Annotated in this window: 58 protein-coding genes and 1 pseudogene (1 of these 59 running past the window's edge); 11 read left to right on the top strand and 48 right to left on the bottom strand. The window is 40.6% G+C overall.

The window, feature by feature from the left end; genetic code table 11:
• Positions 1–329: the 5' portion of a VOC family protein gene (locus QZ995_RS17030; RefSeq protein WP_301809089.1), read on the bottom strand. The gene continues 55 nt to the left of window position 1, outside the view; only the first 329 of its 384 coding nucleotides appear in the window; it begins with the start codon at positions 327–329; its stop codon lies off the left edge, out of view.
• A gap of 328 nt (positions 330–657) precedes the next feature.
• On the opposite strand from QZ995_RS17030, the gene QZ995_RS17025 reads away from it, so the two are divergent.
• The 5 genes and pseudogenes from QZ995_RS17025 to nadE all read left to right on the top strand — a co-directional run bounded on the left by QZ995_RS17025 (position 658) and on the right by nadE (position 5,227).
• Entirely contained in the window at positions 658–1,434 is a 777-nt protein-coding gene (locus tag QZ995_RS17025; protein WP_301809088.1) for an NUDIX hydrolase, read from the top strand.
• Positions 1,435–1,509: 75 nt separating this feature from the next.
• A pseudogene (locus tag QZ995_RS17020) lies at positions 1,510–2,063 on the top strand (cysteine hydrolase family protein).
• Positions 2,064–2,116: 53 nt separating this feature from the next.
• Positions 2,117–3,751, top strand: a complete 1,635-nt coding sequence (locus QZ995_RS17015; protein WP_301809086.1) for a nicotinate phosphoribosyltransferase — start codon at positions 2,117–2,119, stop codon at positions 3,749–3,751.
• A gap of 14 nt (positions 3,752–3,765) precedes the next feature.
• Positions 3,766–4,404, top strand: coding sequence for a nicotinate (nicotinamide) nucleotide adenylyltransferase (gene nadD, locus QZ995_RS17010; protein WP_301809085.1), 639 nt, complete (start codon positions 3,766–3,768; stop codon positions 4,402–4,404).
• Between the two features lies 1 nt (position 4,405).
• The gene (gene nadE, locus QZ995_RS17005; protein WP_301809083.1) at positions 4,406–5,227 is read left to right on the top strand and encodes an ammonia-dependent NAD(+) synthetase; all 822 of its coding nucleotides are present in this window, start codon (positions 4,406–4,408) and stop codon (positions 5,225–5,227) included.
• Positions 5,228–5,319: 92 nt separating this feature from the next.
• Here nadE and QZ995_RS17000 read toward each other — a convergent pair whose 3' ends face one another.
• The 23 genes from QZ995_RS17000 to QZ995_RS16895 form a co-directional block, all read right to left on the bottom strand.
• Positions 5,320–6,216, bottom strand: coding sequence for a macrolide 2'-phosphotransferase (locus tag QZ995_RS17000; RefSeq protein WP_301809213.1), 897 nt, complete (start codon positions 6,214–6,216; stop codon positions 5,320–5,322).
• A gap of 679 nt (positions 6,217–6,895) precedes the next feature.
• Complete coding sequence (locus QZ995_RS16995) at positions 6,896–7,675, bottom strand: TrmB family transcriptional regulator (RefSeq protein ID WP_301809081.1); 780 nt, start codon at positions 7,673–7,675, stop codon at positions 6,896–6,898.
• A gap of 202 nt (positions 7,676–7,877) precedes the next feature.
• Positions 7,878–8,267 carry a DUF6941 family protein gene (locus tag QZ995_RS16990; protein WP_301809079.1) on the bottom strand — a complete coding sequence of 130 codons (390 nt, stop codon included), beginning with the start codon at positions 8,265–8,267 and terminating at the stop codon, positions 7,878–7,880.
• 26 nt (positions 8,268–8,293) lie between these two features.
• A complete protein-coding gene (locus QZ995_RS16985; protein ID WP_301809077.1) occupies positions 8,294–8,710 on the bottom strand; it encodes a hypothetical protein in 417 nt (138 codons plus the stop codon).
• Positions 8,707–9,237 (bottom strand): MauE/DoxX family redox-associated membrane protein, encoded by a 531-nt coding sequence (locus QZ995_RS16980; protein WP_366919709.1) that lies wholly within the window; start codon positions 9,235–9,237, stop codon positions 8,707–8,709. The genes QZ995_RS16985 and QZ995_RS16980 overlap by 4 nt, the downstream gene beginning before the upstream one ends.
• The gene (locus tag QZ995_RS16975; protein ID WP_301809074.1) at positions 9,237–9,671 is read right to left on the bottom strand and encodes a redoxin domain-containing protein; all 435 of its coding nucleotides are present in this window, start codon (positions 9,669–9,671) and stop codon (positions 9,237–9,239) included. The genes QZ995_RS16980 and QZ995_RS16975 overlap by 1 nt, the downstream gene beginning before the upstream one ends.
• A 4-nt stretch (positions 9,672–9,675) precedes the next feature.
• Entirely contained in the window at positions 9,676–11,526 is a 1,851-nt protein-coding gene (locus tag QZ995_RS16970; RefSeq protein WP_301809070.1) for an ABC transporter ATP-binding protein, read from the bottom strand.
• Entirely contained in the window at positions 11,523–12,014 is a 492-nt protein-coding gene (locus QZ995_RS16965) for a hypothetical protein (RefSeq protein ID WP_301809068.1), read from the bottom strand. The genes QZ995_RS16970 and QZ995_RS16965 overlap by 4 nt, the downstream gene beginning before the upstream one ends.
• Before the next feature lie 89 nt (positions 12,015–12,103).
• A complete protein-coding gene (locus tag QZ995_RS23870) occupies positions 12,104–12,256 on the bottom strand; it encodes a laterosporulin family class IId bacteriocin (protein ID WP_366919708.1) in 153 nt (50 codons plus the stop codon).
• 253 nt (positions 12,257–12,509) lie between these two features.
• Positions 12,510–13,187 carry a helix-turn-helix transcriptional regulator gene (locus tag QZ995_RS16960; protein ID WP_301809067.1) on the bottom strand — a complete coding sequence of 226 codons (678 nt, stop codon included), beginning with the start codon at positions 13,185–13,187 and terminating at the stop codon, positions 12,510–12,512.
• 382 nt (positions 13,188–13,569) lie between these two features.
• Positions 13,570–14,502 carry a hypothetical protein gene (locus QZ995_RS16955; protein ID WP_301809066.1) on the bottom strand — a complete coding sequence of 311 codons (933 nt, stop codon included), beginning with the start codon at positions 14,500–14,502 and terminating at the stop codon, positions 13,570–13,572.
• A gap of 144 nt (positions 14,503–14,646) precedes the next feature.
• A complete protein-coding gene (locus QZ995_RS16950) occupies positions 14,647–15,183 on the bottom strand; it encodes a DUF4241 domain-containing protein (protein ID WP_301809065.1) in 537 nt (178 codons plus the stop codon).
• A gap of 171 nt (positions 15,184–15,354) precedes the next feature.
• Positions 15,355–15,648, bottom strand: a complete 294-nt coding sequence (locus QZ995_RS16945; RefSeq protein ID WP_301809063.1) for a hypothetical protein — start codon at positions 15,646–15,648, stop codon at positions 15,355–15,357.
• A 236-nt stretch (positions 15,649–15,884) separates the two neighbouring features.
• Complete coding sequence (locus tag QZ995_RS16940) at positions 15,885–16,304, bottom strand: MarR family winged helix-turn-helix transcriptional regulator (RefSeq protein ID WP_301809062.1); 420 nt, start codon at positions 16,302–16,304, stop codon at positions 15,885–15,887.
• A 207-nt stretch (positions 16,305–16,511) separates the two neighbouring features.
• Positions 16,512–16,997, bottom strand: a complete 486-nt coding sequence (locus QZ995_RS16935) for a GAF domain-containing protein (protein ID WP_301809061.1) — start codon at positions 16,995–16,997, stop codon at positions 16,512–16,514.
• A gap of 357 nt (positions 16,998–17,354) precedes the next feature.
• On the bottom strand, positions 17,355–18,224 hold the full coding sequence (locus QZ995_RS16930) for a GNAT family N-acetyltransferase (RefSeq protein WP_301809060.1): 870 nt from the start codon (positions 18,222–18,224) through the stop codon (positions 17,355–17,357).
• A gap of 12 nt (positions 18,225–18,236) precedes the next feature.
• Positions 18,237–18,662, bottom strand: a complete 426-nt coding sequence (locus QZ995_RS16925; RefSeq protein ID WP_301809059.1) for a MarR family winged helix-turn-helix transcriptional regulator — start codon at positions 18,660–18,662, stop codon at positions 18,237–18,239.
• A gap of 22 nt (positions 18,663–18,684) precedes the next feature.
• Positions 18,685–21,171: an excinuclease ABC subunit UvrA gene (locus QZ995_RS16920; RefSeq protein WP_301809057.1), complete on the bottom strand. Its 2,487-nt coding sequence runs from the start codon at positions 21,169–21,171 to the stop codon at positions 18,685–18,687.
• 200 nt (positions 21,172–21,371) lie between these two features.
• Complete coding sequence (locus tag QZ995_RS16915; protein ID WP_301809056.1) at positions 21,372–24,656, bottom strand: collagenase; 3,285 nt, start codon at positions 24,654–24,656, stop codon at positions 21,372–21,374.
• A gap of 441 nt (positions 24,657–25,097) precedes the next feature.
• The gene (locus QZ995_RS16910) at positions 25,098–25,919 is read right to left on the bottom strand and encodes an SPL family radical SAM protein (protein ID WP_301809054.1); all 822 of its coding nucleotides are present in this window, start codon (positions 25,917–25,919) and stop codon (positions 25,098–25,100) included.
• A 56-nt stretch (positions 25,920–25,975) separates the two neighbouring features.
• Entirely contained in the window at positions 25,976–26,689 is a 714-nt protein-coding gene (locus QZ995_RS16905; RefSeq protein WP_301809052.1) for a 2OG-Fe(II) oxygenase, read from the bottom strand.
• Entirely contained in the window at positions 26,682–27,230 is a 549-nt protein-coding gene (locus QZ995_RS16900) for a methylated-DNA--[protein]-cysteine S-methyltransferase (protein ID WP_301809051.1), read from the bottom strand. The genes QZ995_RS16905 and QZ995_RS16900 overlap by 8 nt, the downstream gene beginning before the upstream one ends.
• Entirely contained in the window at positions 27,214–27,834 is a 621-nt protein-coding gene (locus QZ995_RS16895; protein WP_301809050.1) for a bifunctional transcriptional activator/DNA repair enzyme AdaA, read from the bottom strand. Before QZ995_RS16895 ends, QZ995_RS16900 begins: the two co-directional genes overlap by 17 nt.
• A 155-nt stretch (positions 27,835–27,989) precedes the next feature.
• Here QZ995_RS16895 and QZ995_RS16890 point away from each other — a divergent pair, with 155 nt between their 5' ends.
• The gene (locus tag QZ995_RS16890) at positions 27,990–29,096 is read left to right on the top strand and encodes an Ada metal-binding domain-containing protein (RefSeq protein WP_301809048.1); all 1,107 of its coding nucleotides are present in this window, start codon (positions 27,990–27,992) and stop codon (positions 29,094–29,096) included.
• A gap of 207 nt (positions 29,097–29,303) precedes the next feature.
• Here the strand turns inward: QZ995_RS16890 and QZ995_RS16885 are convergent, their stop codons facing one another.
• The 8 genes from QZ995_RS16885 to QZ995_RS16850 form a co-directional block, all read right to left on the bottom strand.
• Positions 29,304–30,230: a DMT family transporter gene (locus tag QZ995_RS16885; RefSeq protein ID WP_301809046.1), complete on the bottom strand. Its 927-nt coding sequence runs from the start codon at positions 30,228–30,230 to the stop codon at positions 29,304–29,306.
• A gap of 45 nt (positions 30,231–30,275) precedes the next feature.
• Positions 30,276–30,941 (bottom strand): GntR family transcriptional regulator, encoded by a 666-nt coding sequence (locus QZ995_RS16880; protein WP_301809044.1) that lies wholly within the window; start codon positions 30,939–30,941, stop codon positions 30,276–30,278.
• Between the two features lie 258 nt (positions 30,942–31,199).
• The gene (gene namA / locus QZ995_RS16875; protein ID WP_301809043.1) at positions 31,200–32,216 is read right to left on the bottom strand and encodes an NADPH dehydrogenase NamA; all 1,017 of its coding nucleotides are present in this window, start codon (positions 32,214–32,216) and stop codon (positions 31,200–31,202) included.
• Positions 32,217–32,264: 48 nt separating this feature from the next.
• The gene (locus QZ995_RS16870; protein ID WP_301809042.1) at positions 32,265–33,290 is read right to left on the bottom strand and encodes an LLM class flavin-dependent oxidoreductase; all 1,026 of its coding nucleotides are present in this window, start codon (positions 33,288–33,290) and stop codon (positions 32,265–32,267) included.
• A 117-nt stretch (positions 33,291–33,407) separates the two neighbouring features.
• On the bottom strand, positions 33,408–33,713 hold the full coding sequence (locus tag QZ995_RS16865) for an ArsR/SmtB family transcription factor (RefSeq protein WP_301809207.1): 306 nt from the start codon (positions 33,711–33,713) through the stop codon (positions 33,408–33,410).
• A gap of 55 nt (positions 33,714–33,768) precedes the next feature.
• A complete protein-coding gene (yfcE, locus tag QZ995_RS16860; protein WP_301809040.1) occupies positions 33,769–34,320 on the bottom strand; it encodes a phosphodiesterase in 552 nt (183 codons plus the stop codon).
• 51 nt (positions 34,321–34,371) lie between these two features.
• A complete protein-coding gene (locus QZ995_RS16855; protein ID WP_301809039.1) occupies positions 34,372–35,208 on the bottom strand; it encodes a protein phosphatase 2C domain-containing protein in 837 nt (278 codons plus the stop codon).
• Positions 35,209–35,356: 148 nt separating this feature from the next.
• Positions 35,357–36,586: a D-alanyl-D-alanine carboxypeptidase family protein gene (locus QZ995_RS16850; RefSeq protein ID WP_301809037.1), complete on the bottom strand. Its 1,230-nt coding sequence runs from the start codon at positions 36,584–36,586 to the stop codon at positions 35,357–35,359.
• A 184-nt stretch (positions 36,587–36,770) separates the two neighbouring features.
• Here QZ995_RS16850 and QZ995_RS16845 point away from each other — a divergent pair, with 184 nt between their 5' ends.
• On the top strand, positions 36,771–38,150 hold the full coding sequence (locus tag QZ995_RS16845; protein ID WP_301809035.1) for a class II fumarate hydratase: 1,380 nt from the start codon (positions 36,771–36,773) through the stop codon (positions 38,148–38,150).
• A gap of 108 nt (positions 38,151–38,258) precedes the next feature.
• On the opposite strand, the gene QZ995_RS16840 is transcribed toward QZ995_RS16845, so the two are convergent.
• The 9 genes from QZ995_RS16840 to QZ995_RS16800 all read right to left on the bottom strand — a co-directional run bounded on the left by QZ995_RS16840 (position 38,259) and on the right by QZ995_RS16800 (position 45,558).
• Positions 38,259–39,092 (bottom strand): GTP pyrophosphokinase, encoded by an 834-nt coding sequence (locus tag QZ995_RS16840; protein WP_031414840.1) that lies wholly within the window; start codon positions 39,090–39,092, stop codon positions 38,259–38,261.
• Positions 39,093–39,233: 141 nt separating this feature from the next.
• On the bottom strand, positions 39,234–40,220 hold the full coding sequence (gene cbiB, locus QZ995_RS16835) for an adenosylcobinamide-phosphate synthase CbiB (RefSeq protein ID WP_301809032.1): 987 nt from the start codon (positions 40,218–40,220) through the stop codon (positions 39,234–39,236).
• Entirely contained in the window at positions 40,211–40,918 is a 708-nt protein-coding gene (locus QZ995_RS16830) for an adenosylcobinamide amidohydrolase (protein ID WP_301809031.1), read from the bottom strand. The genes cbiB and QZ995_RS16830 overlap by 10 nt, the downstream gene beginning before the upstream one ends.
• Positions 40,906–41,544 (bottom strand): histidine phosphatase family protein, encoded by a 639-nt coding sequence (locus tag QZ995_RS16825; RefSeq protein WP_301809030.1) that lies wholly within the window; start codon positions 41,542–41,544, stop codon positions 40,906–40,908. The genes QZ995_RS16830 and QZ995_RS16825 overlap by 13 nt, the downstream gene beginning before the upstream one ends.
• Positions 41,538–42,308 (bottom strand): adenosylcobinamide-GDP ribazoletransferase, encoded by a 771-nt coding sequence (gene cobS, locus QZ995_RS16820; RefSeq protein WP_301809028.1) that lies wholly within the window; start codon positions 42,306–42,308, stop codon positions 41,538–41,540. Before cobS ends, QZ995_RS16825 begins: the two co-directional genes overlap by 7 nt.
• Positions 42,305–42,901, bottom strand: coding sequence for a bifunctional adenosylcobinamide kinase/adenosylcobinamide-phosphate guanylyltransferase (gene cobU / locus QZ995_RS16815; protein WP_301809026.1), 597 nt, complete (start codon positions 42,899–42,901; stop codon positions 42,305–42,307). Before cobU ends, cobS begins: the two co-directional genes overlap by 4 nt.
• 16 nt (positions 42,902–42,917) lie before the next feature.
• A complete protein-coding gene (gene cobD / locus QZ995_RS16810) occupies positions 42,918–44,021 on the bottom strand; it encodes a threonine-phosphate decarboxylase CobD (protein WP_301809024.1) in 1,104 nt (367 codons plus the stop codon).
• Between the two features lie 60 nt (positions 44,022–44,081).
• Entirely contained in the window at positions 44,082–45,146 is a 1,065-nt protein-coding gene (gene cobT / locus QZ995_RS16805; RefSeq protein WP_301809021.1) for a nicotinate-nucleotide--dimethylbenzimidazole phosphoribosyltransferase, read from the bottom strand.
• Positions 45,147–45,279: 133 nt separating this feature from the next.
• Positions 45,280–45,558 (bottom strand): hypothetical protein, encoded by a 279-nt coding sequence (locus QZ995_RS16800; protein ID WP_031414830.1) that lies wholly within the window; start codon positions 45,556–45,558, stop codon positions 45,280–45,282.
• A gap of 237 nt (positions 45,559–45,795) precedes the next feature.
• Here QZ995_RS16800 and QZ995_RS16795 point away from each other — a divergent pair, with 237 nt between their 5' ends.
• A complete protein-coding gene (locus tag QZ995_RS16795) occupies positions 45,796–46,737 on the top strand; it encodes a hypothetical protein (RefSeq protein WP_301809019.1) in 942 nt (313 codons plus the stop codon).
• A 41-nt stretch (positions 46,738–46,778) separates the two neighbouring features.
• A complete protein-coding gene (locus tag QZ995_RS16790; RefSeq protein WP_301809017.1) occupies positions 46,779–47,450 on the top strand; it encodes a DUF2642 domain-containing protein in 672 nt (223 codons plus the stop codon).
• Between the two features lie 101 nt (positions 47,451–47,551).
• On the opposite strand, the gene QZ995_RS16785 is transcribed toward QZ995_RS16790, so the two are convergent.
• Complete coding sequence (locus QZ995_RS16785) at positions 47,552–47,749, bottom strand: alpha/beta-type small acid-soluble spore protein (RefSeq protein ID WP_003337354.1); 198 nt, start codon at positions 47,747–47,749, stop codon at positions 47,552–47,554.
• A gap of 266 nt (positions 47,750–48,015) precedes the next feature.
• Between QZ995_RS16785 and QZ995_RS16780 the strand changes: the two genes are divergently transcribed.
• Positions 48,016–48,888 carry a 5'-3' exonuclease gene (locus tag QZ995_RS16780; protein WP_301809012.1) on the top strand — a complete coding sequence of 291 codons (873 nt, stop codon included), beginning with the start codon at positions 48,016–48,018 and terminating at the stop codon, positions 48,886–48,888.
• A gap of 99 nt (positions 48,889–48,987) precedes the next feature.
• Here QZ995_RS16780 and QZ995_RS16775 read toward each other — a convergent pair whose 3' ends face one another.
• Together QZ995_RS16775 and QZ995_RS16770 are read right to left on the bottom strand one after the other, a co-directional pair.
• Entirely contained in the window at positions 48,988–50,715 is a 1,728-nt protein-coding gene (locus QZ995_RS16775; protein WP_301809010.1) for a VWA domain-containing protein, read from the bottom strand.
• Positions 50,716–50,730: 15 nt separating this feature from the next.
• The gene (locus QZ995_RS16770; RefSeq protein ID WP_301809009.1) at positions 50,731–52,035 is read right to left on the bottom strand and encodes an AAA family ATPase; all 1,305 of its coding nucleotides are present in this window, start codon (positions 52,033–52,035) and stop codon (positions 50,731–50,733) included.
• 141 nt (positions 52,036–52,176) lie between these two features.
• Here QZ995_RS16770 and QZ995_RS16765 point away from each other — a divergent pair, with 141 nt between their 5' ends.
• The gene (locus QZ995_RS16765) at positions 52,177–52,380 is read left to right on the top strand and encodes a hypothetical protein (protein ID WP_301809007.1); all 204 of its coding nucleotides are present in this window, start codon (positions 52,177–52,179) and stop codon (positions 52,378–52,380) included.
• Between the two features lie 181 nt (positions 52,381–52,561).
• On the opposite strand, the gene QZ995_RS16760 is transcribed toward QZ995_RS16765, so the two are convergent.
• The 4 genes from QZ995_RS16760 to QZ995_RS16745 all read right to left on the bottom strand — a co-directional run bounded on the left by QZ995_RS16760 (position 52,562) and on the right by QZ995_RS16745 (position 56,851).
• Positions 52,562–54,037: a protein adenylyltransferase SelO gene (locus QZ995_RS16760; RefSeq protein ID WP_301809006.1), complete on the bottom strand. Its 1,476-nt coding sequence runs from the start codon at positions 54,035–54,037 to the stop codon at positions 52,562–52,564.
• Between the two features lie 345 nt (positions 54,038–54,382).
• Positions 54,383–55,789 (bottom strand): thioether cross-link-forming SCIFF peptide maturase, encoded by a 1,407-nt coding sequence (gene scfB, locus QZ995_RS16755; RefSeq protein ID WP_301809004.1) that lies wholly within the window; start codon positions 55,787–55,789, stop codon positions 54,383–54,385.
• Between the two features lie 78 nt (positions 55,790–55,867).
• Positions 55,868–56,017 (bottom strand): six-cysteine ranthipeptide SCIFF, encoded by a 150-nt coding sequence (gene scfA / locus QZ995_RS16750; protein ID WP_003346275.1) that lies wholly within the window; start codon positions 56,015–56,017, stop codon positions 55,868–55,870.
• A 219-nt stretch (positions 56,018–56,236) separates the two neighbouring features.
• Positions 56,237–56,851 (bottom strand): hypothetical protein, encoded by a 615-nt coding sequence (locus QZ995_RS16745; RefSeq protein ID WP_301808999.1) that lies wholly within the window; start codon positions 56,849–56,851, stop codon positions 56,237–56,239.
• Positions 56,852–57,671: the final 820 nt, after the last annotated feature.

Below are 57,671 nucleotides of genomic sequence, written 5' to 3'. Positions count from 1 at the left end.
GAGGTTTCTTCTAAATCTACAGGCTTCATCTTAAACACTACACCCAGCCTTAGCAGTCTTTCATACTCTTTGTGAATATCGTCAACAGCAAACGTCATTAGAGGAATTCCTGCCTTAAACATCTCCTTTTGGAATGTTTCGGCGGCAGGATGCCCAAGTGGTTCCAAAAGCAATTCAATATCTTCCGGTCCTTCTGGCGAAACAACCGTTATCCATTTATAATCTCCTGCTGGCAAGTCTCTTTTTTTCACAAAGCCTAAAACTTCTGTATAAAATGAAAGAGCCCTTTCCTGGTCATTGACAAATATACTCGTTAGTTTAATTTTCATTGAAATTCCCTTTCCTGTAAGATAAATTCAAGCTGAACACGAAGTATATACCAAAATGGAACGAATTTGTGCCTTCATTCATTTCTATTATTGATCAAACTGTCTCTTCTATTCCAACTCCTTAAAACGACCGATCGGCCTTTCCCCTTCCCTAATTTTTTCAAAAGTATTGAGATATATCCTTAGCCACATACAAGATTAAATCCAGCTCCTTTCTCATAAGCAAAGAATGTATGTAAAAAATCCCGTTTTTTACACAGTCGTATTGACAATATGAAAATAACCATATAAAATATCCTCAAGAACACGTAGAAAGGAGCTTCTTACTTTGCAAATTCCTCCAAAGGAAACGCCAGTCTATCGATCACCTGATGGCTTACCTACCGACATTTGTATATTAACGATTACATCGGAGCCCAGAAAAGATACCAAGCACAAATCACTTCCCGATCGTAAGTTAAAAATATTGCTGATTCAGCGTGATCCACAAAGTGATCGCTTTCCAGGGTATTGGGCTTTTCCAGGTGGTTTTCTCAATGAACACGAAACGCTTGATCAATGTGCTGAACGTGAGCTGCGTGAGGAAACGCATATCTTAAATGAGAAGGTACATATTAAACAGCTAAAAGCCTACTATACTCCAGGCCGTGATCCTGGTGGATGGATTCCAACCGTTGCCTATTATGCCCTTGTTAATGAGCAGGCATTGACTGGATTTAAGGCTGATGACGATGCTGTAGATGCGCGTTTATTCACGGTTGAGGAAGCAATGTCCATGAAATTGGCGTTTGACCACAGCGAAATCTTGAAGGATGCTTTGCAAAAAATCCAAGAGATTATGGTTCAGACTAATATTGCGAAAGAATTTCTACCCGAAGAGTTTACCTTATCTGAACTGCTTCAGGTCATAGAAACGGTCGTACCTGATTTTAAAGTAGATCGCTCTAACTTTAGCAGGCGCTTGGTGTCTACTATAAATCGAAAAGGAATTATTGAAGAAGTCAGAGATGCTGAGGGTTCCGCTAAATACTCGAATAAATACTCACAAAACCCAGCCAAACTATATAAATTTACTGATTATGTGCCATTTGTGAGCATCTATTAATCCTTCTTTTTTTAATCTTTTATATAGTCATATTAACCATGTTAAATCAATCACTTAAAATGGAGGTATTTATTTATGAGTCAAAAAGCTATCCTGATCATCGATTACACAAATGATTTCGTTGCAACCAATGGTGCTTTGACATGCGGAGAACCTGCCCAAAAAATTGAAAAGCGTATTGTTCAACTTACCAATCACTTTCTACAGAACGGTGAATTTGTGGTAATGGCTGTGGATGCACACAAGGAAATTGATCCATTTCATCCTGAATCGACGCTCTATCCCCCCACAATATAATCGGGAGTAAGGGACGCGAATTATATGGCGAGCTACACAGCCTCTATAAACAAAAGGAAGCGTTCATTTATTGGATGGATAAAACAAGATACAGTGCATTTGAAGGAACTGACTTATCACTACAATTGCATACGCGCGGCATTCGCCAAATTCATCTTGTCGGAACATGCACTGATATATGTATTCTCCATACAGCCGTATCTGCTTGGTATCTTGGCTTCAAGGTGATTATTCATGAGGATGCGGTTGCAAGCTTCAACCCTGTAGGACACGATTGGGCATTACAGCACTTTAAAAACCAAATGGGAATTCAGGTCGCAAATAATTATTGACCATTAATGTATGCTTTTTTCTCAAACAGCCAAAATGAGGGGACTGGCCGAAAATGACAAAAACAATCTTTGATATTGTTGATCCAAAAAAATATCGCTATATCCATATGTGCCGCTTCTGTAAGCAGCCTGCTTTTAGAATGACAATTGAAGAAACTCCCTGCCCTATTTGCGGAAAACAAGAATTTGAAATCCTTCCCTTTTATGATCCCTCCAGAGACTACGGTCTTGATGTAGATGAATATGCAATTACCATGATGTATGCTTTATACAAAAAAAATCTACACCGCACGATAGTTGTATTTGATGATTTTTATCGTAAAGCTCCTTTTGTTAAGCCAAGCAGTGATTTTACTGGAGAGTTAGGGGGATACGTTGCTTTTGGAGGACTAGAACAGTTAATTGATATTGTAGAGAATCTATACTTTAATGAAAATGACATTGAATATCTGCGTTCCAAGGGCTTGTATGAGGAAGCCTTCCTGTCAGAACTTCGCTCACTACGTTTTACAGGGAGCTTGCATGCAATGAAAGAAGGACAAATTGTCTTTCCAAACACTCCTTACATACGAATGATTGCCCCTATCATGGAGTGTATTTGGATCGAAGCTCAATTGCTTAATACAGTCAACAGTGAATCCCTGCTCATGACAAAAGCGTCTCGAATTGTGACAGCAACAGATGGGCAAAGTGTTATTGAAATGGGAAAAAGACGTGCTCAGGGACGCGATGCATCCGTACAAGGAGCTAGATCAGCTTATATCGCTGGATTTGACTACACCTCGAATATGAAAGCTGGGAAAAAATATGGTGTTCCTACTGCAGGTACACATGCTCATTTATTTGTTCAATTTTTCCCAAATGAACTAGATGCCTTTCTCGCCTTTGCTGAGGTTTTCCCCGCTAAGAGTATCCTTCTAGTCGATACTTTTGATGTTTTAGGTTCAGGTATCCCAAATGCGATTAAAGTGGCTAAACGGATGGAGGAACATGGACAGAAGCTTACCGGCATTCGTTTAGATAGCGGCGATTTAGCCTTCTTGTCCAAGAGAGCGCGAAAAATGCTGGATAATGCGGGTTTTCCCTATGTAAAAATTGCTGCCTCCAGTGACCTCGATGAGCATACGATTACCTCTCTTAAGCATCAAGGAGCTAAAATTGATATTTGGGGCATTGGAACCAAATTTATCACTGCCTATGATACTCCTGCCCTAGGTGGGGTACACAAAATTGTTGCAAGAAGAACCGAAAAGGACTGGGTGGCTCTCATTAAAGTCTCTGAAAATATAGACAAGATTATTAATCCTGGTTGCAAAAAAACCTATCGGATATACGATCAGGATGGTATGGCAAAAGGTGATTATATTTGCCTCGAGCATGAGAATATTCAAGGCCTCGAGGAGATTCAACTAAAGCATCCAGTGAATCCGTTAAAAATGAAGCGCGTACGTCATTTTACAGCAGTCGAGCTATTAGTTCCTATTTTTGAAGGAGGAAAGCTGGTTTATGATAATCCATCTCTGGAAGAAATCAAGAAGTTCCATCAAGCCCAAAAGAATACATTCTGGGAGGAATATCTTCGCTTAGACAATCCAGAGGTATATCCCGTTACTTTATCTGATGAATTACGGGAGCTGAAAAAGAAGATGATTAACGAAATACGCGAGCTTGCTCTCATAGAATCTTAAAGGAGGAAACGTTCATGCGATATGGCATTTACGGAAGTAGCTTTGATCCTATTACCTATTCACATCTTTTTACAGCTGCTGCTGTGGCAAAACGTAAACGTCTGGACAAAGTGTTTTTTATTCCCTGCTCTTCCCTGCGTAGAGATAAGGTACTCCAAACGGAAGATCGCCACCGATTAAACATGCTTCAGCTTGCCTTGGAAACGTGCAAAAACAAGAAAAATCGTTTTGGGGAACCTTTATTTGAAATCTCTACCGTTGAAATGAACGCGTTACCTGGCGAAACATATACCTATGACACAATGAATCATTTCAAAAATCTGTATCCGCAAGATGAAATCTTTTTTATCATGGGAGCAGATCTGCTAGAAGGTATATCCTCCTGGGGGAATGCTGAAAAATTGGTGAAAAACAACAAGTTTATTGTCATGGCAAGAGAAGGCTATCACTCTGATGATTTAATTGCTAAGGATCCCTTGTTACGCAATAATGATGAAAATTTCCTGACAATGTCAAAAGGAATCAGTATGGGTATTAGCTCCAGCTACATTCGCGGTGAGCTTCGCAATGATGGTGAAGCTAGTTTTCTCCTGCCTGAGGAGGTTTTAGATTACATCAAGGAACATCAATTATATGTGAGCGAGGTACGTTGAGATGACGAAACAAACAGAAATGATCAAAAAGCTGCATGTTCATGTAGATGCACAGCCCGAACGTGAATTTCGTGACAGGGTAGATTTTTTAAAGCAGTACCTTCTTACATCTGGAGCTAATGGATACATTGCGGGAGTAAGCGGCGGAATTGATTCTACCTTGACGGGTATCATGGCCCGGGTTGCTTGCGATGAGCTTACTCATGCGACGGATAAACGATATCATTTCGTGGCTGTTCGTCTTCCCTACGGAACTCAAATAGATGAAGCTGACGCCCAAAAAGCACTTCAATTCATCAAGCCACATCAGAATATGATGGTTAATATCAAGCCGGCCGTTGATACTTCTCTTGAACAGCTTAAACAATCAACGGGAATTGATCTGTCAGATTTTCACAAGGGTAATGCGAAGGCAAGAGAACGCATGAAGGTTCAATATGACATAGCCGGCCACTTAGGACTATTAGTTCTTGGGACTGATCAGGCTGTCGAAGCAACTACCGGATTTTTCACTAAATATGGAGACGGAGGCGCTGACGTAGTCCCCCTTTCCGGTCTGACCAAGGGGCAAGTAAGACAAATCCTGCAAGATCTTGGAGCGCCTGATATTTTATATTTAAAAATTCCTACAGCCGATCTTGAAGATGACCGTCCTCAATTACCTGATGAAACCGCCCTTGGTTTTTCTTACGATGATTTAGACAACTATTTAACCCTGAAGCCTGTATCTGCTGAAATCGCGGAAAAAATCGAAGAAAAGTATGATAAAACCGAGCACAAGCGCCGCTTACCTGTAACTCCATTCGATGTCTGGTGGAGGTAAAAAAGCCCCCTCCGAAAAAGCATGCTTTTTCGGAGGGGCACCTTTTGCAATCAACAAATTCTCATTCTGAGCCTGCTGTCTTTATTAAGAAATTATCCGCCCAGAACTTGTCTGGCCATCTCCTTGTACTCTTCTAGCCCCGATTTTTCGGCAAATTCAGCAAGGGCAACAGGATAACTAGCAGCTAATTCAATGACATGATCAGCCATATTCGGCCAAACGTCTCCACCTGCCTGCTCGTAGTAATAAATTAATCTTTGCAGTGCTTCTTCCCCAAAAGTCCGGTAATGAGCCGCAAAATCATGGGCGGGATCTGTTACCCTTGCCTCCGTCCAATCAATCAAGCCTGTTACTCGTGATGCTTCATCAACTAGGATATGTCCCGCGTGCAGGTCCCCGTGAATAAGCACCGTTTTCGGGGGCCAAAGCGTATCATTTGCAAGCCAATCTTGCCAGCGATTCCAGAGATCATCACTTACCCCAAATGTCATTTTGACTTTATCCATCCTCGCTTTCATCAAGGACCTTGCTTCTTCAGCAGTCTCCAGTTCTATCCCCGCCTCTCTGCAAGCGTTCGGATTAATCCGATGCAGGGAGGCGATTGCAAAGGCGAGCGTTTCATGAAATGCATCTGGTACATTTTTTTCGTCAATTTCCCAAATATATACCTTTGCTTCTGGAACAATCGTTCCTGCTGGTACACCTTTTAACAACGGGTATGCAATCAGCTCTTCTGAGTAAATTCTCCAATTCGGAACTTCTACTGACACTCTCGATTTTATCAGGTTTAGAATCTGCCTCTCTTTTTTTGCCGAGGGTAGCACATCTATTCGTCTTGGATACCGTAACGCCCATTGTACCCCATTCAGATCGTGCGCCATAACAACCTGAAAATCTAAACCAGAATCATTTCTCTGTAACGAATCCTCTTTTAGCAGCAGTCCATGCTTCTTCGCATCTGCCAGGATTTGCTCGTCTGTTTTTATCATCATATGCTTCACGTCCTTTATTTTGGTATTTTTACACCCGAAACCAAATCATAACTATCAAAACAAAATACACAGGCATTGCTGCCTGTGCTGGAGTAACGGGAAAAGAACACCAAAAATAAGTCGGGGGCCATTTACCTTGTTCATGTGAGACGTTGCGATACAAGGTAACGTGTAAATACTAGGTGCAAAGCCTACTCTTTACTAGCTATCTGACAGTAAACAGCGCGCTTTTATCCCAAAATGATGATTTTGTGATTAAACGTGTCTCTTGGCTTACATAAACTTACAATACAAAAAAAAACAGACACCGAATGTCCATCCTTTTTTCATATCGTTCTCATAGAGTTTTCCTATAAAAAGGCAGACTAATCCCGATTACTCTACACACAGGCAGAGCCTTTGATCACTATTAAATTAGTGGGCCAAAGTAGTAAATCGGAATCTTATGTATGCCATGAGAAAACCCTCCGTTCAATAAATTTGTTTCAGAATACCATAAGTCTTAAAAAAATACAATCTTCTCTTGCTTAAATCGCTGCGTCAGCGCCTTTCAAAATTTTGTTCCCTTTTTACAATTCCCAAAAACCCTAATGAATTACGAAGCTCATTAGCAGCCACTAACAGCTATATGTAAACAGGAGCAACAATTAGTTGTTATCAGGAAGTAAGGGACACATTATATTTTATCCCTGTAAGGTTCAATAATCATATTGTAGTCCTTACCGTATTTATTATGAAATTGCTCTTTAAAATCGCGTTCCACCCGTTCCATGATGACATCATGATAAAAGGCGTTTTGCAAAAGCTCAATCACAGATGGATGATCCGTTTCTAAAGCTGACAATTTCGTATCTGTAGTAAAGCTACCAATTAGACTGAAACTGCTGTCACATAGGATAGTGAATCTTCTAGCTTGCATATTCTGCCATTCATCGCTACGTCTGTGAACATGTACATGCCTTAGTGGACTATGACTCTCCCCAATAGTAATTAAGGTCACAAAGACACCGCGTTGTTCTGCATCAAGCAAATATTCCTCTACCCACTGAACATCCTCCGACCATATATCCACTACTATACTGTTCTGGGCATGCAAAATTAATCGTTTAATAGCTTTTTTTACTGCTTCCTTTCCCTGCCACGAATAAAAAGAGGAAGCCGGTCGAGGTGGTGTTTTTAATTCTTGCGATAATTTCGTTGTTGTTTTTTCAAAATCGTATTGTAAAACCTTAATTAGTTGCTCGATAGGAACTGCGTCATAGAGAACAGGATCACCTTCAATGGCTCTGCATATGCCACGCTCTGTTAGAGAGCGTAAAGCTGCATAGACATTCGTTCGCGATACGGATACTCTTTTCGCAACCTCATACCCGGATATCTTTGGTTCCTCATGTAGAGCTAAAAAGCACCTTGCCTCCAAGTCCGATAGTCCAATTTTGCGTAATTCGTCAACCAAAAGACGAGCCCTCCCTTAACGTTTTTAGTAGTATGTAAAAACACTACTTCTTTATGTACACGAAGTCAAGATGTAATTCAATTTATCTTATATAAAGTAGACGATGTTATTCACTCAAAAATAAAAAGCTACCATATGAGTTAGGTAGCTTCATAAAATGATCATTCACTATCTATTGCAATAAAAAGCAGGCTTCCTATTCCTATGACGCTTGCTCCAGCCGTACATGAACTGGATGAGTTGTAATCACTTCTCCATCATAATATAGCTCTGCTGTATATGTTCCTTCCAAGCTAAGTACCATAGACATTTTTAACGATGTTTCCATTTCAGAGGATTGCTCATTCTGGCGTTCATGATACATTGTGATGGGACTCGAAATCCCAACATCTTTTCCATTCCGGTCTTTGATTTTCAATTGAAGTTCAAAGGTTGCCTGATCAGGTAATTCTTTTAGCGCGATAAACATCTGAAAAGCATACACGTAGGGTAATGCTGGAATCGTGATGTCATGAAGGATATGCCCTATGTCATGTTTTTTAAGTTCCTTGTTAAAATTGATGTGATCTACTACTACCAATTGACTATGCATGTATGACAAACACCTCGCTTGTAATCTTAATACGTATGAAAGCGTACGATCGATATTTTCTTGAAAATCTCTTGGTAAGTAAGAAAAGCAGGAAAAGCTGTAATCCCTAAATCATCAGACATGATACCCTGTTCATCAACTCGTAGCTTCGCATGCTCATTGATTTGACGTGAAAAGACCCTTGCCTTCCATTCAGGCGCCTTATAGATGATATAGATCTGATATTCAGGGAAGCGACGGCTGATTTCCGCAAGATATTCAGCATTGCTAGGATCAGTATAAGCTAGAAAGAGAAAAATACTTTTGTCATGCAATTCCGTAATCTCGTCACTGCCAGAAACATAGATTTGAAGATACCTTTTATAATAGAAGGCTTTTGTTAACTTCATCCCGATGATCAAAACAAGTATGATGCCCCAAATACTTAGCAAGAAACTCATCATAGCACTATCATCCTTATTTTCTTTCTCAGTTTAGATAAAATGTGCAATTCCTTGTAAATAGGTATGAAAAACGCTGCTACAATAAGATACGGCATGATCTGCTCAGGGGTATTTGGTATCCCCTCTAGCTGATTAGCTATCCAAAAACCTCCGATGGCTCCAAGCAATAACAAGCAATTCCGCAGGATGGCAAGTTTTATGTTTGTCTTTTTGGCACTACCCCCAAAGCAGCTACAGGCAAAGCTTTTTTTCTGCTTACTAGCTCGTATGAAAAGTCCAATAAAAAAAATCATCAGCAAGCCAGTCAGGATAAAAGCTGCATGTAAAAAAACAAGCTGAGCAAAACAAATCGCTAAAGCAAATTCCATAAGAATAACCAAAAAAGAGCTGATCATCACATATTTTCTCGATATAACATCAAAGTGTACAATCGATTGTCTGAATTCAAACAATGAAAAGCACTTTGTAACAGCGGAAACAAAGAACATGAACGCAAAACCATATGGAAGTAAGAGCAGATATGACATCATAGGAGTCTTACACTTTCTAGAATTTTATGAAAATCTTCTGCCCTGTAGATATCTCCTTTACTAATAATCACACCCTTTGAATCAGCAAGAAGAAGGAACGGGTGATAGCTAACCTTAAAGATTTTGTTCATTTCCTGATGTTTCAATTGAATCACAGGGAAATCCCATTCAAAATAATCTACCATCTCAGCGTGATCCTCGATTTCTCCATCCGAAAAGAGATAAAGCTGCATATTCTGATTCTGACTTATCGATCGAAGGTGGGGTAATAAATCGATACAATATGAACAAAAGACGGAGACGAAAACTAAAGCCGCCCCCTTAGGGGAAAAGTTCAGCTCTAGTTGTGATGAATCCCAATTTGTGAAGTGAACGTGTGGAATCGTTGTGCCTATTTCTAAACCGGTATCACGAACTAGTTTTTTTGACATCGTATTATGGCCCCCTATTTTCGTAGACTAATTCTGAATTATACCACTCGCTTTGGCGTTCCCAGGTTCGATAGTATTCACCCTTTGCATCCATTAATTGCTGGTGAGTTCCTTGCTCAATAATACTTCCTTCCCTCATGTAATAGATGCGATCTACCTTTTTCCCGATTCCAATTCGATGAGAAATGATGAAGAGTGTCTTATCCTTCGCTAGCTCCAGGATATCGTCAAATACCTTCACTTCACTGTTTGGATCTAATGCCGAAGTGGGTTCATCTAAAACCATCAGATCCAGATTGCGATATAATAGTCTGGCCAGTGCAATTCTTTGCCATTGACCACCGGATAAGTCTACCGAATCCTCATGGATGTCTCCAAGCTTGGTAGACAAACCGTTTTTTAACCGATAAAAATCTTGTATATTCAGATGCTCAAGCAAATGATACAGCTCCTGATCATCTCTCCTTTCTACTCCCAAGCAAATATTATCCTGAATAGATACCTTGTATTTCATAAAATCCTGAAAGATTGCTCCGCAGCTTTTCCATAAACCTGCAACATCTAGTTGCTTTTGCTCCACACCATCATAAAAAATCGTGTTATCCGGCGCCTGATATAAGCCGAGCAATAGCTTGATCAGCGTAGATTTTCCAGCTGCATTGTCCCCAATAATCGCAATCTTTTCGCCTTTTTTTACCGATAGATTAATATTATGAAGTGCGGGTTCCTGCCTGTTCGGATAGGTGAAGGTTAAATCGATTACTTCTATCCCCTGCTTTAGCTGAAAATCTGTTATCGCCGCTTGTTTTTCCCCTTTGCTTGGAGTAATCAAATCTAATTTCTGATATTCATCTACATAGCGAAGATTTTCTAATAAATTTTTGCATTGAAGAAACAGAGACAAGATATTTCTTTCAGCCAATGAGGCAGCCAAGGATATTGCAACAAAATCTCCAATAGTCATCCTCTTATCCGCAACAAGGAAGACCATCATCACCATAATAATTAATCTGCTGCATACAGATAACAAACTACTAATGAATTCTGGCCTTACGTTTAATTTCGTGATTTCTATATTCATGTTCATGATGTTTGTTTTTGCTTCTAGCCATTTTTCTTTAAAAAAGAAAAAAGCCTGAAATAAGAGAAACTCTTTTTGTGCCTCTTTTCGGACTAGCAGATCGCGAAAATATGTAGATAGGTTATGAGCCCGTGCCATTTGTAAATTCATAGAAACCAGCGGATCGATAACCTTAAATACGAATATACTTTTTACAAGGGAAAACCCAATAATAATAGCACCGATAAGCCAATACCCACTTACCAGCACATAAATGGAAATTCCCCCTGTCAATAATGCTTTTACACATTGTATTCCAGTTTGAAAGGTGGCTTGTATTTTCATCAGTCCAAGCGACCATACCTGTATCTTTCCTAGAAAACTGGGATGCTCACGCTCTAGCAATTGCATACCTGCTAGCTTGTCAAATAGTTGTTGCTCCCTGTAAATCCCAAACTGTTCATCACATTTCGTATTATAGAATCGCAAGAAAAGCTCAAACGTCTCCTGAAGCAATTCGAGGAACAGCATAATTCCAATTCCAAGTAGCGCAAGATAAATTTGTGAACTGACAAGATTATCGATTGTATATTTATTCGCAACAATAATAGCGTTTGATTGCAGAGCAAGAATAATACTCAAGAAGCAGACCAAAAGCATATAGGTTTTGTTAAAATTCCAGATGATTTTACATGCATACAGAAATAATTGTTGTCTGTGTCGCATCTTTTGAACAAATCCCAAATGCTCTCGGTTGCTCGTGCTATGTACAGAACCTTTGCCATTCAGGCTCATTTTTTAACATTCTCCAAGGAGTAATAGACATTCAAAAACGGCTCCATTCTCATCTCAAGTGACTCCACTTCATTGTTAAAACTACCGCAAGTGATAATTTGGCCTACACGATTCATAGAAATCATAGTGGGAACCAACTCTATATATAATTTTTCGCCTATCTCTTTTAGATCCGTTAACTCGATCGGAATGGAAATTCCATACTCTTCTTTTATCTGCTCTTTATATTCCTCTGATCCATATAAGAAAATCAGATGAGAAAACTTATTATATTTATCAGCGAATTCTTTTATCGCATCATATTTACAAAAACTGCACGTTTCACTCATGATGTAAATAACGGTTCCGCAAGCCTCTTTACGAACCCATGTAAAATCTATGGCCGGTCCATCTTTCATTAAATTCATTTCTTCCGGAAAAAAAGTCCCGATCTTTTCCAAAAAACGATTGGGGTTTTTGAGAAATTTTTTATGATTATCTGCTTCCATCCTTTTATCCTCTCCTAATAAATAAAGGACTAGGAACACTCTATATGAATATAGAGTGTTCCTTTTCTTCCCTTATCAATGTGTAGAACCTAGCAGCTGCTACCCCACTCTGTTCTGCAATATACTTGAGAACCGTTCATGCAAATTGCATAAACATGTCTATACATTTTTTTCTCCAAACCGTGACACTGGTAATCTGTATGAGTCCAACCTGAGATTGCATCTGGACATTGGCAAGCCATATTCTTCATCCTCCATTCAAATGTTTGAATTTTTTGAATTTAATTCATTTTGTTTTGTGGTACAGTCCCCATACTCTATTCCATGGAAAAAGCGCACTAGAGATATAAAGACTTGCGAACCACTTCGAAAAATTACCATTATGAATACTGAAGTAAAACTATCAGGTTACTCAATATGGTAACTTTTACATTTTTATTATATTATATCCAATTTCATTTAAAATCACCTTCGTGGGGGATTTTTCTACTGTAGCTATACAAATGTTCTAACTAAGTCTACTCTATTATTTACTCCAACCTTATTATAAATATTTTTTACATGGGTTCGAACCGTCTCTACCGATATAAAATGATGTTTTGAAATGTCTTTAATCGAAATATTTTCAAGAAGACTATGAACAATCTCGCATTCTTTCTTGGTTAGCTGAAAATCTTTGAATTTCTTCTCCAGTTCCTGCTCTTTCCGGGAAGCACCTATATTGTTTAATTGCCATTCTACTGTTTTAATGATGTAGCAAAAAATATTCACTATGTAAGAGATATGCTCTTGTGATTGATAGTTTAAGCTGACATATCCCTTTTTTGTATTATTAATAAAGATCGGACTTCCGAGACTGATCCATCCCGGCAGTTCATTTGGAAACATTTCATCCCCATATCGAATAGCAGGATTTCTTGTAGAACTTGCCTCTTGGATCGTTTCCATTGAGAACGCTATCATTTTCTTCTTAAAAGAGTCCTCCAGCTCCCCATTCATCGTCTTTCCATCTGAGCACATGAAATCTATGCTCTTCGCATCCTTGTTTGTCACAATGAAGAAATGTGGATTACAAAAAAAAGGCTGGACAAAGTGAATTTCTTCTTTGAGATAATCGAGCAAATGGTTTATTGTCACTACCGGCATCTCTGTATGCTCTTGCAACGATAACACCTCACTAAAATTTATGTTTTAATAAAACTTAACATATATTGTAAATTAACACAAAAACGTATAACAGACATTACCTTAAAATTATATTTTATAAAAAATTACAAAATTTTATTACCAGCATAAAATTGTATCCAATCGTACGTATTCCGCGACCATACCATATATAATAAATTTTCACGAATTCCTAAAAATAAAAAACCTTTATGTTGCATGTCTTTCCAAAGAGAGAATACAACAAAAGGTTTTTTACATAGTTTTTACAGGTAATATTATTTATTTTTAAACAAAAACATTTTCTGGTTTCGTATAGATCATAAAGAAAAAATATATCACTCAACATGATAGAAAACCTGCATTTATATGAAAAATCCTCTATCTATAATCACACTTCATTTACAATATCACATAAATGAACTTTATATAAGCTATCTCCTTCTCTAAGAATCAAAACCTCCCCCCTAAAATCCCGATCATGGGACTGGATCGTCTTCCCTTCTTGATTGATAAACCTTACTTCACATTTTTGTATAAAATTACCAAAACTATTATTTTTCAATAAAATATATTCATCATGTTTACCATACCCTTTATCAAATAAGAAAAAGCTATTATAGGTAATGAAACCTGATGACCCAGATATCTTAGGATTGAAAAACTCCATTTGGTCGTTGGCTATTTTCACCAAGTGAAAGTCGGTATAGTAATAGAACCAAATCTCTTGGTCACTAACTACATTTAATGCATAACAATCATAGATATCTGCCTTATGATTTGAGAATATTTGTTTTCCTTCTTGATCCCAGGCAACCAGGCCTGAAGCTCCAATCGGATCGGCCCATCCATAATTGCCGAAGACCCCTTCACCAAAAAAACCTGTCCAAATAGTGCCGTTAGGAGATACTTGAACATGTTGAATCCCATCTCCTAGCAGCAGCTTCTTGATTAGCTTCCCGTTCAAATCAAATATTTTACCGTTCAGCTCGAAATTGTCTGGGCCAAAATACCTCGTTCTTGCACCCACTACCAACAGGTTATTGTCATTTAGGGGCTGTATAAAATGATAATGATATCGTTGTTTGGCTAGCGATGTTTCATGTACCTGGCCATCTTCAGTAATGATTAGTACTTTATAAATAAAGCAATTTGGTGTTTGAGATTGAACAAACATTCCGTTTATTCTTTCTGGTATTTTATTCACTAGTAATATGTAGATCTTGTTGTCGTAACCAATTGATGAAGTTACTATTTTATAATCCTTTGTATAGGTGCCGATATCTATAAATTCATCTAATATGTATACGATTTTTTTCTTCACGGGCTTCTCCTCTCATTCAAATATCCCTGCCACTCTTCTATGAAACTTACTTGAATTGAATATATTTGATAACGAGCAATAATAGTAGAAATATCGGAAAATAATGCAAAAAAAGGAACCGTGCAGGTCCCTTTGGATGCCAGGCTACTCCTCGTCTTCCTCCTCTTCAAGCAAATCCTCTTCAGTAATATATATTATCTGTACCGCAATTACTTTTCCTTCAGCATTTTTCGCGATAAATGCCTCATAGCCACCGTCGCCAAATCCCGAGCTAGAAACGACACCACCATTAATCACTCCAGCTTGGAGTTCACTCAATGTTTGGTCGCAGCAGGAAGAATACCATCTTTGCTCAGGCATGAATTTCGTTTCTCCCATTACAGACTCATCCACTCGATAGATTTGACGCTCAAAGATTCCCGCTTGACCACTGTCTACTCCTACAATAAAGTCACATACTTCCCAATTCGTCACCTGTTCAAGATCAATTGACTCGTGATAAGCACAAACTAAGGCACATCGCTCTCCCCAATCTCCTGTGTCTATTCGATCAATTACGCCAATCCACGTACCGACTACCGCTTCCTCTACAACTCCTGAAATGCCTTGTTCATAATTATAGCAAGGATCTGATACCACTAATGCCCCAGATGTAACTTGAAATGTCCCTAGATTAATCATTACTTCCTCGTTTCCTCCTCAAAAATGATCAACATAGACTAGTAAAAAAGTAGGAGCTTCCCAAACAGGTTGGAGAAAAAAATGATTCGAACAGCAAAAAAATGAATTCATATATCCTGTTATTCATTATACATGTTCTTTTTTCTTATATCATGAACCATTCGGTATATTTCAGCTTTTCTTAACATAGTGACAAGATATTTGAAACAGCCTCCAGCTTCGAACAGCCAGTAGTAATAAAATCCCACCAAACATTACTGCAATAAAAAAACTAGAAAGCTGTGATACCTGACCAAACTTCCAAAGGCTTATATGAATGTCAATCCCCACTATATACAGCACTCCCCCAATCACTGAGACAAAGGAGCAAATGTACATTCCTATAGAGAAGACAGCAAGTACTGGCACTGCAACCAGACCCACTACACCTCTGCACAAATATTGAAGATACTTACTTCCCATCATGTATGTCTTCCTTTCTATTACATTGAATCTTTTCAATTGAAGCAGGCAACGTCATTCCCCCAGATTCTATTTACTAGTTTTCACACAATTTAATATGTATATATTTTAGTAACTAAAATATTCCTCAGATATAATTTAATATAGATATATTTTTCTGTAAATAAAGTAAGTAGAATAAAAAAAGCTGCTCTTGATAAGAACAGCCCATCTTTCTTCGCATTCTATTTTTATTTCATCTACTCAACAATTGTTGACAATAATTCATTCACTTGTTTAAATACATTAGCCATCTCACGTAGCTTTTTCTTAGAAAAGCCTTTGAATAGTTCGTTTATTTTATCTTGTCCTTTTTCTGTAAGAACTACCAAAACCACTCTACGATCCTCTTTGGTCCGAATTCTACTAACGAGACCAAGCTCTTCTAATTTGTCACACATCGAGGTTGCCGCACCCGCTGTAATGAGAAATCGTTCAGCGATTTCGGTGATTCTTAGACTATTCATTAGTTTCAAGCCGACTAACAACATTACATGATTTTGTGATAAAACGTCATCTTTGACAAAAAGATCCATAAAAGCTTTAGATTTTTGCTGCACACCACTCATTTCGATCATCAATGTTTGGATTTCATGAGCAACAGAATGATTATCTTCCAAAATGACTACCACCTTATTTTACATACTAAAAATTTAATTGAGTAAAATATATAAAAGAGGTAGAGTGTTGTCAAGAATTCGTGGTATTTGTCAGATAGGCCTTACCACCATACCCATTCGTTATGTACCAAAAAGAAACCAAGCGCGCTTGTTCATGAGACGCTTGGTTGTTAGTCATTTCTATTCTGCTATCTCTTTTGTTTTATTCTACAAACACTTTGCTACACGTAGGACAAATTCTTCTAAATACTTCTCGTCTGTTTCGTCAAAACGATCTGTAATCGGGCTGTCGATATCGAGCACCCCATAGATTTCTTCCCCTTTAAAAATGGGAATAACAATTTCAGAGCGAGATGCCGCATCGCAAGCAATATGGCCTGGGAAAGCATGGACATCTGCTACTCTCATCGTGCATCGTTTCAAAACTGCTGTTCCACACACTCCCCTCCCTGTTGGAATACGTGTGCAAGCCGGCAGTCCTTGGAAAGGACCAAGAATTAGTAAGTCTTGCTCCTTGTCATATAGGTAGAACCCTACCCAATTTACTTCCGTCAAAAATTGATTTAATAAAGCAGTTGCATTACTCAGATTAGCGAGCACATTGGGCTCCCCATCTACTAATGCATCTAGCTGTTTTAAAAGAAGCTCATAGTTCTCTTGTTTATTGCCTGTATATCCCTCTGCTTGAAACATGGATGCCGTCACCTCACGATTATAATAGCAAAATGAGATTGTCAGTTAGAACTCTCTCTTTTTCCTATTATAACGTTTTATACTCCCATTAGGATTGAATTTGCATATCTTCTTACACTTTTGTCTACTGATACACGATCTGCTTATCCCCATCTGTTATGATTAGAGAACCGGCTTTAATGAGTTTACCTTCATGAGTGAAATCTTGCTTTGAAAAGTTAGCAATAACCTTCAAATCAGCTCCGTAAGCTGTCATTTGCACTTGACGATCTTGAAAAAAATTTGATAGTCAGTCATTTCGCGAGTAACTGCTACCGGCTGTTGAAGCTAATGGTTGCTTCATTCGGAGCTGGAACTTCATCCAAATATCTGTGCTGCAATTCCGAATAATGTTTTGTTACGAGCAGGTAAATGATTTGCTTTTGTAATCATGATAGGCGGCTGACTCACCTTTTCAAACCCGCATGCTTCAATATAAGACATAAACGGCTCATTTTCTGAGGGTACATCAATTCTTACCTTACCTGAATGCTTCATAGCCAATTGATTAACGATTGCGAATGCTATATCAGCATTCGGAGCGACGATAGGGCCTACTATGAGATTAATGGGTCCAAGTATAGATAAACCATAGCCTACTACCTGACCGTCAGGACTTTTCACAAGCACTGCCTCTTTTGCCTGATTATATCTATGGCGAAGAAAAGCTCCTCTCTCGACACCAAAGGCATCTTTATCTATTTTTATGACCTGTGGCAAATCTTCCTTTTGCATCGCCTGTATATTAGCTGCTATATTCCTGCTATAAGGGGTAAAACAATAATTTGAGCAAAGATATTTATGAACACAGTCTGTAGAATGAAAGCCCATCTTTTCATACATGGGTTTCCCATCCTCTGTGGCAATCAGCATAGCTGGTGTATAATCAGGAATCGATTCTATGCATTTTTGCGTAGCTTTTCTTCCTAAGCCCAGTCCTCGATATTCCGGACTTACAATGACCATGCCAATAGAGGCTAGTTTGACGCCATACGGGATAATGGCTGCACTTGAGACAATTCTCCCGTCTTTGTTTTTATGTCCATAAACATTGCCTGATAGCAAAATGGTGTTGATTTCATTTTGGTCATAATCCCAACCTACAGAAGACGAAAGCTTTATTAATCCTGGAATATCAGACTCTTCAAATTTTGTTATCGGGGATATTGTATTTTCTAGCCCATTCATATCGTCAATCACCTACTTTGCTTTATGATCAGTCAAATATGTATTCAACTTCGAACAAATTCGGCTAAAGGCTTCGATTTCTTCCTTTGAAAGTGCTTTTCCGATTAATTGAATGATCTCCTTGCGTGAGTTTTCTGCTTTCCTAAGAAAGCTCTCTCCCGCTTCTGTCAAGACAATATGATAATACCGTCTATCTGCTTGACTGCGTTGTTGTTCAATCAGTCCTTTCTGTAAAAGTTTTTTGGTTAATTTTGAGATACCTGATACCGTTATCCCTAGTGCACTCGCCAGTTCATTTGTTGTTTTTGGACCTTGTGTTTGGACAAGCTCTAAAACATTGTACTGGGCAGACGTAATTCCCTCGATATTAAATTTATTATGACGGCTTACAATTTCACATTGAAACGGAATAAAGCTATCCTCCAAGAATTTTGTCAAAAAAGCACCTTCCTTCAAAGCTCTATAAATATGGTTTGATAACAGAATTTGGATTGGCTTTCAGTTGTTGAGGAGTTCCTTGGGCGATCACGCGCCCTCCGTCTTCCCCACCTCCTGGCCCCATCTCAATAATCCAATCAGCCTGACGGATCAAGCTCAAATGATGCTCGATAACAACAACACTGTTTCCTCTATCGACTAATTCATGGAGGACCTGAATGAGTTTATCGGTATCGCTTTCATGTAATCCCACTGAAGGTTCATCTAAAATATACAGTGTATTTCGTCCATCAGCAGTAGCTAGCTCCGAGGCCAATTTAATTCTTTGTGCCTCTCCACCAGACAAGGTATTTGCTGGTTGACCCAATTTTATATATCCTAAGCCAATTTTATCTAAGTAGACAAGCTTTTGTTTGATTTTATCCATTTTTGAAAACAAAGCTAGCGCTTGCTTGACAGTCATCTCTAATACATCAGCAATGTTACATCCATCTATTTTTACTTGCAGTACATTTTCATTATAACGCTTTCCCTCACAAGTAGGACAAACCAGATAGCGCGGGGACATAAAATGCATTTGTAGCTTTATTTTTCCTGTGCCTTTACAGTGCCCGCATCTACCTCCCGCCACATTGAAGGAAAAATCAGATGCTGTTATTTTTATACCTTGTCGGTGTGCTGTTTCTTTAAAAGCCTGACGAATATCATCGAACACTTTGGTGTAGGTAGCCGCATTAGAACGTTCGATTCTGCCCATTGAGGATTGATCGACTACTACTATTCGATTGATTTTTGCTCTCTCTTCCATGTTACGATCCCACTTCTCCAGCAGCTCATCAAAGATTAACGTTGACTTACCGGAGCCTGAAACACCGACAATAGCCGTCATCACATGTAATGGGATATGCACGTCCACATTCTTTAAATTATGGCTACTTGCTTGTTTGATTTGTAAGCCAGCCTGACATTCCCTCGTTGTTTGCCTGATCGCTTTTTTATTCTGTCTCAAGCATTCACCTGTTACGGAGTTTCCTGTATTTTGTACTTCATCAGGCGATCCTTGTACAACTAGAAAGCCGCCTTCACTCCCCGCCTCAGGACCGATATCTACAACGTAATCTGCGTGCTTGACGAGCTCTAAATCATGCTCAATCACAATCACTGTATTGCCAAGATCACGCAGTAATTGCAAGGAGGAGATCAATTTATCGGTATCTTGCGGATGTAATCCTGTAGTCGGCTCGTCCAGCACGCAGACTATGCCTGTTAAATTAGAGTTTAACAGAGCAGCCAGCCGTAATCTCTGTGTCTCACCACCTGATAGCGTCGTAAAAGTTCGATCGAGAGATAAATATCCTAATCCATCTTTACATAGACCCTCAATTCTCTCCTTCAGGTCTGCCAAAATAGGACGAACGGCTTCATAATTTAAGACAGACAAATGATTTTTCAAAGCATCAATCCAACCGTTCAGCGTTTCGATTGATTTTGAAAAGAGTTGATGGATCGATGTGTCGTTCACTTTTACTTCTAGGCTAGCCTTCTTCAATCGAGTCCCTTGGCATTCGGGGCAGACTGCATGTTGTAGAAACGGCATATATTCCTCTCTTTCAACGCTTTCATCTTGCTGGGATTCTTCAAAATAACGCCTCATCAGACTATTAACAGCACCCTCGTATTTCCCTTCTTTCATATCTTTCGGAGCTGGTTTATCCGGTCTCAAGGCTCTTATTCGCTCATCCTCCGTACCATAGAAAAGCAGTGTTTTCATGGCCTCATCAAGCTCACCGATTGGAGTATGTAAATCCTCCTCTCGAAAAGGAATCCCATAGTATTTGGCCGCCCGGACAAGCAAAGGACCGAAATGCCAAACAAAGCCTTTCTTCCAAACCTTAATCCCGCCTTCTTTAATAGAAAGAGAAGCATCAAGAATCGTTTCAAAATTTGGTTCGACGATTTTCCCTAGACCGAAGCATTTTGGACAAGCCCCGGCTAAGGTGTTAAAAGAAAAGTGGGCCATCGTAATATTTTCTACAGGCTTATGACAAAATGGACAAGAATGCACCTCCAAAACCTCATGACCGTTTTTAATCGTATGAACAGGCGATGAGCGCAAAATCGAATATTCTATTGTTTTCGCACAATGAGGACATGCCCTCTCTCCAATAGCTGTATACAGAAGCCGGAGGTATGTATAAATTTCACTGTAGGTTCCGACCGTTGACCGGGGATTTTTATTACATTGCTGCTGACTCACACTAATAATGGGAGATAATCCATAAATTTCGTCATAATCAGGTCTCTGTACATGATCCGCTATTCTACCAATTGCGCCTATAAACTTCCGTTCTCCCTCCTGACACAAAATATCAAACAACAAGGTAGATTTACCTGAGCCAGATACACCTGTTACCACTGATAACTTATTTCTTGGAAATTTGACGCTAATATTCTTTAAATTATTTTGTCTTGCTCCCCGTATTTCAATCCAATCCCGGTTGTTGTTCATGTGATCACCACACTTGAGTTAGTTAATAGTTGACATACTCAATTATAAGGATCAAAATCCATGCTGTAAAGTCTCCTCACTGCTTGATAAACGTTAAAACCCCTTACAGCCACACGTTCGATATCCGTAGAAAGGATATCTATGATTACTGTAAGGGGTGCATAATTATGAGTATAATTGCTTCTTACTTCTTTATAATCCTACTTATTTATCAAAATGGTATATGGGATTACCTCATCTTGATATTTATAGACATACAGATAGTATAGACCAGGTTCGGCTGTATAAGTAGCGCTCATTCTTCCCTTGTCAATCTCTACTGGATACGAAACGGGGTTCTTCAAGTCATCCTCATGGTAGAGCAACCAGTTAATTCCCTCTTTTGTCGTATGCTTCAGAATAATTTCTAAATCACTCTCTTTTTTCAGTTCAAAACGGTAAACATCTGCATTGTCGTCTTCATCTAGTATTCCTTTAACAGGTTCACCTAGCGGCAATGGACCATTCGCGTCTTCGAATCGATTGTTAGGCTCACTTTCTTCAAAATCCTTCGAGCCGCCAGCCAGACTTACCTGATACTTGTAGGAAACAGGCTCCTCTGTTGTTGAATACACATAAAGGTAATATCGTCCTGGTTTTGCTTCAAGAGTCGCCATTAACTGATCGCCGTCTCCTTGATTTGGATAAGCAATATAATTTTCCAGATCGTCCTCGTGGAATAATTGCCACGCCACTCCTTTTCCATCCTTCACTTCTACTGAAACATCAATGTTATCTGTTTTTTTCACATCAAAATAAAATACATCCTCATGTTTCTTTTGGCTCAGCTCACCCTTTAGTTGCTTCCCAAATGCTTTTAATTTGCTAGCATTTTCGAAAGAATCATTAGAGTTATCCGACGGCTTATTAGCTTTTTCACTAATGGTTACTGTTGTCTTTTTGGTCACTTTCTGTTTAGCATCATCGGTTACCTCCAAGCTCACCTCGTAGGTTCCTGCTTCATCATACACGTGTGTTGGATTCTCTTCTTGGCTTGTCTGGCCATCGCCGAAATCCCATTGGTAAGACATAATCTTTCCGTCTTTATCGCGTGTTCCTTTGCTGCTAAACGAAACGGACTCGCCTACAGCTCCTGTATACGGACCATTTATTACTACTACAGGGGCTAGGTTTCCGCTATCACTACCTTCTGGCAGTTTGCCGTGGAACACTACATCATAGGAGAATCTGCCATCCTTCGTTACCTTATAATTCACAAAGTAAGCGGTTAGAGTCCGATAACCATTCCAAGACTTTTTACTTAATTTGTTCAAGAAGTCATCTGTTGCTTGATTCATCTTCTTCCAATCTTGCTCTTCTCCTGCTGATCTGTCGCCAATATAGGTTCCATGTAAGGTGAAGGTATTGAAAAATTCTGATCCGTGCTCTGCGGTCTCTACGTCACGCAAGCCTGTAACTTCAGACATTTCCGCATAGATTTCTTCTTTCTGTTTTGGCTCCACTTCCTTTAGATAATCATCCGATACAAGTGGCACATCCCAATTTTCATAATTCTGTACCAGCTCATCAATCGTCTGTTGATATGCGTCATTTACGCGCTTGTCTCTGCTCAACTGCTCAATATATCGATCAAATTGTGCTACGTCGTTTTTCATAATAGCGTTATGAATGCTATCCATCATTGGAAAATCGTTTTGGAACAAATGATACTGCATGGCAAATCCATAATTATAAAAATTCCACGAACCGTATTGAGCATGCAGGGTATCTGACACAGACATACGGCTAGATTGATCATCATATCTTAGGTTACCTACAACAGATTTGCGTGGATGAATGCCATCTGTTCTGGTAGCGCCGGCAAAAAATTCTGCCCCGCCTTCTTCAAACCAAGGCAAGCGTCCATTTTGATACATCTCTCCTCGACCGAACAATCCTGGAACCACGTACCGGCCTTGTAAGTAATGGGTAAACTCATGACGGAACAATTCCTCTAGTGAATAAATGCTTTGCTCTGGGGTTCTGTCATAGGTAAAGAATGTCCCATCCCCCTCAATGTATATCCCGCCATTTTCCGTTTCATAACCGTATAAAGATTTGTTCATTCTGTATTCATCAGGGTTATTGTAGATGACCACAGACAGCACATCATCAGGATTGCCCTTTTCCAGCTCTTGGTCATTACCTACGACACGGTGAAATTGAGCTTTTACTTCTTTCGCAGCCCAATAAAGTCGCTGTAGCTGTTCCTCCGTTAGCTGATCCCCTGTACGGAAGATAAATTTTCCTCCATCAAATTCATAGCGATTTGGCAGATATTTCTTTTTCCCTTCTTCTTTTAATTGCTTCAGATCAATTTGGTTACCATAGTAATTCTTTTCATCATAGTGATAATAAATTTGCTCTGCTGCCACAAAATACAATTCGCTAAGCTTTGGATACAAATTCATTGCTTCCGTGAGAATTTGATTACCTTTCTCCGGGGTACTGTGGTAATGCCCTAAAGAACCGGTGTAGTACAAACCGTTGCTAACTAGCCACGAAAGATCACTAGATGCCCGATCCTTGTGGGCGATGCGGAACATTTGTTCCAAGTATTCATCAATTCTTCCATTAAACGCTTTTTGATCCTCTGGTTCACGCACTTGCCACATGAGCACGTACCCAATCCCTTGAATTACAGAATAAAAGGAACTGCTCATATCTCGATCTTTTCCATACTCATCAAAATGATCAATAAAGTCTGAAACTAGACCCGTAAAATTTGTTATGATCTCAACATCTACCGTAGTATTTGAGATAAGTTTCCCCGTAGCACCGATAACTTCCTGTTGTGTCTTAGTTCCCCATGCAAAATACTTGTTTGCCATAATGATCTTAACAGCAGGCAGTACCTTTTTCTTATAATCTGGCTGGTCAAGGTATTTTAACTCATTATGGTAGTAGCCCAGATAATAACCTGATCGTAAAACCTCTACCAATGTCGAAATTCCGCGTGCATCATGATCAGTAAAGGACCTGCCACTGTCCTGAAGGGCATTAATAACAGCCTGAACCCGATCGCGGTCTGAATAGAATTCAACTGAATCTGAATTAAATTTGAATAAATCAGGGATATCCTTCCATTCTATCTTACGTAGAACTTCTACTAGCTCTTCATAGCTAAGTCTATTTAAGTATGACATACTGTACGTTTTTTGTTCAGCATGATTTGCTTGAAGGGCTTGTCGTTTAGCTCGCTTGCTTTTTTTCTCTAGCTGGGAAAAAGTTTCCGCATGAAGCTCCTCTTCTCCCAGTGGAGTCACCTCAGCTCCGAGTACCCCTGCACCTGTTTTGAACTGAGGTAAAGGAGGCTGCTTGCTTAGTGAAAATACAGATTTGTTTACTGTGTTTGTTGCTGCATTGGCAGGTGTAGGTAGCCATAATGCACCATTGGAGAGTAAAACTGCACTTGCCGTCATCATACTTAGCCACTTGTAATTCATCTCTTCTAATCGACTCCTTTTTTTAATTGGAATTTTATTTCCATACAATAGTATCGGCAAAAAAACCAGAACTGGAAATATTACCTAATGCCTATTTTTATCTAATTTGTGTCCAAATATAGAATATTGTTAACCAATTAATTGTTTCGGATAATATGTTTATTGAAAATTCTAAAAATAAACAAAGGTTTATGTATGATTTTTTGCTAACAATGTTAATAAAAAATTGCTCTCATATTCTTCAAGACACGATTACTACCCTAAAAACTTCCAAAATATATGAAAGGGAACCTGCATTACAGAATATTTACCAGTTATGACATCAATTTCTGAAACTATTTAGGAGTATTTCGAGCGGCACTCCATTTGAATATTCATTTGTTACAAAAAAAAAATAGCCTCCCTCACAGGACGCTACATGCTGCTAATCGTTTGGATTTTTCAGTAAGGAGCAAATCCCTTCTGGCTTATGAATACCTGATCAGTGGAAAAAACACGTCTAAATCGATCATAAACTATTTGATAGGCAGAGGGATGATACCATTCGATTACATTTAGCTTATGATAGTGCAAGTCGATCCCCAGATTCCTAGTTCGTCTTCCTCCACTACCGTCCCCCGTAAAATAATCATCGATACAGATGCGATCAACCAGCGTTCGGAGCTTATCAGGGAATTCTTCGCTGATGGGCAATAGTGGTGCAATGGTTGCCTGGGTGGGTACGCCTGCATCTGCTAAAAGCTGAAGTGCCTTTAATCTGGCAGGAATAGGTGGTGCATGAGGTGTAAAATGCTTACGGATATCCTCTCGATCCGTCTCTATGGTCATGCTTACTCGCACCTTTTTCTCCATGCGTAGTAATAAATCAATGTCCCGACTAACAAGAGGACTGCGGGTTTGGATAAATAAAAAATCAGGTGGGTTCTCCAGCATCGTCTCCAAAAGAGATCTTGTCACCTTTTCCTTATGTTCAATTGGTTGGTAAGGATCTGTGCTCGATGACATGAATATCGTTACCTTCCCTTTGCTTTTTTCCCTTCTGAGCTCCTTGCGTAATACATCCGCCGCTTCCTGTTTGATGTCCACCCAGGTTCCCCATTCCTCCTTACGAAATAGTGAGACAGGCATTTGTTGTACATAGCAATAGGAACATCCAAAGGAACAACCAGTATAAGGATTCAACGAATGAGTGTAATCGGAAAGAAAACCTGTCCCTTTATTTAGCAGTGTTTTGGGATATTTATAAAAAAACTCACTCTTCATCTCACTCGCTCCTTTGCTGCATATTAGCTTGTTTTAGTATATTTGTTAGGTGTAAATCACTTTGCATCATGGAAAATAATACCGAGCGTATATCTTGTACCGGAAGTAATCGTGCTGACACCATGCCGTATCTTGATCTTATAATACCCGCGTGAACCTAGTGCCGGACGATAATTAGCAGGAAAAATTAGTCCTGACCCTTGTTCTAGGGTTATCACATGCCCTCGACTTTGCGCCCTTGGCCGTTGTTCCAGCAGCAAAAACTCGCCGCCCGTATAATCTATCTCTCTTTGGGAGAGCGCGAATACTACTTGAAGTGGAAAGTAGACATCTCCATACAAGTCCTGATGCAGACAATTGTATCCTCCGGCTTCGTATTTAAGGAGTAAGGGTGTTGATTTTGTCTGCCCCTGCTGATGGCATTCAGTGAGAAATTCTGAGAGCGAAGGTGGATAGCATTCCTCATGATCAAGCTGCTTCAGCCATCGGTTAGCCGTTTTCGCCAATTCAGGATAGAAGCCTTCCCGAAGCTGTTGCAACAAATCTGGAAGGGGAGCTTGATAATATTTATACTCCCCGATGCCGAATCGAAATCTAGCCATATCAATCGTATTCCGAAAATACTCTTCTTTTTCATACATGTTCACTATTTCGTTACATTCCTTCTTAGCCAAGAAAGCTGGAATTGTAGCATAGCCCTGCTCATCCATCGTCTGTTGCACTTTATTCCAATCTATGGCGGCGATCCGTTCTGTGAGGCAATCAGGCATATTGCTTACTCTCCTTTCTCAAATCAGTTTCCTTTTCAAAGCGCAGAAGCTTGGTTTTCATTTCCAATCCACCCCGATAGCCCGTTAATGAACCATTTTTCCCAATCACCCGATGGCAGGGAACCGTAATTAAAACGGGATTAGCACCAATTGCTGTGCCAACAGCCCGTACTGCATCTGGTTTTTGTATTCGATGCGCAATATCGGAATAAGACCGGGTTTGCCCATATGGTATTTCACAAAGGGCATTCCACACAGCAAGCTGAAAGGGCGTACCAAATAAATCAAAGTCGATAGAGAACTCTTTACGTGTGCCTTGAAAATACTCAACCAATTCTGCTGCATACCCTTGTAATTTTTCATTATCAAGCACCAATTCACCTTTCGGAAACCGATTCCTTACCCAATTTTCCAATTCCTCAAAAGATTGATTTTGCGAACCTACATAACAAAGTCCCGCCGCTGTTGCAGCAATGTAGAGGTTCCATTCCGAGTGGACCAGCCTTGAATAGTAAATTGTCTGTTTACTTTTTGCTGTCACTTTGCAACACCTCCATGTCTTGTGTATTCTTATGTAACTGACGAAATTTTTTAGGCGTCTGTCCTGTTATTTTCTTAAACAAAGTGATGAAGTACGGTGTGTTGGGCATCCCCACCGTCATTGCGATATCCGTAATCGTCTTATCAGATTGAATGAGATAATCCATGGCTTTATTTATTCTCGTCTGTTGAATATATTCGATTGGGGTCATCCCCTTAATGCGTTTAAATGTTCGATGCATATGATAAGGACTTCCATGACATATATCTGCTAAAAGTTCTAGCGTCAATACCTCACTGTAATTCTTATTGATATAATCCGTAATCTGTGTCACCCATTCAACATCAGGCAAACGTTGTCCTGTTGGCTTGCACCGCTTACAAGGCCGAAAATTTTCTGACAGCGCCTCTTCTGCGGTAAAAAATATACGAACATTGTCCTTTTTAGGCTCTCTAGACCTACAAGAAGGTCTGCAAAAGATACCTGTAGTTTTCACCGCATAAAAAAATGTATCATTGTACGATGCATCGTTATGAATGATCGCCTGCCACTTTTCATCGGTTAGATAATGGTGCTTCTCTCCTTGCCTTTGGCTATCTCTCATCTGGTTCACCTCCATCCACAGTATACCCTCCAGAACGAACCTATGTACGATTTTAGGATTGTAATGGCAAGATAGTGAAATTTTATAGAAGTCATTTATGTTAAAACTAGTAGTGTGCTTGTGTGCTTGTATTGCATGAAATGGAGGAAACTTTTATGGAAAAAACAACAAGTTATTCAAAGTGGGATGCTCCTTATTTCACTGGTAAAAAAATAGAGAAGATATATTGTTTCCCATGGTGTACGGAAAGGTTTCATCCAGAAAACACGATTCGATTTCAATCGCGAGCGAATGCTGAACAGGCAGGATACCGGCCTTGTAAAAAATGCTGTTCCACTCTTCCTATAGGCGCATGGACGGATAAACAGAGTGAGCTAACACTTGTTGTGCCAAAGGAATTCAGCTTTAACGAAAATATGAAATATTTGTCTAAAGAGCCTAATGAATGCTTATTCTATTGTAAGAACCAACGAATTTACAGAGCCATTCCCATTGAAGAGGAAACACCTGTAGTAGAAATACGCTCAGATCAGGATAACATGTTACATATTCGCTTTCTAGGAACTACAATGCCATCCGGCAAATGGATACGAGCAGAAGTAGCCCGTTATGTAAGAGATTGGTTTGATTTGGATACAGACTTGCGCCCTTTTTACGATTTGGCTAAATCAGATGCATTGCTACAAAGAGCAGTTACTACTTTTACTGGCCTACGAAATATTGGAATTCCTGATCTGTTCGAAGCAATCTGCTGGGGAATTATCGGGCAGCAAATCAATCTGCCCTTCGCATATACGTTGAAAAGACGACTGGTGGAAGCCTTTGGCCGAAGCATTGAATGTGATGGCGAAACGTATTGGATATTCCCCTCCTCGCATGATATTGCCGCTTTGACAATGGAAGACTTGAGGGGATTACAAATGACAGCTAAAAAATGTGAGTATCTGATTGGCGTAGCTCAGCTTATGGTGGACGGTAAACTAACTAAAGAGCAATTAGGGAACTGCGGAGATTATAAAAGAGCGGAAAACATGCTTGTCAAAATCCGCGGCATTGGACCATGGACTGCTAATTACGTTTTAATGCGTTGCCTGAGGATGCCCTCCGCTTTTCCAATAGATGATGTAGGTTTACACAATGCGATTAAATATCTTCAGGGCACTCCACAAAAGCCCACGAAAGCAGAAATTTTAAAACTTTCTGCGACATGGACAAATTGGGAAGCCTATGCCACCTTTTATTTGTGGAGATTTCTCTATTAATCATAGCTGTTTAGCCGTCTAAGATGAACTGTTCCTCAACGTTATAGCTTAGAGAAGTCAAAAATGTAGGTGTTGCGGAATTGTAATTTGCCCCTGCAGGGAACAACTTTTTCTTTTTTATTCATAAAAACACCGGTATTCCATAACGGGATACCGGCCTTTTTCTGTATTGCTCCATTTATTTTTCATTTCGATAAGTTGGAGGAGCTAATTTGTCTTAACTGTTTCCTTATGCCCACCCAAGGACAGGATGGCAATGGTAATAAGAATACACAGGGTGCCCAACCAATCCGTTAAACCAAAGGGTACCTGTAGCCAAATCACTGATAGGACGGCGGCAGAAACAGGCTCTACACAAGCTAATAAACTGGTTTCGGGAGCACTAAGGTACTTAAGACTCTCCAAATAACAGTAAAAGGCAATCAGTGTTCCAAATAGTACAATAAAAATTACGGCTAAAGTGGAAGAAATCGACCATTGTCCCTCCAGCCTCCAAGGGGGATGAACAAAACTAAAGCCGATACCCCCTATTAGCATCGCCCAGCCTACTACGATAGCTGCCCCCCATTTAGCAAGAAGCTTATGTGGATGTAATGTATAAAAAGCCAATGCTACTGCCGAGGATATCCCCCAGAATAATGCTAATCCAGAAATAGAGAGGCTATTGATGCTTCCATGTGTAACCAGTAAAAATGTTCCCAACAGAGCCAGAACGACAGCTAGCAATTCTTTTAAAGCGGGAAAACTTTTCAAACGGATCGCTACATAGCATGTAATCATCACAGGTGCCAAATATTGAAGGATAGTAGCTGTCGCAGCATTTCCATGCTTAATAGCTGCAAAATAAGTATATTGAACAGCTAACATCCCTAGGATACCAAATAAGATAAGACTTAGTCGCTCTTTGTTGTTTTTCCAAATTCCCCAGACATTTTGTTTCTCTTTTCTATAGGCAACTCCTAATAGAATAATACCTGACAGTAGTAGACGTATAACAACTAACCATTCGGGACTAAAGCCTTGTTGCTGAAACAAATATTGAGCAACGGTGCCGGATATCCCCCACAGCATAGCTCCTGTTAGTACGAGGGTAACTCCGATTTTTCTCGACAATACAATCTTTTCAGTTTTCATATGGTCTCCTCACTCATCTGTTCATCTTCAGGATTATTTATATCATTACATCAGCTGATATACTTCTTTCATAGGACGCAGCCAATTTTGTTCCATAATCTCTGCGGCAAGTTTTCCATTTTTTTGGACAAAAGCTTGTACGATTCTCTCATGTTCATCAATAGACTCTTCCTTTGGAATGTGCTGTTGCTTGAAGAAGATATATTCTAAGCGTTGAATATGTAACTGAAGAACAGATGTAAAATTTATGATATATGGATTGTCGACAATTTCTAAAATACTTGTATGAAATTGGCTATCCATTTCTACAATTCTTGGTACATCTTTATCGTAGATTGCTTGTTTATAACTGGCATTGAGCTCGTTTAATATGGCAATTTGCTCTTCTGTAATCGCAGTCGCAGCTAATTTGGCCGCTAATGCTTGAAGTGAAGCAAGTGGTAAATACATTGTCTGTACATCTTCTTTTGAAACAGTAGTAACTCTTGTATCGCGTCCTCGATATGTCTCAATAAAGCCTTGGACCTCTAGTAGCTGAAAGGCTTCCCTCACAGGAGTCCTGCTCACCCCGATCGCCTCTGCAATTTCAGCATCGTATAGCTTCTCTCCAGGCTCTAAGGTTCCGTCGATAATCCAGCTTTGCAGCTGACGAAAGGCTTTTTCTTTTGCAGTTAACCGAATAGAAGAAGTGTAATTCTTAGGAATTGGCATAGGAACCCCTCTTTATAAAGTATTTTAGGTTTTATTTAAATTATCAGAAATATATTTCATATATATACTATAACTTATAACATTTTATCTATAAGGTCAAACTAATTGCTCGTTTTCTAAACATTCTCAAACTAGCACAGACTTTTTAGGAATCATTTTACAAAAAAAGCTAGAATCCTATATGCTAAAAGGATTACTAGCTTCTCATGGTTAATCTATTTAAATCTTGCAAGAAATTGATGTGGTCACAATTTTAGCTTACCAGCCCCTTTGATACTGTCTAGGTGCCTCAATCTCTACTTGTAATTCATCTGCCGCACCCCTGGCCCAGTATGGATTTCGCAACAGCTCGCGGCCTAATATGATTAAATCTGCACGATTATTTTGTAAAATCTCCTCGGCTTGTAGCGGAGAGGTAATCAAACCTACAGCACCAGTTGGGATGTTCGCCTCTTCTTTTATCTGTTCTGATAATTTTACTTGATAGCCTGGATACACATGAATAGCTGCCCGTACGAGTGCACCCGAGCTAACGTCAATGAGGTCCACTCCCTGGTCTCTCATCCAAGCTGCGAATTGTACGTGATCCTCGATAGTCAATCCTCCTTCTGTATAATCGGTAGCGGAGACACGCACCATCAATGGCCCTTCCCAAACACTTTTCACCTCTGTTATTACTTTAGATAACATGCGGTATCTATTTTCCTGAGAGCCCCCATATTCGTCTGTTCGTTGATTAGAGAGCGGGGATAAAAATTCATGCAATAAATATCCGTGAGCCGCATGAATTTCAATGACATCAAAACCCGCTTGCTTAGCTCTCGCTGCACCTTGCTTAAATGCTTCTATTGTCTGTTTGATTTTTTCAACAGACATTTCTTCTGGAACACGGCTACTCTCATCAAATGCAATAGCCGATGGTCCAAAGATGGAACCGGGAACCTCTGCTTTACGCCCAGCATGGGCTAATTGAATCCCTATTTTAGCTCCATACTGATGTGCTTGCTCGACAATTTTATGTAATCCAGCTATGTGGTCATCATTCCATATCCCCAGGTCAAATTCCGAAATCCGTCCCTGTGCTTCAACAGCAGTTGCTTCCACGATTATAAGACCTACCTGTCCAACTGCGCGCGTTGCATAGTGCGTAATATGAAATTCAGTAGCTTTTCCGTCCTTTTCAGTTGCAGAATACATGCACATAGGAGCCATGACAATCCGGTTTTTCAATGTAACCTCTTTTAATTGATAGGGTTGAAATAATTTAACAGTCATCTTGCTTCCTCCTCGATTTTGTTTTTTTGCATATATTTGAATGATTTTTTAGCGGTATGTTTTACCCGTATCGGCATCAGCAACGGCCTGCTGTAATAAAGCATAGGATCGTTTACGGGCATTTATATCATAAATAGGAGAAACGGCCATCAATTCTTCAATCGGATATCGCTCTTGTAGCGCTCTGATTTTGAGAGCAATGGTTTTTACAGATCCGATCAGGATAGTATGCTTCATTGCTTCTATCTCGGCTAATTCATTTGCTGTATAGGGATGGGTACTCACCGTCTTTGGGCTAGCAAGTGGTTGCAACCGCCCTCTATACAATAAATGCGTAAGATGTAGCGCGCTTAGAGCAAGTTCATTCGCCTCCTCATCCGTATCCGCCACAATAATTTTCATGGCAGCAAGCATTTTCGGTTGCATAAGACGGGATGATGCTTGAAATGTACGTAGATAATGGCCGATAGCCTGATCCATCGCCCCTGGTTGGGAATTGATAAAATGAGCAAATGCATACGGCAATCCCAATTGCCCAGCTACAATACCGCTATTGTCACTAGATCCAAGCATCCAGATTTCAGGCTTATGCGATGGGACTGGCGTAGCTTTCAATCCTGGGAAAGGCTGCTTTACACTCCATTTGTCATCAATATAGCTAATCAGATGCTGGACTTGCTTTGGAAAGGTATCAATATCGCGGGCCTGTAAATCCTGTAAAGCTCTAGTTGAAATCGGCATTCCCCCTGGCGCCCGACCAATTCCTACGTCAATACGGCCTGGAGCCAAAGCACTTAAAACATTAAAATTTTCTGCCACTTTATATGCGCTGTAATGCGGAAGCATGACACCCCCCGACCCGACACGGATTCTTTTCGTCTTTGCCGCTAAATAAGCGATCAGAACTTCTGGTGAAGAACCAGCCAGTGCTTCGGAATGATGATGCTCAGACACCCAATACCTGTGATACCCAATTTCATCTACGTACTGCGCTAGCTCAGTCGTTTGCTCCAAAGCTAGCTCTGGGGTTCCCCCTTCTATTACATACGATTGATCCAGTACACTAATTTTCATGGGTCTCTCCTTTTGAAAATACTTCATGTGTAAACACTACACTATTTTAAATCGGCATATCGGGAATTTTCGATGTGAGTTTAAAAAAGAAAAATGAAACGGTGTTCCACTCTTCTTTTACAACTCCTCTCGGAAATATGTAGCCAGCTTCTGCAACATTTCCTCATTTCTGCGGTAATACGTCCATTGGCCAAAGCGTCTAGCTTCTAATAAGCCTGCTCTCTGCATAATCGCTAGATATTGTGACGTGGTTGATTGAGAAAGACCTGCTTTTTCTTGAATTTGTCCTACACAGATTCCCCCCGGAAAATTCTCATAATTACAGGAAGATGGGGAAAAGTGCAGCTCTGGCTCCTTTAACCAATGTAACATTTGCAATCTGGTTTCATTTGATAAAGCTTTAAAAATCATAACATAATCCATAAGGATAATTATATCGATATTTTCCGATATGTCAATAACAACATTCATTTTCAAATCAGTTCTGGATAAGTGAAATCTCCATATACACTTCTCCATTCAACCTTTTAATCAAGAACTGATCACCCTCGATCACTCCATATGTATGCGGATGATTCTCTTTAGGAATAGCTACAGAACCAGGATTTAATATGAACAGCTCTCCTTTTTTCTTGGCCATCGGGATATGTGTATGACCGTGGATTAACACATCTCCAGCCGATAATGCTGGATGATGATCCTCATGATAAATATGTCCATGTGTCACAAAAATACGCCGTTTATCCATAATTATCGTATGAGAATCACTCATAATCGGGAAATGAAGGAGCATTTGATCTACTTCTGAATCACAATTTCCGCGCACAGCTACAATGCTGGCAGCATACCGGTTCAGTAGATTGGCTACTTCAGAAGGATTGTATCCATCTGGCAAAGCATTGCGCGGTCCATGATACATCACATCTCCTGCCAGGATGATATGGGTTGCTTGTTCTCTTTCAAATGCTTCTAGGGCTGCTTTCACATAGGTCAAAGAACCGTGGATGTCTGAGAGAAAAAATAACTTCATGCTGATTACCACCTTTTCATTTGATTCATTCCCTATTATACCAACCTTCGCTTATAGTGTAAGAATAATACCCGTTTTGTCATCAGACGTTTTAAATCTTGGGTATTTCATACATTCTGGATCGCTTTCTTCTAGCTTTGTTAAGGCTTTTGCATAGTCTTTTAGTCCCATCTCTAGTATTTTATGAACCATCCATGACCAATCCTGCTTTTCCTGATTGGCTAATGGCCAAAACAATCCGTCCGTAATGATGACCACATTCTTTACTCCTGCACGATTTATTCTGCCATATTCCACATATTCTGTGGCTTGTTCCTCTCCGTTTAGTACGCCGTAGCCATGCGGTTCATTTTGCAATTCACGATTTTGTATAATCAAATCTCGAATGAACAGGCTTAATTCTGTGCGAGATAGTAAACCATGCTCAATACCCTCCTGCCATTTTCGCAATGTGCGTTCTTCCAGTACTTCCACTTGTGGACGAGTTAATATACGTACATTGTCATTTTCATAGACAGCAAAAATCATGCAATCTCCCGTCTGAGCATAAGATATGCCGTGCTTCTCGATTGTCACGATTCCAACTGCGGCTCCCCATAGTTTCTGTTTGGAGGAAAGATCAATTCCCGCCTCCTGCATATGTAGGCGAATGAGTAAATTAGCAGTCGATATGTGTTCCGGTAGCGGGATAAGACGATGTATCTGTGTAAAATAACGAGCAATGGTTGTTGAAGCCAAGTATCCATCGGTCTGTTTAAGATCATTCATGTATCCATGTAATGAAGTAACACCATCAACCACACCATATAGAGGGAGGGTTGGATGAACAATTAACGCATCTTCGTTTAAATAGCCGATACCCTTGCTAGTAAACGTTTCCATTCTCATTATAGTACCCTCCTGCATTTTTCTATGCATCTGTTTTATTTTAAATAATCATACTTATTTTTTTATTATAACTTTTTTCCGCAAAAAAAGAACAACCGGCCTGTCCGATTGTTCTGTCGCATCTATCGCTCAAAGTGCTTACTTATTTTTAGTTCGCTCGTTTTCTCAGCACCACATTATTCGCACGCCTCGTACGCCGTTTCGCGCGTAATAAACGAATGAAGAAAAGGATGAAAAACAGGTTAAGGAACGCCCAGAATACGACAACACCATAAAGAGCAATTGGATTATGAACAGGAGCTTGTACGCCCTCCTCTGAAGTAGACACGGCCGTCGGGAGTACTTCAGGTTGCAGATGTAGCCTTCTCTCTTCTCCGTTGGATAAAGTCAATACAAGGTCCCCGTTGCTAAGTAGCTTTTGTTCGTATGTAGTCTGTTTGGGAACCGTGACGAATAAATCCTTATCCGTATAAAAGTTTGCTGCTTTCTCTGTCTCATTCTGGGGTTGGTACACCAGATACTGTCCTGCTTTTACGATCTTTTTCGATTCATAATGCGCAAAGCCAAAATCAAGCATTTTGTGGACATCCTGATAGCTAACCACATTAGACGGTGCCTTCATGGTAACGGCGATCAATTCTGTATCACCGCGTTTAGCTGTAACCACCAAAGTATTTCGTGCTTGATCCGTGAAGCCATTTTTTAAACCTGTCGTTCCCTCATAAGTAGTTAGCATTTTATTATGATTGACCAACACGGTATCCCACTCTTTTTGGTGCCATTCGTAACGTTTGGTACCGGCAATTTCACGTAAGAGGGGATTTTTCATAGCATACTGCGCAATCTTAGCCATGTCAGCAGCTGTTGTGTAGTGATTCTCATCATGCAACCCATGTGGATTTGTAAAATGAGTATTTTTCACTCCCACTTTTTCTTTTAAATATGCATTCACTTTTTCAGCAAAAGCTTCTGTGGAACCAGCCATATGCTCGGCAATCACAATGGCAGCATCATTACCTGAATTTAAAATCAACCCAAAGAGTAGATTCCGCATGGATACTTGTTCACCCTCTGCTAGATAGACACGAGAACCTTCTACCGTTCTCGCCTTATTCGAAACGGTGGCTATATCATTAAGATTTCCGTTCTCAATAGCATAAATAGCAGTGGCGATTTTGGTAATACTAGCAGGAAATAAATACTGCTGGGGATTTTTCTCAAATAGCACGGTTCCTGACGAGCCATCCATGAGAATGGCACCCTCCCCTTTTATTTCTTCAAGCGGCAGGGCTGGTGGCTGCGCAGCGTAACTTGGCTGAATTCCAAACGTAATCAGAGAAATACCGATTGCCAAGAACGTTTTCATCCATTTTTTCATGCTTGTAAAATCCTTTCTACGAACAAGTTACCTCACCACTCTATCAAATGGAAAAGGCATTGAACAAGTGCAATTTTGGACATTTTATCGATAACATGCTGGGGAAAATGGGTAAAAATGTTGTATTAACGGCATTTCTGGCTTGTCATTATTAACATATTTTTTTATGGAAAGGGTGTTACAAATGGACGAACGCATCAGCAAAGACACATTAGGTGAGGTATATATCCCACGATCTGTATACTACGATGCGCAAACCACACGCGCTATCCATAACTTCCCCATTAGCGGGCTTCGTTTGCCACGAGCTTTTATTAAAGCACAAGGAATCATCAAGGCCTCTGCAGCTGTTGCAAATTCAGAGGTGGGGAATTTACCCGAACGTATTTCTCGCGCTATTGTAACAGCCGCAGAAGAAGTGATTGATGGCAAATGGGACGATCAATTTGTAGTAGATGTCTATCAAGCTGGCGCGGGAACCTCTCAAAATATGAATGCAAATGAGGTTATCGCAAACCGCGCGATTGAAATATTAGGCGGTCAAAAAGGAGACTTCACACTTGTCCATCCTAACGATCATGTGAATATGGCACAATCAACGAATGACACGATACATGTCGCCATCAATATTAGTGCCGTCGAGATGATAAAAAAAGAATTGCTTCCATCTCTTCAGCGGCTTCATTACGCTCTAAAACAGAAGGCCAGTCAATTCGATCCCATAATCAAATCAGGCCGAACCCATTTACAGGATGCTGTTCCAATTCGACTCGGGCAGGAATTTGGTGGCTATGCAGCAGCACTCGTATCGGCTGAAAAAAGTATTCGACATGCTCTGTTGGAGCTATACGTGATTGGCATCGGGGGGAATGCGGTAGGTACCGGGATTAACGCTCATCCTGAGTACGCTGATCGAACATTACGCGAGATTGTGCTTCGAACAGACCTACCGTTTAAAAAGCCGCGTGATCGGTTCGCTTTTATGCAAAATACCTTAGGAGCAATTCAAGCAAGCCATGCTGTTAAGGAGCTCGCTATTCATCTATTAAAAATCTCAAGCGACCTACGCCTACTTGGTTCAGGGCCACGCACCGGACTTGGCGAGTTGATCCTGCCTGCTGTTCAGCCTGGATCATCTATTATGCCCGGCAAAGTCAATCCTGTGATGGCTGAGATGATGTATATGGTTTGTGCCCAAGTAATTGGCAACGATGCCACAATCACAGCGGCTACGATGGGTGCTCAATTGGAGATTAATGTTATGATGCCAGTTATTGCATATAACCTGTTACATTCCATCCAAATTTTGACGAACGCAATGGAAGTTTTCCGCGCAAAATGTATAGAAGGACTACAAGCTAATGCAGAGCGTTGTGAGTATTATGTTGAGCAGAGTACGGCGCTTGCAACATCTCTTAATCCTGTAATGGGCTATGAGAAAGCCGCCAAAATTGCCAAGACTGCTTATCAAGAGAACAAAACGGTCAGAGAAATTGTTGCGAGAGACACCGAACTGACAACAACCGAAATCAATGAGTTATTAAACCCTGAACGGCTCGTCTAAACCGAACCTAACCGGTAGTGTATCGACAAACATTTAATCTAAGTAATATTGATAGTAAAATAGCCTCGTCACGTAGACTGAGGCTATTTTTTGTTATACCTGCATCTGTTATTTTCCAAACCGTTTACTTAACAGTTCATTGATCATACGGAATTTTGGATTATCCAGAAAAGCTTCTTCATACCCAATAAAGTGCTCCTTGTATAACGCTTCAGCTGATTCAAAATCTTGTTTGACATACAGTGAAAAGATTTCTTCCAATCTTTCCTCCATATCGGTGTCAAGCTCTGGTGGGGTCATAATTTCCTGACGTAAACTGTTCATCAGCTCATCTAACTGGTTCGTGACAGTTGAAGCAATATGGAGTTGCTCTAATACGTCGGAAGGAATATTTCCGTCATATTTATAGCGTAATTCATGCTCATTTGTTGCCCAAAAGTTCATACCCAACGTCCGGATTTGTACCTCACAAGGCAAAATTTTCTTTTCACTGCCATGGTACACCGTATAATCACCAATCATATGAATACTACGATAACCTGATTCTTTCGGATTGGTAATGTAATCTTTAACGTCATGTACCACAAAATCTTCCCGTTCCATCAACAGATTCTGCACTTCCCGCACATCATCAATATAGCGACAAACGACACGGATACCAGCGATGTCGGTAATTTCCTCACACAATCTTTTTTCCCAATCATCTTGGGCAAAATCAATGCCTCTAAGAAGGGCTTTTCGTAATAGACTATCTGTTTTCTTGACTCGCCCTACTACAAATTCAATTGGAGAGTAGCGTCCGCCTTTTAGAAAACCATATTTTATTCCTTTTACCTTTAGCTTTAATTCGTCAACAACCTGCTCATACGGATTTAAAATTGTGACGAGTCGGTTTAATACTTTTTTGGGTATGCGAGCTTTTATGTTTTTAATTTCGCTCATAGGTTAAGAACCCCCATCAATCTCGGATGACACGATAGTCTAGCATATCTTTATAGAGTATTTCGACGTAGCAGCAAGAAATCCTGCCGTTTTCGTGTCGAAATCATCCAAACTCCTACCTTATTCGGACCGATCCTTCTTTTAGTATAAGAGCAACCCTCTTAAAATGAAAGCGCATAAGGCATAGCAAAAAGTGGTTGCATACAGAATCTGAATGGTTTGTTTAATATGTTCAGCATGAAGCTCCACCTTTGGTATCCCCATGAGTGCACGGTGAGAAACAAGCCCCTGATAGGTATTGGTTCCGCCTAATTGAATGTGTAGGGCACCAGCAACTGCCGCTTCACTCCAGCCACTATTTGGACTTGGATGCTTTCTTGCATCACGGATTCCTGCTTTCCAGGCATCTTTCCAATCTTTTCCCAGTAAGAACGCTGCTAGGATTAAAAAGAAAAAGGTGATCCGAGCCGGAATATAGTTACAGATATCATCCAGCCGCGCGGAAGCCCAGCCAAGGTGTAAGTACTTCTCATTTTTATAGCCTACCATCGAATCTAGCGTATTCACCGCCCTATATGCCATAGCGAGCGGGGCTCCGCCTAGCATAGCAAAAAACAAGGGGGAGGTTACTGCATCCACAATGTTTTCCGCTACTGTTTCCACAGTGCCACGGGAGATTTCCTTCTCATCCAACTGCTCTGTATCACGCCCAACTACCATGGACAATTGAAATCGAGCTTCTCCTAGATCGTCTTTCTGTAAAGCAGCATATATCTTTTGCCCAGCCTGAGCCAGTCCTTTAGTAGCAATTGTGGTAGCAATCAACACAACCTCGGCGATAAAAGACAGCCATGGATGAATGCTAGCGAGTCCCTTCAGCAAATAATAGGGAACTAAAAAAGCCAAGCCAACAACTACCACTGGAAACACAAGACCTAGCAATCGCCCTGAGAGAACGGCCGAACGCCCGCGGTTAACAAGGGACTGATATACCGGTCGAATACGACGATCCAACCAGCTAATCACTTTTCCCATGCCAATCACAGGGTGTGGAATCCAACGTGGATCACCAATAATGAGATCTAATAGATAGGCACATAACAAGCTAATTCCTAGCATTATTTCCATAATTTTTTTGCACTCCTACGCTCTTTTCGATTTTGCTCATGAGTAAGCGCCATTCGAGTTGCATCCCGTACTGCACAAGCGATTGCATGGCCCAAGTTCGTAGCAGTTCCAGCATAGGGATGGACGGACTGATAACGTGATTGGTCACATGTAGCCGCTACTACAATAGCATCAGTGGTGGTTCCTGTCGCACCCCTGCCCTCTCCATCGCTAATTTTCATTTCTGCCAATGCAATCGTTTTAGCTTCTGTTGCTGTAATAACAGCATTTACAAGAGCCCCGTCAGTCAAATTCCCATCAATAAATACGACAGTATTAATCGTACCTGCTGCATAGGCATTATAGCGTTGCTCTACGGTACCTGCTCTAGCTGCATTACCAACACCCGTGGTCACAATTGCACATAGCTCAAATTCGTCTCCCTTTAATGCAGAGACCCCTAAATCCTCCACACAAGCTGCTGTCAACAATCCAATTGTTTGTTCAGGCATGGCTTGATTTTTCAAAACAAACCTTCTGATATCCTCCTTGGGATTATCTGATAAGTAGCTCTTTCCCACATACTGGTTTAAGATCCACTTCGCCTCGCTAATCCCACCACCAAACACCGCACTAGAGCAGGCCCGAAAGCCTTTCGGATAATGAATAAGCACCCGTTCCTTGTTTACATCCAAATACCAATCTTTTATAAATTGCATGTTTCCCACTCTCCGTCTTCCCGACAACACGTAACCAGAAATTGTCCATGTCCAATGGACGAATCAAAATAACGACCTGGATCATTTTCTAATAAAAGAGCAGAAACCAAGCGCAGCATTCCACCATGAGTAACCACCAGTAAAATGGGTTCTTTCTGAAGGCTCTCCTCAGTACCACTCGAGTAACATTTTGTCTTGGTACAGTAAGGGCTGATTTCTCTATTTACAAATTGCTCTAGCCGCTTTTGTAATTCGAGTAATTTCTCCCCGCCAGGAGGGGCAACATTCCACGGATTATCATAAAATTGATAAATTCTCTCACGGTCAAATCGTTCGATTTCCTGATACGTCAAACCTTCCCACTCACCGAAAAACACCTCTCGTAAGTCACTACTGGTTTGGACCAGAAGCTTTGGATGAAATTCTGCCACGATAGCTGCTGTTTCCTTTGCTCTCATTAAATCACTTGAAAAAATAGCTGTGAGAGGTTGATTCGCGAAGAATTTTGCAACCTGCTGCGCCTGTGCGACTCCTTTGTTCGATAAAGGTGCATCAAAATGTCCAATATATTGTTTTGCCAGATTTTCAGCCGTTACAGCATGACGTAACCAAATAACTTTTACCATCCGACAAAACCTCCGTGATACAGGTAGCTGACCGCCCCAAGAAGCAATACCATTTCAATACATTCAATTTGTGCCCCATAGGTATCGCCCGTTAAGCCGCCCAGCTGTTTGACAATCATTCGGTTAAACAGATAGTGCGTGACCACCGTGAGTACGAAAAAAATGATCGCTAATCGGTATCCAACTAAAACGATAGCGGCAAGACTTGAAATAACTATTGAAATGATAATGTGCTTCATGCATACATGCTCTCTGAATCCAGAAGCCAATCCCTTTCCCTTATGCAAATAAGGCCAAAAATAAACGCATCCAAGCAAGGAAACACGAGCTGCAAATGGAATGATAATTAATAAGTAGCTAAGTGACAGCAAAGGTACGCTAGTCGTGATCCAATATAGCGACACCACCTTTACCGCTAATAAAAGAACACAAGCAAGGACTCCCATTGCTCCCACTCGGCTGTCTTTCATGATTTCTAGCATCCGTTCTCGTGAACGGGCAGAACCGAGTCCATCAGCGGTATCCATCCAACCATCTAAATGAAGACCACCAGTAATATAGACCCAAGATGCTATCACTACAAGTGAAAGGAGCATATCAGGAAAAAGCCACTGAGCAATTCCTGCGATTCCCGCTAAAAAAATTCCTATTACCATTCCCACATAAGGATAATACTTTACGCTTTGATACCAATCCTGCTCTGTTGCTTGAAAGTGTACCGGAATGCGCGTAAGAAAGGTTAAGGCGCTCCAAAACGCATTCATTTGTCACTCGCCTCGCTCCCTTTAATCTTCATCGGGATACCAGCCACTACCAGATATACTTCATCAGCATATTGTGCTACAATCTGATTCGCAAAGCCAGTAATATCCTGAAATGCCCTGCCTAATTTAGATAACGCTACCCCACCTAATCCCACTTCGTCACTTACCACTATCCATGTCCGATCTAAGGAGCGCATAGCAGATACACAAGAGACAACTTGTTGTTGACAAGCTTGCCGGATGGCGGACTTGCTTAGTTGATCTTCAGGCATCTGCATTAATACGTTCGCAATCCAGCCTGAGAATGTGTCCAATAAAACGATTGACGACTCTGAAGCTGCTTCATTCTTACCGGCTTCAGCCATGGTCTGGATTGCCGCCTGTAATTCATAAGGCTCTTCCACCGTCTCCCAATTATCTTCTCTTCGTTCTCTGTGCAAATGAATCCGATTCTGCATCTCTTCATCCCAAGCTTGCCCTGTTGCAAGATACACGAGGGTTCCTCCATGCTCCTGCTTCTGTTGCTCCGCCAGCCTTTCAGCAAAAGCACTTTTTCCCGATCGAACGCCACCTGTAATAAGAATGATCTTCATGATACCTTCGCTCCTTTTATCTCCTCGTTGACAGGATTTGCAGGGATTCACGGAACACGCTTACCATTCGTTCATTCTCTTCCTGTGTTTTTATCGCAAGTCGTATATATCCTTCACCTAAACCTGGATACATACTACAATTTCGAATTAAAATGCCTCTTTTCGCCATCTCTTCTTGAAGGAGACAAGATGAAACAGAGTCTATATGAACTAATAAGTAATTGGTTTCGCTCCTAAAAGTTGTAACCCCCGGCAGTGCTTCAAGAGACTTTAGCAAGCTCTCTCTTTGCGCAGCAACATATTCTTGCGTTCGCAGTACGTAATCATGCTGCTGAAGTAAGAATTCACCTGCCACTTGGGCTAAATGGTTCACACTCCACGAGATTTGTTTAGCTTTTAGACGTTCAATCACTTGCACTTGCCCAATGACGTAACCAAGTCGCAGCCCTGCAATCGCGTACATTTTAGTCATAGAGCGAAATAAAAGCACATGGGGAAGCTTGTGCAAGTCAGTTACTAAAGAATGCTCCTCAGTTTGATTTACAAAATCCAGAAATGCTTCGTCTACACAAAGATAGGTATTGTGTTGTTCACAAGCAACAGCCACCTTTTGTAATTCGTTACGTGGTAAAAAATTCCCCGTTGGATTGTTAGGATGTCCAATAAACAGCATATCCACCTGTTGCACAAAGTCACATAGCTCTTCGACATCAGGTAAAAACTGCTGTTCTTTCGTTGTAAATAACATGCGAATCTCACAGTCAGCTTGCTTGGCAATCGCTTCATATTCCGAAAAAGAGGGACAAATAATCCCTACAATCCGCGGCTTGAGAGCAGAAACCGCCAAGTGCAAGCACTCAGCAGCTCCATTCCCTACCAAAATATTTTCCGGTTGCATATGAGATCCAAGCGAATTTGCTAACGCTTTGCGAAGATTACGGCATGCAGGATCAGGATATCTAAGGATCTGTGGTAGCGCTTGCTTCAATATTGAAAAAAGCTGCTCAGGAGGTCCAAATGGATTAATATTTGAACTATAATCAAGAATACGATCCTCCTCTAGCCCAAAGGACTCTGCAGCAGTCCATATATCGCCACCATGTCCAAAACGCTCTATCATAATAATGCCCCTCTTCTTTGTTGCTTCGCCTAATCTTGAGTTGAACAATCTTTGAATCAATTACTCTGGATCCGGTAGACCTAAATCAGAGTAGGTAGCCATTTCTTGCAGTACACGACAAGCAGAATCCATCATTGGCATAAATAATGTAGCTCCAGTTCCTTCCCCTAAACGCATATTTAAGTGAAGAGATGGATGAATTCCTAAGTCTTCCAAAATATATTGATGGGCAGGTTCCACCGATAAATGAGTGGCCATAAGATAAGGAATAATCGCTGGTTGAAGACGTGCAGCTACCATTGCCGCCGCAGAAGCAATCACCCCATCTAAAAGTACAGGGATGCGAGAAAGAGCAGCCCCAAGCGCTACCCCAGCCATTCCGGCAATCTCTAAGCCACCTACCTTAGCAAGTACATCCAACGCATCGTCTGCCTTAGGCCTATTTACCTCAATACCGCGTTTAATTGCTTCGCGTTTGATTAAAAGAGATTTGTCATTTATGCCGGAACCTCGTCCCACCAAACCTTCTTCCAGCGGACGGCCTAACAATACACTGGTAATCGCCGCACTAGGCGTTGTATTTCCGATTCCCATCTCACCAAGAGCAATGACATTACTGCCTTTTTTCGCCAGCTCCTGCGCTGTTTCTATCCCCACCAAGATGGCTTGTGCAGCTTCTTCTCTGCTCATTGCGGGGCCTTTAGCAAAGTTGTTTGTTCCTGCTTTCACTTTCCTATTTATTACATTCTCAGGTACTTCCATTGCTTTAGAGCCAATGTCAACTACTGTCACTTCCGCACCCACTTGTCTAGCTAACACGTTTACTGCTGCTCCAGCATTGATGAAGTTAACCATCATGAGTTGAGTTACTTCCGAAGGGAATGCGCTTACACCCTCGTCCACAATACCATGATCGCCACACATGACCACGACATCCTTGCGCTCGATACGCGGTTTAGCTTGTCCTGTAATACCTGCTAACTGAACAACTATATCCTCTAAAACACCTAGACTTCCAACAGGTTTAGTCAAACGTTTTAGTTCTTTTTTTGCTTGCTCGGCTGCTACCAGATCTATTGCTGGTATCGTATGTATTACATCAGATAATTTATCGCTAAAGCTCATGTCAAATTCCTCCTCAGATGTCTAGGTCCATTGCCCGTTTAGTATAAATATCTTACTTTTCTAGTATAGCAGAATAAAAGAAAAAAGGGTTGGCTTCCTCACCACCACCCCACAAAATCCACAAATTATACACTTATATTTTTTTGTTATCTGAAATAACGTCCAAAATACTTTGCAAACTGGTCAGCTTTTCATTTACTTTACGTGTCTTTTCAGAAATACTCTGTAAATTGACAAGGGATGCAAGAGAGGTCCGCTGTTGTCTCTTTTTTTCCTTTTCCCATTGCTCTAAATATTTATCCATCGTCGCAGGATTGCTTAACACTCTGGCAACACGTGTTGGCTTTTGCTTTAGCCACGCTTCGAATTCAGGATAATCGCGCAAAATTCGTTTTGCGGTACTTTTTTTCACTGACTATTTCCCCTCTCCTGTGCGTTATTGATAAGCACATGATTTCCCTACTACCATATGACTAGTCCGCTCATGCCGTTTGTGTGAATGACCAGTGCAACAAGAAAGGGCTAGAATCTAGGGCAAATGTGGAATTATTCAAGAAAAGGGCTCCTGTTTACAGCAAGAATGTCAGGGGATACATATACATGCATTGTAAATATCTTGATTGGTCAAATGAAAGGGGCTATGTATAACATGTTCGATATCACCACTTTACAGTCTCTGGTCGGCAAGACTGTGCGCCTCTATAGAGGTGAAGCTGAATCAATACGTGGAATCCTACTGGCTGCCAAATCAAACTACATCGTTCAATTAACAGAAGATAGCCAAGTCTTGTATTATTATTTGCCGCCACTAACTAGTATTGAAGAGGATTTTCGGAACCCGCCATTCGAAATTAAAAAAGGTATCCCTCAGGAAGTTATCGAAGCTGAATCATACGAACAGCTATTAAAATCGCTAGTGAATAAAAGAGTACGAATTGATCGAATTGGTAAAGATTCTTACACAGGATTACTTCGTTTCGCTGGCACAGACTATGTAGTCCTGCAAACCAAAAAAGAGACATTTGTCTATTATCAGCTAAGTGAAATCAAATGCATAGGTATTCCAGAAAACTTACATGAGCATTCCCAAAAGGATGGAAACCATTCCAAAATTGGAACTACTAGCCCTTTAGATCAATTTCATGATGCACCCAATTTCTCCGCTTTATTAGCCAAATTACGAAATACATTTGTTCATGTTCATTTCACATGTTATGAACCCATCTCAGGAATTTTGACAGAAGCGGATCAAAATCAAATCGCTTTAGTCCATAATAAAGAACTCGTCTGGATATCGAAAGCAACTATTGCTAGTGTAACAACAACAGCTGACACTGTCTTCCCTGTAGCTAATCAGAATGCTAGACATGTAGGAAATCGAGAAGTTTTCTGTCTGCGAGTTCAAAAACGCGATAAACATAAACGGAAACGCTTCTCCGCACCGCCTGCAGTAAGAATTCATCCAAAAAAGAAGTCCTCAAAGCATCAAATCACGTTAAAAACTCAATACCCTTTCAAGCAAAAAGGAAATTCCACCCAAGCAGTTACGATAAAATTGCCAGGCGTGTCCTATCCAAGATGGAAAAGATAGATGTTACTTTCCCGTTCGCCTAGGAAAGGAGGAAGCTCCTATTGGAACCCATCTCTCCTTTTTTAAATCAGTTTGTTGAAGTACTATTACCTGAGAATAATAACTTAGTAGGCAAGGTGATGGATCAGGGGATTGATATCCTCGTTTTATATGATGGTACGCGTTACATCTATGTACCTTGGATACATGTGAAATCAATCAAGCAGATAAGCTCTGATTCGACTAATACATTTGAGCTGCAAGAAAGTCCAGTCCTATTAAACAAAGAAGGTCTTTCTTATCGGAATATTCTGAACAATTCAAGAGGCATGTTTATAGAAATGAATGTAACAGGTTCACACTCTTTGCACGGATATGTAACAACTATACTAAACAATTATCTTGTATTCTATTCTCCGGTCTTTAAGACTATGTTTGTTTCCCTCCATCATTTAAAATGGCTGATCCCCTATAGCCGAAGCTTTACCCCCTTTTCTCTTAGCAGTCATCATCTACAGATTAAACCATCTCAAATTCCGCTTTCTCGTTCTTTTGAAGAACAGATGAAACGGCTGGAAGGAGAACTTATTATACTCGATACAGGTGATGATCCTCACAAGATTGGAATAGTTAGCCGTCTAGAAAACAATCTGTTAGAGCTTGTCAATATAACAGGTGATCGAACCAATTGGAATGTACAGCATATTAAAACGATTCATCTTCCTTCCCAATAGCTCTGCAAAAAGTAAAGGAGGATCGGTGCATAGGCAACCGACCCTCCTTCTCGTTATGAGGTTTTTTCAGTCCCTCATCATCCACGTATGCTGTTGTTTAATTAGCGAGCTAATTGTTGCTCAGCGAAAGAAACAAGGCGCTTCGTGATTTCTCCACCAACAGATCCGTTTTGGCGAGAAGTAGTGTCTGGTCCCAATTGTACGCCGAATTCAGTAGCGATTTCGTATTTCAATTGGTCAAGAGCTTGGTTAGCTTGAGGAACTAAAAGGTTGTTGCTAGAATTGTTGTTAGCTGCCATAACCTTTCATCTCCATTCTGTTTGGATTTTTGCTGAGGCTATTGTGGCCTTCAGCATTCAACCGACCCACTGTGGATAGGCTCAATGCTGACGGCTACGGTATTTCTTTGTTGTTTTTGGAGGTGTATCTATATGATGTATCATTTCATTTTTTTCATTCCTGCTTTTTTTTACTATTTTCTAGAAATCAGCCAAGCCCCTCCTTTCATGCTATAATAGCGGAACAGAGATAGTTTGGCGTTTTATTATGGGAGGAGTTATTTGCTTTGAAGAATAAAATTTTACTTTTGGATGGCATGAGCTTTCTGTTCCGTGCATTTTATGCCTCCTCATGGACAGGCAGTATTCGTCAAACTAAAAGCGGCTTGTACACGAATGCTGTCTATGGTTTTACCAAAATGATGCTTGATTATGCAGACCTCATTCAACCAACTCATTTAATCGTTGCTTGGGATGTTGCGTCACGCGAATCCTTATTGCGCAGTCAATGGTACGATGGTTATAAATCGAATCGAGTCGAACCACCTGCTGAGTTAATTCCTCAGTTCTCGCTGGTGAAGGAAGTTACCCAAGCTTTTTCTGTACCTAATGTAGGCTTGTCTGGTTATGAAGGGGACGATATCTTAGGCACATTATCAAAACGATTTGCTGAAGAAGGTCACGACGTAATCATATGCTCCGGTGACTATGACAACCTGCAGCTTGTTTGTGATCGGGTACATGTTAAAATTTTAAAAAATGGCGGGAAACATGAGCATTATTGTCCGCAGTCTTTACTCGAACAAAAAGGTATTACTCCTGCTCAGGTTATTGATGTAAAAGCCCTGCAGGGAGACGCCTCTGATTGTATCCCTGGTTGTCCTGGGATTGGGGAAAAAACAGCAGTGAAATTAATAACAGAGCATGGTTCTCTAGATAATCTGTATGTGAATTTAGACACGCTAACACCTAAAATGCGGGCCAAATTGGCAGAGAATAAAGAACAGGTATATCTGAGTCAAAAATTAGCAACCATTTTATCTGATGCGCCTGTTGAGTTGATGTTAGAAGAAGCAAGCTGGGAATATGATCCTGTATTGGTTTTAGAAAAAATGAATGAATTAGAATTTAGTAAAACGATGCTTGCACGGATTGGATAAGAAGAAGAGCAAACCAAAAAGAGCTGTGGTACCTAATTGGTCTACAGCTCTTTTCGATATCATTTATCATATTGGGCATACTAGGTAAACAGTACTCTGCTACGGAGCAAACACATCAAGGAATAGTCCGCTGTTCTGTGAGTCATTAGCTTCCCATGAAGTAGCAAAGCGTACCTGATGGGAGATGCCAATCAGGTCATGGCTCTGAACAAGATGTTGTCGTGCTGTTCCCATAATTAATGAATGTAACTTAACCTGCTTATCCACAGCTACCTGGACCAATAATTGACGCACCGGCGGAGATATTTCTCCAATACCATCAGTAATCATAACAAAATCAGCAGCTCCGAACTTGGGGTTCTCATGCAATATCTGTATGCCCCGCTTTATTGGTTCATCGAAATTAGTGCCTCCGCCAAAAGCCTGCTGAGCTAGCTGATAAAACCCCATCCAATCCGGCTTTTTATAATACAGGGGTCGTTCAATAACCTCGCCCTTTGCACCAAATAGCATTAGCATAAAATCACGTTTTTCCAATAAAGAGATAGCTGCAAAGGTCATAACAAAAATTTGGGCTAACCGAAGCTTTGCACCACGCATAGAATGAGAACTGTCCAACATGCAAATTACAGGCCCGCTAGGAGGCTCATCACGCCATCCTATCGTGTCGTATGTTAGTAATTTTTGTTCCAATGCCTTAACCATAAAATAGGTTTCTAAATCAGGATCAGCAAGTAACATCGCTTCACTTGCCAACAAATGAGACAAATCTCCGCTTTGCCTTAAATCATCATATTCTTCCGGCATACGTCGTTCTTTACGCTTTTTTTTACGCATAGAAAATTCGTGAACATTACGTCCCACTTCCTGCAAAAAGTGCAGTAGGTCTGGGTGCTTGGAAAGCTGCTCCACCCATTTTAAATACTTTTCATATGTTTCCCTTCTTAGTTTCCCAAGATCACTTCCCCACCGTCGATTCGAGAAGCGTTGACTCGCCTCTACTAAGGCAAACAAGTATGAGGTATCCTGCTCTTCTGTCTGTAATGACTTCTTTAAAGATTGCTGTAACCAGTCACCCAATTCCTGTTCTAGGTGTTGTATTGCCGACTTTTCTTGCTTTATGAGACGCTCTGCCTGCTTTTGTCTCTGCATCAATTCTGCTTCCAGCTTTTTCACCTTCTGTAACAGCTTGGGACGCTTTATATAATTCGTTTTCATCTCATCTTGCAACTCTATGATCCGACTGCGCATTAACCGTACCTCTTCTTCTGCCAGCGGACGAGCAGATTGAGATTCTTCCTTATCCTCTACCATTTGCTTACCCTGCTGCAAGGTGTAGCCTACCAACCGTAATTGCTCCTGCTGTTTTTGAGTCAAGCGTTCTAGCAGCTGATCCGTTTGCTCAGGATCGCTCGATTGCAGATCGGCATTTTGTCCTTGCTCTGATTGTTCTGAAACACCTAGTATCTTGTCCATTTTTTTACGCCGCTGCACCTCTTCCTCAAAGCTAGAGACTAGCCACATAAGTGCCTTACTCGCCGTTTTAAAGGAGGCGCTCTCGCTAGCTATGGTTCTTGGATGGATACTTTGGTAAAAATGCTGACGCAACAAAGAACGAATCATCCAACGATGAAATGGAACAGCATCACTAGCTTCATTTACCTCTGGCTGCTTCAAATAAAAAGCTAAGAAAAAATCAAACAACAGTGCCTCACTAAACCATGGCGATTTACGCTTCGTTTCCTCAACCCATTCTTTAGCAATACGAGAAGAACGAAAATAAGCATCAAACACATAGCGATCTACACGCTGGTGTCGTACAAACATATCCCGTCACCACCACTACAAGGTATAGTCGTACTCGACTCCGGGAAGCTCTCGGTCAAACAGCGTACGATACAAGCCCTGTAGGATTTGCAATTGTCGTTCCCCCTCCAGACGCAGGTGCGCGAACTTCACCGTATAAGACTCCACATGTAATAGCATGAAATTTTTCTCCAAAAGATAACCAGGCAAGTCTGCCTCCTGCTTAAGCCAGTCCGTCAGCTTTTGTTGCAGATGACGTCCTGTTTCTTCCAGTTCTATTCGGCACTGCTCCAGCATTCTTTTTGCTTGCTCTGAAGCTTCCTTGGTCATTTTGGAGCCAATTTCCTTTTTAAATTGGAATGCATGAAGCTCTTCCTCTTTTTCCATCCATTTGCTTGAAACCTGTTCGTAATAACGCAAGGGAAGCTCCTTCTCTAGCTCTGCCTTCAAGGATTCCATAAATCTCTCTTGATAAAGTTCAGTCAGTGCTGGTAAATCCTCGGGCACGTCCCAAAGCATATGCGGAGTAAACACCGTATCCCAAAGAGAAACCACATCCCGTCCATTCAATACAGCGGAGGTTTGCCATACTAGCGCAATTTTACGCAAACGACGATCAGATATAACGAACTCTTTATCTTCCATCTGCTGCTTTAATCTGTATAAGAAGTAAACAAGTGATTCCGGTATATGCACCTTAGAGGCCGCTTCTTGTACATCTTTTACTTCGTACATGTTAAATAAGGCAGGAAGAGGTTCAAAATCAAGCTGAAACATCTTCTCGTAACTGGACGCAAGCTTCAAATAGCCAACCTCATATCGAATAAGAAATCGGTCATATAACGCCGCTAATTGTTCCTGATCGTCAGGTAGCTCGTTAGAGGCCGCCATCACAAACAATAATGGCACTTCCTCCTTCTCTAGACCATTAAAGAAGACGCGTTCATTTAAAATAGACAGCAAGGCGTTTAAGATAGCGCTGTTTGCCTTAAAAATTTCATCCAAAAATGCAATTTGCGCTGTAGGTAAGTATCCTTTTGTTTTGCGCACATATTGATCCTGCTTCAATTGCTGTAAGGAGATGGGGCCGAATAATTCATCAGGTGTGCTAAAGCGTGTTAATAAATATTCAAACCAATGATTGGTACCAAATAATTGTGAGAAAGCACGAGCTAGCTGTGATTTTGCAGTTCCTGGCGGGCCTACTAACAGAGCATTCTCACCGCTCATGACCGCTAAAAACAACAAACGAATCAATTCCTCCCGCTCTAAAAAACGCCCTTCCAATTGTTTAATAGCGCTTTGTATACCACGTTGCATCGTTTTCGTATTTAGCTTCATACATCTGCTGCTCCTCTCTGAAACAAATCTGCTTCCATGATGACATATGGAAGAAAAAAAAGAAAGTTGAGCACTGATTAAAACCGCTGGTATAAAGGTGACAATAAGGATACAACCCATAAATTGGAAGGTGAATGCAACATGCCTCACGTGCATTTAAGCGAAGAAGAATATCAGGTCATGATGGATCGAATTTACAAAATTATATCCCGTACGGAAGAAATCGATCACGTGACCCATCATCTTATCTTTGAAGTATGGAGAATTCTCCATTTCGGAAAAGTGGACAGTCGCTCTCCCGTGCAAGCATTGCCAAAAACTGAGTCTAAAAGAAATTCGTATTAACACAAAAAAGCTCGTTACTCCAAAAGGAAGCACGAGCTTTTTTCATGAAATTGATTCACTGATCCTGTCTACCTGATTACTTACTACGGCAAAGCTTTAATATAAAAAACAAGGTGCTTGACAAGCCAAGATTGTACAAACAATGGATAAAGTGATCTTATCCTCAACCTGCTCTATATAATTAGGTACCGCAATAGGTTCGGTAAGGAATAGCTGACTGCGGAGGGATTGTACAGTATTCTGTCTGTTCGACAGAATGAGCGTAAGGATTTGAAAGAGCAACGAGAAGACGCTCCATCACAGTGTAATCTCCTTGTTGCACTGCGCTTTCTAAAGCTTCTTCTACCCGATGATTCCGCGGAATTAGAGCAGGATTGCTGTTTTGCATCAACTGATACGAGGTTGATTTCGATTCCTGCTGCCTGCTTAGGCGAGTCTGCCATCTCTCATGCCACTGGGTAAACTCTGAAGTCCCAGACAGAACATTATCCTCCAGCCTACCAAAGGTTAATGCAAGGAAGGTATTGGTATAATCGGCACGATATTTCTGCATCATGGTGAGCAGATCTTCAAAAAGAGATTCATCCTGTTTCTCTTCATTACTGATTCCTAGCTTTGCTCTCATTCCCGCAAGCCACTTACTGCGATATAACTCAATAAAATCTGAAATCGCATCCTGGGCTAGCTTGACCGCCTGCTCATGATTTTCATGGAGCAGAGGCAATAGTGTTTCAGCGAATCGCGCGAGATTCCATGCAGCAATATGCGGCTGATTGCCATAGGCATAACGCCCTTGAATGTCTATGGAACTAAAAACTGTTGCCGGATCATAGGCATCCATGAAAGCGCAAGGACCATAATCAATGGTTTCTCCACTAATGGCCATGTTGTCGGTATTCATCACCCCGTGAATAAAGCCTACTAGTTGCCACTTAGCAATCAGTGAGGCCTGACGCTTGATTACTTCCTTAAGTAATGAAAGATAGGGATTCTCACCAGCTTCAGCTTCTGGAAAATGTCTTTGCAATGTATAATCCGCCAGGACCCGGAGTTCATCAATCGTACCCCATTTTAAAACGTATTGAAAGGTGCCGACACGAATATGACTGTCAGCCACTCGCGTTAGAATTGCACCTGGCAGGTCAGCTTCACGAATGACTGTCTCACCGGTTGTCACCACCGCTAGACTGCGGGTAGTAGGAATACCAAGTGCATGCATTGCTTCGCTGATGATATATTCACGCAGCATCGGCCCAAGTGCCGCCCGTCCATCCCCCCGACGAGAGTATGGTGTTTTTCCTGAACCCTTTAGTTGTATATCAAAGCGTTTACCTAGAGGAGTGATCTGCTCTCCAAGCAACAGAGCCCGTCCATCTCCTAATTTCGTAAAGTGCCCGAATTGATGCCCCGCATAAGCTTGAGCGATAGGAAAAGCACCTTCGGGAATCCGATTGCCACCAAACACTTCAACTCCATCTTCTCTTTGAAGTGCCTCCACGTTTAACCCAAGTGCTTCTGCCAACCGTTTATTGAGGATAATCAGCTTGGGAGAGCGTACAGGGTTTAAGTTGATACTTGAAAAAAATGATTCTGGCAAACGCGCATAACTGTTGTCAAAGTTCCATCCAGCTTCTTTCATTGCTTTTCCCTGCGTCATCGTATCTCCATTTCCCCTTTTCAGATTTATGTTTTTTGTATCCTTAATTTTCCTTCATACAATAACCATTGATATTTTATGTACTTTTGGTAACTCTATTTCTATTCCAGCACTAGCCAATCCCTTTTAGTGTCTACTTTTGCCAATTTATTATACCCTTTCCACATTTATATGGCACTCTTCTTCATCGCAAAAGGCAAATTCCCCAAATTTCCCGGTATTACTTTATATTTTGTTTAGTTACCACCTCAATCATTGTGTATATAAAAAAGAGTTCCATATTACTGAAGGAACTCTTCTCTGCTGAACACCTGAACTGGTTATTTATTTTAAAAACATTACACATTAGTGAGTTAAGCCCGTGCCTTGCTCTTCCATAGCGCTGATCGTTTCAGCCACCTTAACCATCATGGAGCACTCAATTCTCTTCCGGAAGATATCACAACTGAAGTCGTAGGTTCCATTGAGGGAGCCCGTCGCATGAAGCGCATTAGCTGGACAACCACCACTGCAGTACAGTTTTGCCCAGCAGTCCTGACATTTTGGCTTCGAATAGCAGTTGCTTTCTTTAAACTTGTATTGCAACTCTGGTTTGGTAATTCCATCCCAAATGTTCCCGATACAATAATTCTCATCCCCTACAAACTGGTGGCAAGGGAAAAGATCACCCCATGGAGTGACAGCAAGATATTCGGTTCCTGAACCACAGCCTGCAATTCTTTTTTGAATGCAAGGGCCTTCTGAGAGGTCAAGCATATAATGGTAGAAGGTAAAACCATTGCCCTTTTCCTTACGTCGGAGCATTTCCTTGGCGAGAATTTCATACTGGTTATAAATTTCTGGGAGATCTTTCTCGGTTAGAGCATAGGGCTCGCTTGGATCACAGATAACAGGCTCCATCGAGAGTTTGTCAAATCCAAGGTCTGCAATATGAAAAATATCATTAGTAAAATCGAGATTGTTGCGGGTGTAGGTTCCACGTACATAATATTCTTTGTCTCCACGCTTCTTGACAAAATCCTGGAACTTCTGAACAATAAAATCGTAGCTACCCTCTCCAGTGACTGTTTTGCGAAGTCGATCATGAACCTCTTTCCTGCCATCAAGGCTTAATACAACATTATACATTTCTTGATTTAAGAAATCGGTAATCTCATCGTTAAGTAACATACCATTCGTAGTAAAGGTGAACCGAAAAGTTTTTTTGTACTCTTTTTCTTTACTTCTTGCATAAGCGACAATCTGCTTGACAACCTTCCAAGCCATAAGCGGTTCTCCGCCGAAGAAATCGATATCGAGATTTCGGTGGTGACCCGAGTTTTCCAATAGGTAATCGATAGCTCTTTGCCCAACCTCATAGCTCATGATTGCTCTTTCTCCGTGGTATTTCCCCTGACTAGCAAAGCAGTATTCACATGACAGATTACAGGTATGTGCAACATTGAAGCATAGAGCCTTTACATAGGTCTGACGATTTCTCAGGTCAATAGAGATATCCTTAAATTCATCTGCAGTAAAGAGTTGCCCGTCTTTTTTTAGCTCCGCGATAGCTGCTATGGTTTCACGGATGTCCAGCTCGGAAATATCACGATCATGTGCATACTTTTCCAGCATCATTGCCACAATTTTTTCTGTAGAAATATTTTCGTAAAATGCGATGATTTCATAAGCGAGGTCATCAACAACATGCACCGATCCACTGTAGGTGTCGAGCACAATGTTGTATCCGTTTAGTTTATATTGGTGAATCATACTTGATAATCAAGCTCCTTTTGTCCATAAAAATTGCCGCCCATCCGCAAAGCAGTTGGGCGGTACGTTTCCGGTAACCTATCTGTTCAATTTGTTTTCACATTGCTGATTGGCAATTCCACAGGATGTTTTGCAAGCTGACTGACAGGATGTCTGACATGCGCCACATCCACCAAACTTTGCGGTATCCTGCAATTTTCGCGTGCTCAATGTTACGATTCTTTTCATGATGTACAACCCCTTTTAGCTATTCTGCAGAAATGAGAATCAATATCGTGAATTTTTTCACATTATTACCTAGATAATTTTAACAACGCCTCAGGCTGACGTCAATTATAGCTAATGACTTATCTGTGAAACTTCACTTGATTTATTTATGGAAATTGCTTCAACTATCATAAAAGTCTGTGAATTTTAACAACTGGGGGAGTTACCCCCCGCTGCGTTCTACTTCAATACATCTACTACAAATTTTGACCAGCTTTCTAATCTTTCATATACATCAGGCTGTAACAACTCCTCGATGGTTGTCCAATTGCCTTCCAACTGATCAATTTCTCTTACACTCACAGTCGCATCTTGGTCTAAATCAAGTGTTACAAGTAGTCCAATATGTACCTTACCCACTTCTTCTAAGTCATCATTGATAAAACCAATCGTGTTAAACTCTCGTTCTGTTGCTTGAATATCCAGCTCTTCCTCTAGCTCTCTAAGTAAATTAATCTCTAATACTTCCTCGAAGCTGCTGGTATTTTCGTCATTCATATGACCTCCTGTACCTAATGACAGCTTGTCATGCAGACGTGTTTCTCCCCCGCCTGATAGACGTTTGTACATGAACAGCTCATTTCCTTTGCGAATCACTACATATGGAATTGGTTGCTTAAAACTGGGATCTTCCTCAGCATCTCCGCGTCTCATCACAGAATAATGAGTTGAAATATTACTCATTAGCCTCGTGATTCTGTCAGGTTCCTTTTCAATTCCTTGGAAAGCTAACCGCTCATTATCAAATAGTTCCGTTCGTTTTACCACTAAAATTTGTTCATCCATTTTATCCATTGTTAAAGCTCCCTTACGTAATATCATTTTTCCTCATCACAAATCGGGTTATACCCTCGCCTTACCATGCCCATTTCCTATCATTGAGAAGAAGTATTAGAGACTGCTCTTGTTTTAATCCATTTGGACATCGAGATTATTGCATACTCTTCACAATAAGGATCAGATGCTAGATTCATCCATGTTTTTCTAGCGTTATTCATAATAAATGACTTCGTATTATGGGTAAGCCAAATTTGCTCATGGAAGTCTTTAGTATACAGTAAATTTGCTAACAGATGTTTGTTTGGCGAATCGCAGGAAAATTCCTTCAATTCTCTATTGTAATCTACAGCTGCATTATTCTAAAAGAAATTATGGTCTAGTTCCTGCTTCTGACTTTTTTGCTTTTTTTCTATACGTAATCTAATAAATGATTACTCTTCTGAATTTAATAATGGGGAAGCAGAAAACAAATTAGATCGCTTAAGTAGATTGGTAGAACATTCCGTTTCTGAGTTAGATGAACTTACAGCTTTTACGCCAAATGTTGTTGAATCTATGACCTAATTTATTCAACTAAAAAATGACAGAAATGTGATTTTTCCTTTACGAGTATTACGGGATGTAAGCTGAATAATGCGCCCATATTATTATTTTACCTGATCCTTTAGAGAAGAGCTCAGCCTGTCACAAACTCTCCTTAGTCAGTAGCATAAGAAGAGTTTGTCCACAGTCTGGAAGAACATTTTAAATGTTCTTTCAGCGTGTAGACAAAATACCGAAAGGTATAGAGGTCTGCACGCTTTTTTGTTGAATGTATGAATATAGTGGAAAGGAA

Origin of the sequence: Brevibacillus laterosporus (assembly GCF_030489605.1) — a bacterium.
Lineage (GTDB): Bacteria > Bacillota > Bacilli > Brevibacillales > Brevibacillaceae > Brevibacillus_B > Brevibacillus_B laterosporus_E.
The sequence above is the reverse complement of the archived record's forward strand: the minus strand, read 5'-3'. Positions and strand labels throughout refer to the sequence as shown.

Bases quoted from the DNA above. Each gene is read 5' to 3' on its own strand.
- QZ995_RS17015 (WP_301809086.1), top strand. From the start codon at position 2,117: ATGACAAAAACAATCTTTGATATTGTTGATCCAAAAAAATATCGCTAT.
- QZ995_RS16890 (WP_301809048.1), top strand. From the start codon at position 27,990: ATGGAAAAAACAACAAGTTATTCAAAGTGGGATGCTCCTTATTTCACT.
- QZ995_RS16870 (WP_301809042.1), bottom strand. From the start codon at position 33,290: ATGAAAATTAGTGTACTGGATCAATCGTATGTAATAGAAGGGGGAACC.
- QZ995_RS16830 (WP_301809031.1), bottom strand. From the start codon at position 40,918: ATGCAATTTATAAAAGATTGGTATTTGGATGTAAACAAGGAACGGGTG.
- QZ995_RS16885 (WP_301809046.1), bottom strand. From the start codon at position 30,230: ATGAAAACTGAAAAGATTGTATTGTCGAGAAAAATCGGAGTTACCCTC.
- QZ995_RS23870 (WP_366919708.1), bottom strand. From the start codon at position 12,256: ATGGCTTGCCAATGTCCAGATGCAATCTCAGGTTGGACTCATACAGAT.
- QZ995_RS16895 (WP_301809050.1), bottom strand. From the start codon at position 27,834: ATGAGAGATAGCCAAAGGCAAGGAGAGAAGCACCATTATCTAACCGAT.
- QZ995_RS16825 (WP_301809030.1), bottom strand. From the start codon at position 41,544: ATGGTAAAAGTTATTTGGTTACGTCATGCTGTAACGGCTGAAAATCTG.
- QZ995_RS16985 (WP_301809077.1), bottom strand. From the start codon at position 8,710: ATGATGAGTTTCTTGCTAAGTATTTGGGGCATCATACTTGTTTTGATC.
- QZ995_RS16765 (WP_301809007.1), top strand. From the start codon at position 52,177: ATGCCTCACGTGCATTTAAGCGAAGAAGAATATCAGGTCATGATGGAT.
- QZ995_RS16865 (WP_301809207.1), bottom strand. From the start codon at position 33,713: ATGGATTATGTTATGATTTTTAAAGCTTTATCAAATGAAACCAGATTG.
- QZ995_RS16930 (WP_301809060.1), bottom strand. From the start codon at position 18,224: ATGAATGGGCTAGAAAATACAATATCCCCGATAACAAAATTTGAAGAG.
- QZ995_RS16770 (WP_301809009.1), bottom strand. From the start codon at position 52,035: ATGAAGCTAAATACGAAAACGATGCAACGTGGTATACAAAGCGCTATT.
- QZ995_RS16745 (WP_301808999.1), bottom strand. From the start codon at position 56,851: ATGGATAAAATGGATGAACAAATTTTAGTGGTAAAACGAACGGAACTA.
- QZ995_RS16910 (WP_301809054.1), bottom strand. From the start codon at position 25,919: ATGAAGAGTGAGTTTTTTTATAAATATCCCAAAACACTGCTAAATAAA.
- cobS (WP_301809028.1), bottom strand. From the start codon at position 42,308: ATGAATGCGTTTTGGAGCGCCTTAACCTTTCTTACGCGCATTCCGGTA.
- cobT (WP_301809021.1), bottom strand. From the start codon at position 45,146: ATGAGCTTTAGCGATAAATTATCTGATGTAATACATACGATACCAGCA.
- QZ995_RS16990 (WP_301809079.1), bottom strand. From the start codon at position 8,267: ATGCATAGTCAATTGGTAGTAGTAGATCACATCAATTTTAACAAGGAA.
- scfB (WP_301809004.1), bottom strand. From the start codon at position 55,789: ATGATTCACCAATATAAACTAAACGGATACAACATTGTGCTCGACACC.
- QZ995_RS16935 (WP_301809061.1), bottom strand. From the start codon at position 16,997: ATGTTTCAAGCAGAGGGATATACAGGCAATAAACAAGAGAACTATGAG.
- QZ995_RS16980 (WP_366919709.1), bottom strand. From the start codon at position 9,237: ATGTCATATCTGCTCTTACTTCCATATGGTTTTGCGTTCATGTTCTTT.
- QZ995_RS16855 (WP_301809039.1), bottom strand. From the start codon at position 35,208: ATGAGAATGGAAACGTTTACTAGCAAGGGTATCGGCTATTTAAACGAA.
- nadD (WP_301809085.1), top strand. From the start codon at position 3,766: ATGCGATATGGCATTTACGGAAGTAGCTTTGATCCTATTACCTATTCA.
- cobD (WP_301809024.1), bottom strand. From the start codon at position 44,021: ATGATAGAGCGTTTTGGACATGGTGGCGATATATGGACTGCTGCAGAG.
- QZ995_RS16795 (WP_301809019.1), top strand. From the start codon at position 45,796: ATGTTCGATATCACCACTTTACAGTCTCTGGTCGGCAAGACTGTGCGC.
- QZ995_RS17000 (WP_301809213.1), bottom strand. From the start codon at position 6,216: ATGATAAAAACAGACGAGCAAATCCTGGCAGATGCGAAGAAGCATGGA.
- cobU (WP_301809026.1), bottom strand. From the start codon at position 42,901: ATGAAGATCATTCTTATTACAGGTGGCGTTCGATCGGGAAAAAGTGCT.
- QZ995_RS16850 (WP_301809037.1), bottom strand. From the start codon at position 36,586: ATGAAAAAATGGATGAAAACGTTCTTGGCAATCGGTATTTCTCTGATT.
- QZ995_RS16775 (WP_301809010.1), bottom strand. From the start codon at position 50,715: ATGTTTGTACGACACCAGCGTGTAGATCGCTATGTGTTTGATGCTTAT.
- nadE (WP_301809083.1), top strand. From the start codon at position 4,406: ATGACGAAACAAACAGAAATGATCAAAAAGCTGCATGTTCATGTAGAT.
- QZ995_RS16975 (WP_301809074.1), bottom strand. From the start codon at position 9,671: ATGTCAAAAAAACTAGTTCGTGATACCGGTTTAGAAATAGGCACAACG.
- QZ995_RS16915 (WP_301809056.1), bottom strand. From the start codon at position 24,656: ATGAATTACAAGTGGCTAAGTATGATGACGGCAAGTGCAGTTTTACTC.
- QZ995_RS16920 (WP_301809057.1), bottom strand. From the start codon at position 21,171: ATGAACAACAACCGGGATTGGATTGAAATACGGGGAGCAAGACAAAAT.
- QZ995_RS16880 (WP_301809044.1), bottom strand. From the start codon at position 30,941: ATGCCAATTCCTAAGAATTACACTTCTTCTATTCGGTTAACTGCAAAA.
- QZ995_RS16950 (WP_301809065.1), bottom strand. From the start codon at position 15,183: ATGATTAATCTAGGGACATTTCAAGTTACATCTGGGGCATTAGTGGTA.
- QZ995_RS16965 (WP_301809068.1), bottom strand. From the start codon at position 12,014: ATGGAAGCAGATAATCATAAAAAATTTCTCAAAAACCCCAATCGTTTT.
- QZ995_RS16845 (WP_301809035.1), top strand. From the start codon at position 36,771: ATGGACGAACGCATCAGCAAAGACACATTAGGTGAGGTATATATCCCA.
- yfcE (WP_301809040.1), bottom strand. From the start codon at position 34,320: ATGAAGTTATTTTTTCTCTCAGACATCCACGGTTCTTTGACCTATGTG.
- QZ995_RS16970 (WP_301809070.1), bottom strand. From the start codon at position 11,526: ATGAGCCTGAATGGCAAAGGTTCTGTACATAGCACGAGCAACCGAGAG.
- QZ995_RS16905 (WP_301809052.1), bottom strand. From the start codon at position 26,689: ATGCCTGATTGCCTCACAGAACGGATCGCCGCCATAGATTGGAATAAA.
- QZ995_RS16785 (WP_003337354.1), bottom strand. From the start codon at position 47,749: ATGGCAGCTAACAACAATTCTAGCAACAACCTTTTAGTTCCTCAAGCT.
- scfA (WP_003346275.1), bottom strand. From the start codon at position 56,017: ATGAAAAGAATCGTAACATTGAGCACGCGAAAATTGCAGGATACCGCA.
- namA (WP_301809043.1), bottom strand. From the start codon at position 32,216: ATGACTGTTAAATTATTTCAACCCTATCAATTAAAAGAGGTTACATTG.
- QZ995_RS16945 (WP_301809063.1), bottom strand. From the start codon at position 15,648: ATGATGGGAAGTAAGTATCTTCAATATTTGTGCAGAGGTGTAGTGGGT.
- cbiB (WP_301809032.1), bottom strand. From the start codon at position 40,220: ATGGAAATAATGCTAGGAATTAGCTTGTTATGTGCCTATCTATTAGAT.
- QZ995_RS16840 (WP_031414840.1), bottom strand. From the start codon at position 39,092: ATGAGCGAAATTAAAAACATAAAAGCTCGCATACCCAAAAAAGTATTA.
- QZ995_RS16760 (WP_301809006.1), bottom strand. From the start codon at position 54,037: ATGACGCAGGGAAAAGCAATGAAAGAAGCTGGATGGAACTTTGACAAC.